Source organism: Alteromonas australica (assembly GCF_000730385.1).
In the GTDB taxonomy this organism is placed as follows: Bacteria; Pseudomonadota; Gammaproteobacteria; order Enterobacterales; family Alteromonadaceae; genus Alteromonas; species Alteromonas australica.
Window position 1 is genome coordinate 2,764,855 of the sequence record NZ_CP008849.1, and the last position, 57,671, is coordinate 2,822,525.

Below are 57,671 nucleotides of genomic sequence, written 5' to 3' on the forward strand. Positions count from 1 at the left end.
CGAAGGGGGGTTCTTAGAGCGCACCATAAGTACAGTGCAATTAGTGATTGCTAAACCTCACCATCGCGACATGTTACATCGCTAATCCAGATAGGTGAATGCCAAAGCCTCTATCGGTGAGAGACAAACGGTTATTCGTCCACCACCGATATAGGTTTAGATAACATGGGTTTGCCCTGATTAATATTAATTTCCACACGGCGATTTCGTGCTCTATCAAGGGGCGAAGTTGCATCAGGAACAATAGGCTGGGTGTCCGCCTTACCCACAACAGACATTCGGCTTTCGTCAAAACCTGAGACAACCCTCATGGTTTCTGCCACCGCAACCGCTCGCTGAGATGACAAATCCCAATTCGAGCGATATAGCTCGTTGGCAATATGCTGGCCATCACTGTGGCCCGAAATTTCTATTTCCCCAGGCACATCAGCAAGCAACTCACCAATTTTTCGCACAATAGGCTTAAATTGTGGCTGCAAGAATGCTGAACCTGCCGAAAATGATCCGTTTTCGCGGATACGAATAGTGATTTGTTGCCCCAAAGACTCCATTTCGATTGAGCCATCGAGTATTTGTTTTTCCAACTGCTGAGCAATCTTCTTCATCAGCTCAGCGGTTTCATTTTGTTCCGCCGCTTGCTCTGCGGAGGAAGACTGATCGGTTGCCGTTTGCTGCGACTGCCCCCCTCGCTGTTCACCCCGTTGCTTTTGGCGCCCGCCAGCAGAGTCTTCATCACCAGCTTGGAATTCTAGCATTTGCTGGGTCATATCAATGGTTTGCTGCTGAATGGTATCTATGGGTGATGGATCAGGCTTGCCCGGTCTAAATTCCATAGCAATAACACTGGTGCCCTTGGGAATATCTTTAACTTCTATTTTATTTTGCACACCAAAGGCAAACTTCATCGAACCGGCGATTTGTTTAAACTTAAGCACATCCATCTCTGAGAACGACAACAAAAGTACAAAAAAGCACATTAGAAGAGACATAAGGTCAGCAAAGGTGCCCATCCAGGCGGGCAGCCCTTCCGGCGGGCATTTGGGGCACTCTTGCTCAGCCATTACTCGTCCTCAGTTCCTGTATTGCGTTTACTCGCCGCTAGGTAGTTCTTGAGCATACCTTCAATAACTCGAGGGTTCTGTCCATCAGCAATGCCTACGATGCCATCGAGTACCAGCATTTGGTTAAGTTTTTCTTCTTGAGCACGGTTGTTAAGCTTTACTGACATGGGCAAACAAATGATGTTCGCCATAAAGGCACCGTAAAGTGTGGTTAACAAAGCAACTGCCATTGCTGGGCCAATAGATTTTGGGTCATCCATGTTCGATAGCATGGCGACCAAACCAATGAGTGTACCTATCATTCCCATTGCCGGGGCAACATCGCCCATCCCCTTAAAGATGGTCGCACCAAATTCGTGTCGGTCTGTGGTCATGCTAATGTCTTTCGCCAGTGTATCTCGCACGACTTCGATGTCGTGTCCGTCCACCAGCATATCAACGCCTTTTTGCATAAAAGGGTTGTCAATCTCGGCTTCCTCAAGCGCCAGAAAGCCCCCTTTTCTTGCGGCGTCGGCCATCTCAACAATTTTTTCAATCAACTCTTCTGGGGAGTCAATCTTAAACATGAATGCTTTACCGGCAATTTTACCTGCGCCGAAAAATTGCCCCATGGTGTATTGAGATAAAATTACGAACAATGTGCCGCCAAAAACAATCAAAATTGAAGGGACATTGACGAACATACTTATGCTGCCGCCCATTACCATGGCCATTACCACGAAACCTATGGCGCCCAACATACCTATGACGGTTGCTAAATCCACTCACTCTTCCTCATTTGTTGCTTTTATAGCTGACGCATAACGACTATGGCTATTCTATCGGCATGTTCAAAAAATTCTATAATAAGAATATCTTAAAATCCGAAATTTTGTTTTTTTAGATAGTAGAACCTTTTCACCCATCTCGCACCTAATTGCTGAGCTTCTTTATATCGTCATTAGGATAGAGTTTTCATTTGACCCTTTGGCAACCCTCAGTTAATGTGCGCGTAATCCGAATAATCACCGCATATCGAGTACTATCGTGACAGAAAAGAAAGATTCTCCCTCATTTGAAGAAACATTAAGTGAACTGGACGCCATTGTATCAGAAATGGAAAACGGTGATTTACCGCTAGAGGTTGCACTAGGAAAGTTTGAGCGAGGCGTTGCCCTGTCACGTTTGGGCCAGCAATCATTAGAACAAGCTGAGCAAAAAGTGAAGATCCTTGTTAATGAGCAAGGCGAAAATCAGCTTCACACTCTGCCAGAAAACGAGCAGCCCTAACGTTACTCGCTTATCTTAATACAGGAACCCTATGAACTTTACTGCATTGCATCAGCAAATTAAGCTGCAAACTGATGCCGCATTAGTCACGCTCATTGATGCGCTACCCAATCATGCTCCTCGCCTGAAGGCCGCTATGCACCATTCCCTTCTTGCGGGGGGTAAGCGCATGCGCCCCTTGTTGGTTCAACTAGTGGGAAATGCGCTGGATGTGCCCAAGAAAGACCAAATGGCGATTAGCATGGCCATCGAGTGCGTACACGCGTATTCACTGGTTCACGATGATTTGCCAGCCATGGACGACGATGATTTACGTCGGGGGCAGCCGACTTGCCATATCGCCTTTGATGAGGCCACCGCTATTTTGGCCGGTGACGCACTGCAAGCACTAGCATTCAGCCATTTAGCCGATACACCATTGAGCGATTTCGCGCATAGCCGCCGTGCTAATCTATTGTCAGTGTTAGCCCAAGCCGCTGGGTATATGGGCATGTGCGGTGGCCAAGCCATCGACTTAGCCAGTACAGGCAAAAGCATAGATTTAACCCAGCTACGTGAACTCCACAAATTGAAAACGGGCGCATTGCTTCAGGCATGCGTTGAAATGACCTGCCTAGTCGCAAGCGATCTTGACGACCACACCAAAGATAGCTTGCTAAGCTATGCCAGACTTATTGGCCTCGCTTTTCAGGTGCAGGATGATATTCTTGATGTCGAAGGCAGCAGTGAACAACTTGGCAAACCTGCGGGTTCTGATATCGCCTTAGGTAAAAATACCTTTCCGGCAAAGCTCGGGTTGGACGGTGCCAAAGCGGAACTAGGCAAGCTGCACGAGAATGCACTTCAAGCCTTAGCCAGTTTGCCCTACAATACAGACAGTTTAATTGCATTTAGCGAGCTGTTGGTTAATAGAAACCACTAGTTCTGCCTCCATGTTGAAAAAAGATAATAAATAATGAGTTTAGATCTCCAACATTACCCCACGCTTGCACTTGCGCAGACGCCGGAAAAACTACGCCAACTACCGCAAGAAAAATTGCGTCTGTTGGCCGACGAATTACGTGAGTACTTACTTAATAGCGTAAGTCAGACCAGTGGACATTTCGCCTCTGGTTTAGGCACGGTAGAACTGACGGTTGCACTGCATTACATCTACCATACTCCCTTCGACCGATTAATTTGGGATGTGGGTCACCAAGCCTACCCCCATAAAATACTCACCGGCCGTGCCGAGCAAATGTCGACTATCCGCCAAAAAGATGGGCTTCATCCCTTTCCTTGGCCGCCAGAAAGCGATTACGACACCTTTGCAGTGGGGCATTCTTCTACCTCAATAAGTGCAGCTCTAGGCATGGCAGTAGCGGCGGAAAAAGAAGGGCAAAACAGAAAGGTGGTCGCCGTTATTGGCGATGGAGCCATGACCGCTGGTATGGCATTTGAAGCACTTAATCACGCTGGCGATATCAAAAAAGACATGGTTGTGGTTTTAAATGACAACGAAATGTCTATTTCCGAAAACGTAGGGGCGCTAAACAGCCACTTAGCACGGTTACTAACGGGGAATTTATTTAACTCTATTCGCGACGGCGGTAAAAAACTGCTCAGCAATGTGCCCCCCATTAAAGAGTTTGCTAGCCGAGCGGAAGAACACATTAAGGGCATGGTGGTACCAGGCACTATTTTTGAAGAGTTAGGGTTTAATTATATTGGTCCTATTGACGGACATGATGTTAACGGCGTAGTCGATACCCTTCGCAATATGCGAAAATTCGAAGGGCCGCAGCTTCTTCATGTAGTGACCAAAAAAGGGAAAGGTTACCCGTCTGCCGAAAAAGACCCAATCAAATTCCATGCTGTCCCTAAATTTAACCCTGCTGATAATGCGCTACCTAAGTCGAAGCCATCGTCACCGACGTTTTCAACAATATTTGGGCAATGGCTTTGCGATATGGCCGCACAAGACCCTAAACTCATGGCCGTGACACCGGCCATGCGGGAAGGCTCAGGTATGGTGGCGTTTTCTCAACAATACCCCGAGCAATACTTTGATGTAGCGATTGCTGAGCAACACGCAGTGACCTTCGCTGCAGGTTTAGCCAGAGACGGCCTAAATCCTGTTGTAGCGATTTACTCTACCTTTTTACAACGGGCTTACGACCAGCTTATTCATGATGTTGCGCTGCAAGACCTTCCCGTGCTTTTCGCCATTGACAGAGCCGGTATTGTGGGCGCCGACGGCCCTACTCACCAAGGCGCGTTTGATATTGCGTTTCTTCGCTGTATACCGAACATGATCATCATGACGCCGGCTGACGAAAACGAATGTCGACAAATGTTATACACCGGCCACAAGCTGCAAAAACCAGCTGCAGTGCGCTACCCTCGCGGTGCTGGTATGGGTATTGAGCCAGAAACATCGATGACCGCCATGGCGCTAGGGAAGTCACGTGTTTGTTACCAAGCTACAAATGACGCTGGCAAAAAAATCGCCATATTAAACTTTGGTACTTTGCTTCCTTACGCGTTGGAAGCTGCCAAAGCTGCTAATGCAACAGTGATCGATATGCGCTTTGTAAAGCCACTCGACGACGAAGCAGTTGTACAAGCAGCACACGCGCACGATGTACTTATTACCCTAGAAGACGGCTGTATAGCTGGTGGCGCAGGCAGCGCTGTAAATGAGTGCTTGCAGCAACAAGGCATACTCAAGCCACTTCGTATGCTTGGTCTACCGGATAGTTTTATACTGCAAGGCACACAAGAGGAAATGTACAAAGAGCATGGATTAGATGCCGCTGGCATATCCGCGGTGATTGATTCGCTAAAAGGGTAAGCTCAACGCTCACCCTATTAAATACATCGGCAAACAAAAAGGCCGCAACAGAACCTGTTGCGGCCTTTTCTATGTCTGGCAGGTGCTTAACGCCATACGCTAAGTTAGCCTATGACATTAAAAGATGAGCAATACCGCAGGCCATAAATGAATAACTAAATGCATACAGACACACGTCATTATCCCGGCGATAATATCGTCTAACATGATACCTGTTCCCCCATGCATACGTTTATCTACCACGCCAATTGGCCAAGGTTTTAAGATATCGAACAAACGGAACAACAAGAAACCGATGAGTAAAGTCGGCGCGGTGATGGGCACAAAAAGAAAGCTAATAAACATACCTGCTACTTCGTCCCATACAATAGAGCCATGGTCATGCACTTGCATGTCGTCAGCGGTTTTACCACAGAGATAAATACCCACTACGCTGGCAACCAAGGTAAAGGTGATAAATAACGCAACAGGTAAATTGGCACTGAAATAAATAAGTGGGACGGCAGCAAGAGACCCAAAGGTACCTGGCATAAACGGCACAAGGCCACTACCAAAACCCAGTGCTAAAAAGTGCACTGGATTTCTCATGCTGACTCTAGCGCGATATTCTTTTTGCATTAGAAATTGTGCTCATAGCCTTTGTCACGTTTTGGCGTGTAAGGTTTCTCGCCCTTAAACAAAGACAAGTTACTCGAATGGCCTGATAGCTGCCCAATGCAGGTAGCTTTAACGTTGGTGCTGGCCAAAGAGGTTTCTAAATTGCCTTTCTGTTCTTCACTGACGGTAAAGATAAGTTCGTAATCATCACCTGCACTTAAGGCATACTCTATCGCCGTATCGTTATCTACAGCACTGGTGATAGCACGTGACAAAGGAAGTCTGTCCACATGAATATTGGCCCCGCAGCCAGACGCGGTCAGAATATGATTGAGATCGGAAAGTAACCCATCTGAAATATCAATACACGATGTGGCAATACGGCGCAAAGCAGTGCCTACGGCGACACGCGGTGTTGGGAAGTAATGACGATTAATCAGCACATCTCGCGCTTCGCCCTTCACTTCTAACGTGTTTTGCAAAATATCCAACCCTGCGCCTGCGTCGCCTAACGTGCCTGTCACGTAAACCCAGTCTCCGGGGTTCGCGCCACTGCGGGTTAACTCAGACCCTGGAGGAATGAACCCTTGGGCCGTAATGGTCATCGACATGGGGCCTTTCACAGTGTCGCCACCAATAAGCTGTACAGAATAATACTGCGTTAGCTCGTACAGCCCATCGACGAACTCCGCTAACCAGTCTTCTTTCACTTCGGGTAATGAAAGCGACAAACTGATCCATGCGGGCTCTGCCCCCATAGCCGCTAAATCACTTAAGTTAACGGCGACGGTTTTATACGCCACCGATTTAGCAGGTGCATCAGATAAGAAATGTACGCCACCGACGAGGGTGTCAGTGGTCACGGCGAGTTGTTGATTTTCTGGCACCTTGGTTACGGCACAGTCATCACCAATGCCAATGATCACATCTTTGCGTTTGTAGCCGCCATTAGAAAAATAGCGGCCGATTAGGTCAAATTCTTTCACGGTAATGGGTAAAGCCCTTTGGTGACAGTGGCTGTCACTGGCACACGATTAATTGCGTTCGTCTTTACGTAAAGTGCGAACCGCTTTATCTAATGCGCCATTAATAAACTTATGACTCTCTTCGGCACCAAATGCCTTAGCAAGTTCAATGGCTTCATTAATAATAACGCGATACGGTACATCCATACGCTCTGTCAGTTCCAGCGTAGCAATGCGTAAAATAGCCTTTTCAATGGCATCAAGCTCTTCAGGTAAACGACCTAAATACGGCTTAATGGTTGTGTCTAAATGGCTTGCATTGTGAGCGACACCACGAAGCAATGCCTGAAAATAGGCCATATCCACTTTTTGCATATCATTGCTTGTGGCTAAAGCTAACTCTACTTGCTGAATGTCGTTATGACTCATTTGCCATGAATATACACCCTGAAGGGCAAGTTCACGGGCTTTACGACGAGCTGAAACTTTCACGTATTTTTTACCTTAAAGCTTTTCAACAGCATCAATAACGTTAACCATTTCAAGTGCACCAAGGGCAGCTTCTGCGCCTTTGTTACCTGCTTTGGTTCCAGAACGTTCGATAGCCTGTTCAATAGAATCTGTAGTGATAACGCCGAATGAAACCGGTACACCATACTCTAGCGATACTTGTGCTAGGCCCTTGTTGCACTCACCGGCAACAAAGTCAAAATGAGGCGTGCCGCCACGAATTACTGCACCTAATGCAATAATGGCATCAAAAGATTTTTTCTCAGCAAGTTTCTTGGCAACAATAGGCAGCTCATAGGCACCGGGAACACGAACCACTGTGATATCGTCTTCATTCACTTCACCATGACGGTCTAGTGTGTCTAACGCGCCTTCTAATAAACTTTCAACTACGAAGCTATTAAAGCGAGCAACAACAATGGCAATTTTCTTACCCGTTGCTCTGATGTTACCTTCAACTACTTGCATGATTTTATTCCTCGAGAAAAACGGCGCGAAGTATACCACAACCGCGCCCAAACTAAATCGATTGTTTCCTTAACTTCAACTATTCGTAAACGGGTACTTTCGCACTCGCGCTAGTCGTGTACGTACTCAACCACTTCAAGGCCGTAGCCTGACAATGCATGGTACTTAATGGGTTTACTGAGTAAGCGCATCTTTTGAACGCCCATAGAGACGAGAATTTGGCTTCCCACCCCAATGGTGCGAGAAGACCCCTGCCAATCGGCACCGGCTGGACGTTCCCCTCGGTCTTCAGCGGCAAAGCGGCGTACCTGATGTTCAATATGCTCTTCTTTACCTAATAGCACCAATACCCCGCCCTCTTCTGCAATCTTACGCATGCCATCAGCCAAAGTCATCGAGCGATGAATACCACGGGTAGAGCCAAGTAGATCACTAAACGTATTGTGAAGATGTACGCGCACTAATGTAGGGTTGTCTTCCGTCACTTCACCATTTTTGAGGGCAAAGTGTAATTGGTTGTCAATGCTGTCTTTAAATGTATGCAGTTCGAAATCACCATATTCTGTGGGTAAGTGACACTGCGCCACTTTTTCGATAGTGGTTTCATTTAAATTTCTGTACTCAATTAAATCCGCGATGGTACCGATCTTAAGATCGTGTTTTTCCGCAAACTTTTCAAGCTCAGGGCGACGTGCCATTGAACCATCTTCATTGAGAATTTCTACGATGACACCAGCAGGCTCTAACCCTGCTAAACGGGGTAAGTCTACGCCAGCTTCGGTATGACCGGCGCGGTTTAAAACCCCGCCTTCTTTCGCAATCAGTGGAAAGATATGCCCAGGTTGAACAATATCAGACGCTTTGGCTTCCTTAGCCACCGCCGCTTTAATGGTAACTGCGCGATCTGCCGCCGAAATTCCCGTGGTCACACCCGTAGCAGCTTCAATAGAGACGGTAAAGTTAGTTGAAAACTGCGCTTCATTTTTATCTACCATTAGCGGTAGATTTAACCGTCTACAACGATCTTCGGTCATAGGGAGGCATACTAAGCCGCGAGCATGGGTAACCATAAAATTAATGGCCTCTGGCGTAACGTGCTCAGCGGCCATGATGAGATCGCCTTCGTTCTCACGATCTTCATCATCCATCAGGATCACCATTTTGCCCTGACGAATATCTTCGATTATTTCTTGTGTGGTGTTAAATGCCATAGTGTGTGCTTCTTGTAGGGTTATCTCTTTAAAAATCCATTTTCTGCTAAAAACGCCATATCAATACCTTTGGTATCGGTAGACGCTGCGCTGTCGCCCATCATTAAGCGTTCTAGGTATCGCGCAATTACATCAACTTCTAAATTGACCCGCGTGCCCACTTTATAGGTACTCATGATGGTTTCTTGTAATGTGTGTGGGATTATCCACAGCATGAATTCTGCGCCACTCACTTCATTCACGGTCAGGCTTATACCATCAACCGTGATACTGCCTTTGTGCGCAATGTATTTTGCTAATGATGTTGGTGCTTTTACCCAAAATTCAATGTAATCGGTGTGTTTAATTATCTTGCTAATTTCGCCAACACCGTCCACGTGACCAGACACAATGTGCCCACCTAGTCTATCGGTAGGACGCATGGCCTTTTCTAAATTCACTTTGGACCCAGTGCCATAGTGAGCAAACCCGGTCAGCTTTATCGTTTCGGCTGAAACATCAGCGCAATAGTAGTCGGCTCCCATCTCGGTTACCGTTAAACACACGCCATTGGTGGCTATGCTGTCACCTAGCGAGACATCAGACATATCTAAGGTCGGGGAAGACACGGTAAGTCGAATGTCGTTACCACGGTTATCTAACTTGGTAATGGTGCCTAGGGATTCGATAATTCCAGTAAACATAGTGTTCCTCGCGGCGCTATAACGCGCTGTTGTTCACGCGATAACGCAATTTTAAATCTTCACCAACGTGACGGGACTCCAGTAAAGTCAGCGAAACAGCTTGGTCAATTGCGGTAAATGGGGGCAAAGATACCATACTTCTTGCTTGGTCACCCAGCAGCATAGGTGCTTGATAACAAATAAACTCATCTACCTCGCCAGCCTCAAATAATGCACCACTCAGCCCTGGTCCTGCCTCTACCCATACCTCATTGAACTGCATAGCGCCTAGTTGCAACATTAGGTGATTGAGATCAACCTTATTGTTTTTTGCGTTAACTTTAAGGTAATGCCCTTGCTTGGTATCTGCATGGTGTAAGGTAGAGGCTACGTATGTAGGGAACCCATCGTTGAAGCATTGGTAATGGCTGGCTAACCGAGACTGGCCATCCACAACAACACGCACAGGCTGGCGAAGTGTATCAAGGGGATAGGCTGAGAGTTTAGCTTCACTTGGACGCACCAATAAACTGGGGTTGTCGGCCTCTACCGTGCCTGAGCCAGTTAATACTGCACAGCTTTGTGCGCGGTATTTATGTACATCCTGGCGTGCTTCTGGCCCTGTAATCCATTGACTCACCCCGTTTTTTAACGCGATTTTACCGTCTAAGCTAATACCTTGCTTCACACGTACATAAGGTTTGCCGGTTAGCATCCGCTTTACAAACCCTGGGTTTAACGCACCGGCCTCGGCAGACATTACATCAGAAGTGACTTCAATTCCGGCGTTTTGAAGTTTGCGGATCCCGTTGCCACTCACATTTGGGTTTGGATCAGTCATAGCAATTACCACACGCTTTACCTGAGCATGGATTAGCGCTTCGGCACAGGGGGGCGTTCTACCGAAATGACTACATGGTTCCAATGTCACGTATGCCGTCGCCCCTTTAGCAAGGTCACCTGCTTGTTTTAGGGCATGAACTTCAGCATGAGGTGTTCCCGCTTTGAGATGGGCACCTTCACCCACACAGTGATTGTCTGGTGAGACAATGACGCATCCCACTCTCGGGTTGGGTGACGTAGTGTATAAACCACGTTGGGCAAGACGAATGGCTTTTGCCATCCAATAGTAATCTTGATTGATTGTAGAAGTGTCCACGGCTTATCCTGTGGTTAATCTCCTAGTCTGGCAATTTCCTCACCAAATTCTCGGATATCTTCAAACGAGCGATAAACAGAGGCGAATCTCACGTAAGCCACTTTATCCAGCTCTTTTAACGCTTTCATTATTAAGTTTCCGAGTAGCTCACTGGCCACTTCTCGCTCTCCGGTCGCTCTAAGTTGAGATTTTAATGAAAGCACACATTGCTCAACTTTTTCCGTGCTAACCGGGCGTTTTTCTAGTGCGCGCTGTAACCCCGCACGTAACTTATCTTCGTTGAAAGGTTCGCGTGAACCATCACGCTTAATCACGCGAGGCATCACTAATTCAGCACTTTCAAACGTGGTAAAACGTTCGTGACAAACAACACATTCACGGCGTCTGCGCACTTGCTGCCCCTCAGCAACTAAGCGAGAATCAATCACTTTTGTTTCTTGCTCTGAGCAAAAAGGACAAAACATAACACTTCCTAAAACAACCGCGCACCCACCTATTGAGGTCGATGCGCTTTACCCCTTATTATGCGTAAACAGGGAATTTTTCGCAAAGTGCAACCACTTCGCTTTGCACCCGTTCAATCACCGCGTCATCACCCATATTATCAAGAATATCGCAAATCCAAGTCGCGACTTGCTTCGCTTGCTCTTCTTTGAAACCACGACGAGTAATGGCCGGGCTTCCGATACGCAAACCACTGGTGACGAATGGAGAGCGTGGGTCATTAGGTACAGAGTTTTTGTTTACTGTAATGTTGGCTGAACCTAGTGCCGCATCGGCATCTTTACCCGTAATGTCTTTATCGATAAGATCGAGTAAAAACAAGTGGTTGTCTGTGCCGCCAGACACAATTTTGTAGCCGCGTGCCTGCATAACCGCAACCATCGCTTTTGCGTTTGCCACCACTTGCTTTTGGTATTCTTTAAACTCTGGCTGAAGCGCTTCTTTGAATGCGACCGCTTTCGCAGCAATAACATGGCAAAGTGGACCACCTTGGTTACCTGGGAATACAGAGCTATTTAATTTTTTATAAATTGCTTCGTCGCCACATGAAGAAAGGATTAAACCGCTTCGTGGGCCAGCCAATGTTTTATGGGTAGTTGTCGTTACTACATGCGCGTGAGGCAGTGGGTTTGGATAAACGCCAGCGGCCACAAGACCCGCCACGTGTGCCATATCAACAAGAAGGTATGCGCCTACGCTATCTGCAATTTCACGGAATTTAGCCCAGTCGACAATACCTGAATAGGCAGAGAAACCACCAATAATCATTTTAGGCTTGTGCTCTTTTGCTAGCGCTTCTACTTGTGCGTAGTCAATTTCGCCAGTGTCTTTGTTTAAACCGTATTGTACCGCGTTGTAGGTTTTACCAGAAAAATTGACGTGTGAACCATGAGTAAGGTGTCCACCTTCAGAAAGGCTCATGCCCAGCACTGTGTCACCCGCATCGAGTAGCGCCATGAAAACGGCTGAGTTAGCTTGTGAACCAGCATGGGGCTGAACATTCGCGTAATCTGCGCCAAACAAGGCTTTAGCACGATCGATTGCCAGTTGCTCTACAACATCAACATGTTCACAACCACCATAATAACGCTTACCCGGGTAACCTTCCGCGTATTTGTTTGTAAGCTGAGAACCCTGTGCTTCCATAACACGTGGGCTACAGTAATTTTCTGAAGCAATAAGCTCAATGTGATGTTCTTGACGTTCAACCTCGTTGGCCATTGCATTGGCTAACTCTGGGTCGAAATCGGCGATATTCATTTCGCGAGAAAACATGGGGGCTCCTTAACTGCGGTAGTAAATTGGCACGCTAAATTAGGCATGAGTGTTTGCTAATTTGGTGCCATATTCTAGTCATTTTCAATCGCTTGTATACCGCTTTGTGTGCAAAATGTAGCAAATGACGTAGGTTTAACGTAATACGGGCGTTACAGTGTCATCAGACCTGTTTTTCTAAAGCCTTTACACGGTCAAATAGGCTGCCGATTTTTTGTAGACGCACTGCGTTTTTACGCCATTCTCGATTCGTCTGCGCTGGCTGCCCTGATGAGTAGACGCCGGGCTCGGTAATATCTTGTACAATCATAGTGTAACCGGTTATTTGCACGTTATCGCAAATGGTAATGTGCCCGTTCACTCCCACGCCACCACCAATGATCACATGCTTCCCAATATGACAACTGCCTGCGATACCCGTTGCACCGCAGATACATGAATGGTCGCCAATAATACAATTGTGAGCAATCTGTACTTGATTATCTACAATCACGTTGTTACCCAACACCGTGTCTTCCATTGCGCCGCGATCAATAGTGCTACTTGCCCCTATTTGGCAATCGTCGCCAATAATGACCGACCCTGTTTGCGGAATTGGCAGCCACACACCTTTATCATTGGCGTACCCAAAACCAGAGGCGCCAATAACCGTTTGACTATGAATAGTCACACGTTTACCAATATGCACGTCATGATAAACCGTCACATTAGGGTATATGATACTGCCCTCGCCAATTCGAGCCCCTTTGCGTACTACGGTATTGGCCCCTATGGTGACACGATCGCCAATGACCACGTTCTCTTCAATAATGACATTGTGACCAAGCGACACATCACTACCAAGGTTAGCGGAAGGCGCCACTAGGGCGGAATCAGCGATGCCTACTGCCACCTGCGGAGAGGTATCGAACAGTTGCGCTATACGTGCGAAGGCAGCATGAGGATTGGCTACCACTAAGGCCGCCACCGGTGAATCTGCCTTCATTTTTTCATGCAGGATAACCGCGCCAGCTTGGGTTTCTTTAAGCTGCGCTTTATATTTGGGATTAGTGAGAAATGAGATTTGATGTGATTGCGCCCCTGCTAAGGTGCCCACGGAGGAAATGACAATATCCCCGTTCCCCTGCACTTCTCCACCTACGTGATTCGCCAGCTCTGAAAGGCTATAGGTTATTTTCTTCATTGCGGTCATCCTAACAATACCTACAAGTTTAATACTGCGTATGCTAACTAAGTTTACCTTAATTCTAAAAGGCGACCGACTGAATATTATGACTTTTGGCCTCAACTGCACAAAATACCATCATCTGCGCCCCTGGTTGGCGTTAGACGCTGGTACAGGCTATCCTGTTGCACGTATAATAACGCATCATTTTTAGGCAAGGACACAGCATGTCTCAATACGTTTACAGTATGCATCGGGTAGGAAAAATTGTTCCCCCGAATCGTCAGATTTTAAAAGATATCTCTCTTAGCTTTTTCCCGGGCGCAAAAATAGGCGTACTCGGTCTGAATGGCGCAGGTAAGTCTACATTACTTCGCATTATGGCCGGCTTAGATACCGACATTGAAGGTGAAGCTCGACCGCAGCCTGGATTGAAAATTGGTTACCTTCCGCAGGAACCTCAATTAGATGAAAGTAAAGATGTACGTGGCAATATTGAAGAAGCCGTGGCAGACGTTAAGCACGCTCTCGTGCGCCTAGATGAAGTGTATGCCGCTTACGCTGATGCCGACGCCGATTTTGACGCCCTTGCAAAAGAGCAAGGTGAGCTTGAAGCCATCATACAGGCAAAAGACGGTCACAACCTTGAAAACGCGCTAGAGCGCGCTGCCGACGCCCTCCGCCTTCCGCCTTGGGATGCCGATGTGAACAAGCTTTCTGGGGGTGAACGTCGTCGTGTGGCACTTTGTCGTTTATTATTAGAAAAGCCTGAAATGCTTTTATTGGATGAACCCACTAACCACTTGGATGCAGAATCAGTCGCGTGGCTAGAGCGTTTCTTACACGATTACGAGGGGACTGTGGTCGCCATTACCCACGATAGATACTTCCTCGATAATGTGGCTGGTTGGATCCTAGAACTGGATCGCGGTGAAGGTATTCCTTGGGAAGGTAACTACTCTTCGTGGTTAGAGCAGAAAGAGAAACGCTTAGAACAAGAAGAACGTACAGAAAGTGCTCGTCAAAAGAGTATGAAGCAAGAACTTGAATGGGTTCGCTCTAATCCAAAAGGTCGCCATGCTAAAAGCAAAGCGCGTATGGCTCGCTTCGAAGAAATGGCCACCAGTGATTATCAAAAACGAAATGAAACCAATGAGCTATTCATTCCACCGGGTGAACGCTTGGGCGACAAAGTAATAGAGGTTGAGGGGCTTAAAAAGTCTTATGGCGAACGTTTATTAATTGATGATTTAACCTTTAAAGTGCCCAAGGGAGCTATTGTCGGAATTGTTGGACCTAACGGTGCAGGTAAATCTACGCTCTTTAGAATGCTAACGGGCTCAGAACAACCTGATTCTGGTGCAATTAACATTGGTGAGTCGGTGCAAATCGCTAGCGTTGAGCAGTTCCGCGATCACATGAATGAAAATAATACCGTTTGGAAAGAGATTTCTGACGACCAAGATATTATTCGCATTGGCAACTTTGAAATTAACAGTCGTGCATACTGCAGTCGCTTTAACTTTAAAGGTAACAGTCAGCAGAAGTTTATTAAAGATTTGTCGGGGGGTGAACGTAATCGTGTGCACTTGGCAAAGCTACTTAAAGCAGGCGGCAACGTGTTACTGCTGGATGAGCCCACTAACGACCTTGATGTAGAAACATTACGAGCGCTTGAAAACGCGCTGTTAGAATTTCCAGGCTGCGCCATGGTAATTTCCCATGACCGTTGGTTCTTAGACCGTGTGGCCACGCACATCATGGATTACAGAGACGAAGGTAAAATTAACTTCTTCGAAGGTAACTATGCCGACTATGAGAGCTGGCTGAAAGCCGAGTACGGCCAGGATGTGGTAGAGCCCCATCGTTTGAAATATAAAAAAATGGCGAAGTAACCTGCCAAGCGCCTACATAGTAAATCGCCAAGAGCCAACATTCAGCCCCTTTCAGTCAGGGGCTTTTTTATTTGTCAATTCATCAGTTAACATTAAAAACTCATAAAGACAGTTGCCATAAAAAGGCATTTCACTAATACTGAACGGACGATGTACTAATGAGTTAAGTCATGGTCGACAAACGCCGGTTTACGCGAATAGAATTAAATGTACCTGGTACGCTGTCTCATGAAGACAGCCAGATCGCAGTGTCAATAAGTGATGTATCTCTCACGGGTATTCGAATTCTCGCCCCTGAAAGCGCGTTAAGCCATCTCCCCTTTGATAGCCATATTCCCTATACTGCAAAATTCCAAGCCAATGAAGATAGCCCTATTATCACCTTACACATAGAGCAACTTTATCGCCAAAATGATGAAAGAAAAGACTCAGTGTCGTTAGGGTGTAAAGTGGCCAAAATGGATGTGGATAGTGTTAGCGCACTTCGCCGTTTAATTACACTCAACAGCGAAGATGCTCACATAGATGAAAAAGACTTAAACGCGCTTATCGATGCCGTTTATTCTAAAGCTTCAAGTGCATCAGACAACTGAGACACTGGCACCACTTTCATCCCACCAATGGCCTGCTTAGGCGCGTTGGCTTTAGGTACAATAGCGCGCTTAAAACCGTGCTTTGCCGCTTCAATTATCCGTTCATTGCCGTTGGGCACTGGCCTAATTTCTCCTGCTAGGCCCACCTCGCCGAACACAATCAAGTCTTTCGGTAATGGGCGATTTCGAAAGCTTGACACCATCGCCAATAGCAAGGCTAAATCTGCGCTGGTTTCAGTGACTTTCACGCCGCCAACGACGTTAACAAAAACATCCTGATCGTTCATTTGCACATTACCATGCCTATGTAGCACGGCGAGTAACATAGAAAGACGATTTTGATCTAGCCCCACCGCGATACGACGAGGGTTAGACATTTGCGAATAATCAACCAATGCCTGAATCTCAACAAGAAGTGGGCGCGTCCCCTCCCATATTACCATGACGCTGGACCCTGGCGTTTCTTTGTCGCCACGGCTTAGGAAAATAGCTGACGGATTATTGACTTCCTTCAGCCCACTTTCTGTCATCGCAAACACGCCTAATTCGTTAACCGCACCAAACCGGTTTTTATGGCTTCGTAAGGTGCGATACCGCCCATCACTTTCCCCTTCAAGCATCATAGAACTGTCGATGCAGTGCTCGAGTACCTTGGGCCCCGCGAGGTTACCGTCCTTAGTGACGTGGCCTACAATAAACATGGAAATATGCTGCTGTTTAGCAAAACGGGTAAGGTATGCCGCGCTCTCACGCACCTGTGACACACTGCCAGGGGCAGATTGCACATCGGACACATGCATCACCTGAATAGAATCGATAACCATAATCTTAGGCTTTTTCGTTAGCGCTAAATCACAAATGGTCTCGACGTTGGTTTCTGCCAACATCATGAGCTTGTCATCGGGAAGATGTAAGCGTCTAGCCCGCATGGCGACCTGCTGTAATGATTCTTCACCCGTGACATACAGTGCGGGCGCCATTTTTGCCATTTGACACATAACTTGAAGCAACAGCGTACTTTTACCTGCCCCTGGTGAGCCCCCTATCAACATGGCCGCGCCAGGTACAATCCCGCCCCCTAACACCCGGTCTAACTCTTTGAATCCAGCACTAAATCGTGGAAGCGATTCAAGGTCGATAGCGTTTAAGGTTTCAATTTTGGCCGCTGTTTGTCCGGCATATCCCGACAAGGTGGGCTTCGACGACGCTTTCGCGCTGCTCACCACAAATTCACTGATGGTATTCCATTCTTTGCACTCAGAGCATTGACCTTGCCAACGTGGAAACTCTGCACCACAATCAGAGCACACATATGCAGTTTTTCGTTTTGCCATATTCCAGTTTAATCCACGACATAAAAAGGGTATTCTATCATTATAATAATCGTCTAAGTAACTCGTCTAAAGCACCGCTTTTAATCTTCCTAAGCCAGTTATCTATAACGCGCTTTCATGCTTAAACTGGCAGAAGTTAATGTGTTGCAAGACGCTGCCGATACAAAAGGCGTCTTTGTCAAAAAAGAATAACAAAAGTTGCGCATACATGAATCAGGATTTACAACAGTACGCTGACATTATTGAACAGCTGAAACCCATGGTAAATGAACCCGAATTTAATCGGGTACTCATGCAAGTGGGTGCGAACATTCCAAAGGAAAAACGCTTCTTAATTAAAATGGAAGTTAAGCGTTTGGCGAAGCCGTGCATGCGCTCAATTGACTTACGCGGGTTAGTCGATGGCAAATGCAAACTGTACGAGCATGATGGTCGAAAGCATTACATGGACGACGTGGCCATTGAGAAATTTGAGGAACAAATTCGCGTATTCGGCAGCTATACCTTTGGCGTATACGAAGCCGTACAAAATACTGAAAACAATTTCCGTGTGCTGCGCGAAAAAGCGGAAAAGCGGGAATTGTCTGGTGGTTCCGCGGCCGAAAAGAAAAAAGCGAGTATATTAGAGCAGTTCAAAGTGCCTATCGTGAACTTGCTCGACTATCGTCAGCGTAATACAGAGCGCATGAATTTTGCCGTGGCAGTTGAGCTTTTTAACGAAAGTAACCAGTCTATTCGCGGGCTGAGTGTCGATATTTCGTTAGAAGGTTTGCAGGTAAAGCTAGATAAAGAAAGTTTGTTTAAAAAGAATGAACGAGTATCGGTTTACTTCCGTGGTTTAGAAACAGAATTTGCCATGGACAAGAAAAATGGCATTGCTTACAAGCTTGTAAAAATAACCCGAAAAAACGATCTCATCTATCTTGCCTTACAGCGTGATACTGCAAATCCAAATACCGCTTTCGATAAATTCCTAGAAAGCTTTATTCATGGTAATAAGCGACGCTACAAAGTGAATATGGCGAATACCATTGAGGCCATCACGAGCAAGACCTGTGAGCAGTATTTCTCCCCGAGAAGCCCCACCTTGCCGGTGTATATTGACGAAATAAAAGGTCAGTTAATTCCGCGCTTTGCCATGGTTAACGAAGTTAACCGAGAAACCGTCAGTTATTGGCAGGACGAAGAAGACGAATGCCGTATTGGCTTTTTACTCAGTAAGCCCAGGTTACAGTTATTACTGAAAAAGCCTGAAGCTACCCGCGAGATTTTTATATATAGTTTTACGCACTTACAAAACGAAAAGGTTTATTTCTACTCTGCAGCCTACGAAGAACTCGAGAAAAAAGATGTTCTTAAAGATGTATTTTTAGGGTTTGGATCGAAAAAAGCGAGTTGGCGTGTATTTAAAGTCACGCTGACCGACATGTCGCCAGAGCAAGCACATGTCCCCACATCTATCCCCGATTCTGTAGGCACAAAGATTAAACGGCAGAACACCCCACCCGCGCCACGACTAATGGCGAAGCTACAGCACCTAAAGTACTTGGCTCATGTCACAGATGTGACCTCTGTGATAGGCCAACAGGCGTACAACAGCTTTACCTTTAACAAAGACAATTTGTCACATTTGCGTACGTTTGGGCACGCGAGAAACAAACCGCCTGCACCCATTTCGCTCTCTAGATTCAAGTATGAAGAACAGCGGCTAGAATCACGTTATCGATTACGCTCACAAATTGAGTTAACGATACCTGAGGACAACAGTGTGCATGTGGGTGTCAGCGAAGATATTTCTGTACACGGCTTGGGGCTAAGAATAGAGCTCAATAAGGGCTATTCAGGTGAACTAGAAGGGCAAGTGGAAGTGGCCTTCCCACGATTGCAAGAAATCACCAAATCGTTTGATGTGATGCACCTTCGATATTTAGTGGTTTACCACAATGTTGAAAAGAACATCTTGCACTTAAAAGCCATGCCCGGAGAACAAGGTAAAAGTGCCCGCGCCTTTTTCGAAGAATTGATTAAGAAGAACAAGCACAGCCTGCAAGAGGATGACGGCGAAGAGGAGATCCCAGGAATGGGGCAAGCGCTTCGCGTTATCAACGCTCGCAACCCTACCTCATTGTCCTTCTTAATGAGCAAAGAAGGGCCTAGGTATACCCCTGAAGCTGGCATCATTGGCCGGCAAGATGAACGAGTATCGCTTCTTTCTACTCATTACGCAGAAAGCCGACAGGTCAATTTGGAATATTTGTTTAGAGACCGTAAGCTAGACAGCCCCTTTATGCAAAGTGGGATTAAGCAGGTTAAGCTAGAAAATATGCCTTTGAGGCAAGAGCTGTTTGTCTCTTTCGATCCTACGCAAAAAGATCAGCGTTTAGCGATAATCCCTCGTTACTCTCACCGCTTCGAAAATAACGGTCAACGCAAGGCTTTCATAGACGATGCCATGGCACGCGGCCAATTTATTGCCATTCACGTGATGCTAACCACCACGGGTAAACCCGACTTATCCATGCTTCAAACTGAAATAAGCTATGTGAGTGTGTACGCGATCCACCGAGCGAAAGAGTTAGAGCAAAAGCTGTGGAGTATAGCCGCCTGTTCACACCTTATTGATGTCACCGATGAAGTACTTATTCGTTATGGGTTTGACCAAGAAGCGATAAAACGAAATCGTGATAGTAGTACAGAAAAAGCGGTGGTAAAAACAAGTATTCAGGCGCTACTCAACGCCTAAACACTTGTGCACAACATTCAATTGGCGGCGGGTTAGCTCAAAAAGTACAGTAGCCCATGAAGGCCGCTAAACCTTAGTGCGACATCGGCCTGCTGATTGACCACAGGCTTCCCATGGCAGGCCACCCCTAGTGCTGATGTGGCCATCATAACCAGGTCGTTTGCACCGTCGCCCATGGCGACGGTTTGGTGTGGCGAAATGTCCCACTGATGAGATAACGCCTTTACGGTGGCCGCTTTTACATCGGCATTTACCACTTCACCTACCACCTCTCCAGTCAGCAATTCACCGTCTACCGCCAAGGTATTAGACACTGCGGCATCTAAGCCTAGTCTTTCCTTTAAATAGTCTGCAAAGTAAGTAAAACCGCCTGATGCAATCGCCACTTTCCAGCCATTTTCTTTCAGGGTGCTAATTAGCCTCTGTACGCCCGGCATTAGCGGAATGCTGTCTCGAATTTGCTGAAGCTGATTGAGTGGCACGCCCTTTAGGCAAGCCACGCGGTGATGCAGGCTTTCATTAAATGCAATTTCGCCTCGCATGGCCATTTCAGTCACTTTAGAGACCTGCTCACCAACGCCAGCAAGCTTAGCTATTTCATCAATGCATTCAATGGCGATGACGGTACTGTCCATATCCATCACTAACAGGCCGCGTTGGTTTAAGTGCGGTGTGCCCTCGGTCAGCCCGATATCTATGTGATATTGGTTTGAAACCTGTTCAATACATTGGGCAATAGAGGCATCTTCCCCTGCCTGCTTTTCACCAAAAGCCACCACTACGCTGTCGCCAAATCCATTGTGTAAAGGGTGTAAAAATAACGCTGAAGGGCGAAAGCAAGAAGACATCGCCGTTAACGCCTCATCGATGAGGTAAGGCGTTAACGCCTGACCAATCAAGGTTACCCTCGCTTCATTACTTTTAAGCCTAGAGGACGGTACTGTGGCTAAACAACGCTCTAGCGCAGCGGCATGGTTATACTGATTACTTGCTTGTGTATCTCTTAATAAGTCAGGAAAATTCGTAGTCACTATTTGTACAAACCTTAGAAATCTTGGCTATATGCTACCCAAACTCGACCGCTGTGGAAATACACCCTTTCAAATTAGCTGAAATTCGCCTAATGTTACGCTAAATATAATGGGAATTTATTGCTGTATGCAAAATCAGGCTAGTCGACAGAGAACAGGGTCAAAACAATCAGTATCGCATTCTGCCTATACGGCGCTTAAGCGCCTCATTCATACCGCCATCATGGGTGCAGCTGTCGCGCTTATCATTTGTTTGTTCGTCGTATACGAAAAGTATCAATCACAATGGGTAAGCGTGCAAACTGAGCAGCCCGGTAGAAGTGTGAGTCAGCAATACGCGAAAATCCTTGCTCCGGCGTTATCCAGTAGTGACATAACGGAATTAGAAAACCTCGCAACAATCGCGGTGTCAGATCCTGCCGTAATGTCGGTGAGCATTTTTGATAGCAAAGGTAAGTATATCGCCCCCTTGCCTAGGGGGGAAAGTGTGGTGACGCTCACAAGAAAAAACCCAATCCCCCCGGTAACTTACCTTGAAGTGATAGAGGGCGACGAAGGCCAAACATTAGGCTACTTGAGTGTGAATATCGACACAGGCTACATCTTAGATAACCCTTTAACGCTACGTCAGCAACAGGTGTTTATTGCCATATTAATTATCGCATTGGCGCTCATTGTGGGCATTTATATAACCCGCGGCTTTTACAAGTTTCGCCCCTGGCTGACCCGAGTTTTACACACCAATGACAAGCTTACTCAACACCCTTAAAACAGCGGTTATAGTTCGCGGTTGTAAAACTTATAATCTCTTGTTCACTATGCTCACTTAACGCCGCCATCGTTTGCACAACATCCAAAAGGTAGGCGGGACTATTTTGTTTACCTTGCCGACCAAACATAGGCATATCTGGCGCATCGGTTTCCAACAAAAGATGACCTGGAAAATGATGAAGTAAGTACGCTAAGGTATCGCGAGTTTTGGATGCTCTTGGGTAGGTTACTGTTCCCCCAATCCCTAAATATAACCCCTTATGGATATACGCCTTCGCCACCTCAATACTGCCGGAAAAGGCGTGCACCACGCCGCCGCAATGGCGGTTTACTTTCGTCAATGCCTCTAGCAACCTGTGATGACTTTTACGATGGTGTAGTATTACCGGCAACTGGCGCTGCTGAGCAAAATTGAGTTGTACCTGTAAACACCGTTTTTGTGTTTCGATGGGCACATCAATGTGACTGTCCAATCCTATTTCGCCCACCGCAACAGGTGCAATTACCGCTTCTTCGAACGCCACGTCTAACTGGCGGACAAGGGCTTTCTCATCTTCATCGTGGTGTAAAAAATACGGGTGAGCACCAAGGGCAATATCAATAGGTATGATGGATGAAGCGTCTTTCGCCAACTGTTGCTGTTGCTGCCATTGGCCGGCCTGGGTACCTGGCACCAATAACCGCGTTACCCCTGCTTTTTTGGCCCGCTGTAACTCGTCAGTCCAATCATTGGAAAATGCAGCTAAGTCGAGATGGCAATGGCTATCAATCATAATTCAAGCCTCTTAACCGGCGATACTCACAAAACGTTACGGCATTAAACGTTGCGTTGCCCAACTGCCGTCTTGTTGTCGATTGTATTCAAAGCGGTCATGAAGGCGGTCTTCGCCCCCTTGCCAGAATTCAACTTGATGCGGAACAATTCGAAACCCGCCCCAGAAATCAGGCGTCGGCAAGGACTTGTTGGCAAACTTGGCTTTCATCTGACTAAACTGGGTCGTGAGCAGTTCTCGGCTGCTAATAGGCTGGCTTTGCTTAGAAGCGAAAGCCGCTAATTGACTTTCTTTAGGGCGAGAGAAAAAATACCGGGCATTTTCGGCAAGTGTTAAACGTTCTGCAACACCGCAAACCCGTACTTGTCGCTCCATAAAAAACCAGGGGAAGTGACAAGAGACTTTCGGATTATCAGCGAGTTCTTTGGCTTTGCGGCTGCCCAAGTTCGTAAAAAAAACAAACCCAGACTCACTCACTTCTTTTAACAAGACGATGCGCTGAGAAGGCTGCCCATCGGCATCTACAGTGGCCACCGTCATTGCTGTAGGGTCTGGAATCTCGGCCTTTATTGCCTCTGCTAGCCATTGCTCAAACAAAGCAAAAGGGCTGTCAGTCAGGTCTGACGAAGACAGTTTGCCTTTCGAATATTGACGGCGTAAATCTGAAATAGACATAAAATTCCCTAACGCTTAGAAGCCACAACGAATGGTTATACAGCCAGTGGCGAGAAAATTAACTTTCGTCGCCATATCCCAGTGAACGTAACGCGCGCTCGTCGTCAGCCCAGCCTTGTTTAACTTTTACCCAAAGCTCTAAAAACACCTTATTATCAAACAGGTTTTCCATGTCTTTGCGGGCATGTTCACCGATGGTCTTAAGGTGCTTTCCGCCTTTACCAATGATCATACGTTTCTGCGTTTCACGTTCAACCAGGATTAAACCGCTAATACGATAAATACCGTTATCAGCTAACTTAAACTGCTCAATTTCTACGGTGGTAGAGTAAGGAAGTTCATCGCCCGTAAATCGCATGAGCTTTTCACGGATAATTTCAGCGGCCATAAAGCGGCTTGAACGGTCGGTAATATAATCTTCTGGAAAATAGAATTCACTCTGCGGTAAGCTTCCTGCCACCAAAGTGCGAATGTCGTCTACCATTTTGCCTTGCTTAGCACTCACCGGAATGATGTGCTCAAACTGGTGCTTCTCTGCTAACTGCTGAAGATGAACCATAAAGGCTTCTTTATCTTCAACTTTGTCCATTTTGTTAACCACTAAATAGCAAGGCAATCCCGAGGCTTTCACTTTGGATAGCACCATTTCATCATCGGTGGTCCAGCGTGTGCCTTCAATAACAAAGAGTACTAGGCCCACTTCAGCCAATGTACTTGATGCTGCACGGTTCATGTAGCGATTTATGGCACGCTTTTCTTCTTGGTGTAAGCCCGGAGTATCGACGTAAATGGCTTGATAATCTCCCTCAGAATCTATGCCTAAAATGCGATGGCGAGTGGTCTGTGGCTTTCGCGAGGTAATACTGACTTTCTGTCCTAACAAGCGATTAAGCAATGTGGATTTACCAACATTGGGGCGCCCGACGATAGCGACTAAGCCACAACGGGTATTGGGTGTTGGCTCAGTCATCTAATTTCTCCAGCGTCATTCTTGCGGCTTCTTGCTCGGCTTTACGGCGGCTATTTCCCATCGCAACCACAGGGGTGTCTAAGTTTTCAACCTTGCAGCACACCTCAAATGTTTGCGCGTGGTCTTTGCCCGATATGGACATCACTTCGTAAGTGGGTAAAGGCAGCTTTCTACCTTGCAGATATTCTTGTAAACGGGTTTTGCTGTCTTTCGGGTGCGCGTTGGGGTCAAGCTTTTCAATTCGGCTCTCCCATAGGCGGCTTATAACGTCTCTCACCTGTTCCATACCAGAATCAAGGTAGATAGCACCAAGCAACGCCTCTACGGCGTCAGCCAGAATGGAGCTTCGTCTATGCCCACCACTTTTTAATTCTCCTGGACCTAACAGCAATAATTCACCCATACAGGCTTCGCGAGCCAGTTCAGCTAAAGTATCGCCTTTCACCAAGGTTGAACGCATACGGGTGAGTTTACCCTCTGGTACATCGGTAAAGCGCTTATAAAGGGTTTCACCAATGACCATGCCTAAGATAGCATCGCCAAGAAATTCTAGTCGTTCGTTGTGCTTTTTAGCCGCGCTTCTATGTGTGAGCGCTTGTTGTAATAAGGCTACATCATTAAAGGTGTAACCTATCGCCTTATTGAGGCGATGATATTTATCAATTCCTTGCATTAATCAATGCCACCTACACGCTCAAACCTCACGCCTGACGGGATCCAGCCTGGCAACAAATCTTCGGGTCTGCGCTCAAATTCAAATGAAATCCAAATAGCCACCGCCTTACCCACTAGGTTGGCGTCAGGAACAAAGCCCCAAAAACGGCTATCTCGACTATTGTCTCGGTTATCACCTAATACAAAGTAATGCCCTTCTGGCACAATCCACTCGTTACTGCGGGTACCAGGTTGAGTATAGAAGTTAACCGGCGAAATTTCTCTTATTGGATGGCGCAAAATATCATGCTTCACGTCGCCAAGCGTTTCCGTGTAGCGCATTAACTTTGCCATGTCTTGAACAAACTCACCGCGTTCAACAAAGTCGAGTGGCACTGGGGTTAACTTGCCACATTGGCTCTGCGCACCGTCACATTTTGACTTGATATACACTTGCTTATTTTGATAAACCACAGTGTCACCAGGCAAGCCAACCACACGCTTGATGTAGTCAACAGATGGGTCTTCTGGGTATTTAAATACCGCGACATCACCGCGCTCTGGTTCACCCGTCTCCACCAATTTACTTCTAAACACCGGGTCTTTAATACCGTAGGAAAACTTCTCAACCAAAATGAAGTCACCCACTAAAAGTGTTGGCATCATAGAACCTGACGGTATTTGAAAAGGCTCATAAATGAACGAGCGAAGCACCAAGACAAACGCAATGACTGGAAAAATTTGCTGTGATGTATCGACCAAATATGGCAGTTGCGGATCTTCGCCATAACTCGCGCCGCCTGCATCCGCAGCGGCTTGCAAGCGAGCTTTGCGTTTAGGCGCAAAAACGAGGCTATCGACTAACCAAATAAGGCCAGTAATTAGCGTTAGTCCCACAAGAATGTGAGAAAAATAATTCGCCATTATTTACCTACCTTCAATACTGCAAGGAATGCATCCTGCGGTAATTCAACATTACCTACTTGCTTCATTCGCTTTTTCCCTTCTTTTTGTTTTTGAAGCAGCTTTTTCTTACGGCTTACATCACCGCCGTAACATTTCGCGATAACGTTCTTACGCAACTGCTTCACTGTACTTCTTGCTACTACGTGGTTACCAATAGCAGCCTGAATGGCAATATCGAACATCTGACGAGGAATAAGCTCACGTAGCTTCTCTACCAACTCACGACCTCTACCCTGAGAGTTTTCGCGGTGAGTAATAACAGCAAGTGCATCTACACGCTCACCATTAATGAGAATATCTACTCTCACCATGTCAGATGGCTGGAAACGTTTAAAGTTGTAATCCAGTGATGCAAACCCTCGGCTGGTAGATTTCAATCTATCGAAGAAATCAAGTACAACTTCTGCCATGGGCAGTTCATAGGTCACTGCCACTTGCTTACCATGGTAAGTCATATTCGTTTGCATACCACGCTTTTCAACGCACAGAGTAATCACATTACCGAGATATTCCTGTGGAACCAGAATATTGGCTTCAACCAAGGGCTCCCTAATTTCGGCAATGTCGTTCACTGCGGGAAGTTTAGCCGGGCTGTCCACCGTCATCACTTCACCTTTTGTGGTTTCTACTTCGTAAATTACCGTGGGTGCCGTGGTGATTAGGCCCAAGTCGTATTCACGCTCTAAGCGTTCTTGAATAATTTCCATGTGAAGCATGCCAAGGAATCCAATGCGGAAACCAAAGCCTAATGCGGCTGAACTTTCTGGCTCATAAAACAAAGACGCGTCGTTAAGGCTTAATTTTGCTAGGGCGTCTCGAAAATCTTCGTAATCATCAGAGCTAATTGGGAAGATACCTGCGTAAACCTGTGGCTTCACTTTCTTAAACCCAGGTAGCATATCTGTAGCAGGGTCGCGAGATAAGGTAATGGTATCGCCTACTGGCGCACCTTGAATGTCTTTAATACCTGCGATGATAAAGCCAACTTCTCCAGCACGTAACACGCCAGTATCCAGCGCCTTTGGCGTAAACACGCCGATTTTGTCCACTTGGTGCACTTGCCCATTCGACATAATTTGGATTTTGTCTTTTTTGGTCAACTGCCCTTCAACAATGCGCACCAAAGATACAACGCCCTGGTAATTATCGAACCATGAATCAATAATTAGCGCTTTTAACGGCGCTTCACGTTCACCTTCAGGGGGCGGGATCTTATTCACAATAACTTCAAGTACGTCTTCAATACCGATACCGGTTTTCGCTGAGCAACGCACTGCATCTAACGCATCAATACCCACAATGTCTTCAATTTCTTCGGCCACACGGTCTGGATCGGCTTGGGGCAAGTCAATTTTGTTGAGTACCGGTACCACTTCCATATCCATTTCAATGGCGGTATAACAGTTTGCTAGGGTTTGCGCTTCAACACCCTGCCCTGCATCAACCACCAAAAGCGCCCCTTCACAGGCCGCTAAAGAACGGGATACTTCATAAGTAAAGTCCACGTGTCCTGGGGTGTCGATGAAGTTCAACTGATAGGTTTCACCATCTTTTGCAGTGTAATTTAGTGTTACACTTTGTGCTTTGATGGTAATTCCACGCTCTTTTTCCAAGTCCATTGAATCAAGCACTTGCTCAGCCATTTCGCGATCGGAAAGCCCTCCACAATGCTGAATTAAACGGTCTGACAAGGTAGACTTACCGTGGTCAATGTGGGCAATAATACTGAAGTTACGAATGTGCGATTGTTGCATAATGCTGGAAATTACCTGCAGAAAAAATTCATTAAACAAAAATGCCAGTAGCTCCCTTCTAGAGATACTATCTAGCGCGAGCGGATTTTACCCATTTCTTGGCTGAAAAGCGAATTCCCGTGCATATTTGCAGGAACCATTGAGGAAGAAGCGCAAAGCGATAATAATTTTCGCTTTTGTCGTATTTGTCGTTAGGAGAGCGTTTGCAGTAAAACAGCTTGGTACTTTCCGTTATCAAGCCGGCTGAGATGTCGAGCAATTCCACGATAAGCAAAATAAGTAGTGGCAATCGCAGGAACCATTGGCCACAGCTCGTGGAACAGGCCAAATGACTCAAATAACAGGCTGGCAAAGAGTGTGGTGCCGATAAACGTTAGCAACGGCAGAATATACAACCACGCCGATGCACTTAGCACGCCCGCTTCGGGCACACCTACGGTGACCCGTTGCCCGACATTTACAGGCATAGGAGAATGCAACACCAGCTGTTGCGTTTTCGGCGCTAGCGCTCGGGAGACCACGCCAGTACCACAATCGCTCTGCACCTGACAACTGCTACATGTTGACTTGATAGCGGCCTCTACCGTTATTTTATCTCCCTCCACTGCAACCACAGTGGCAGTTTCTTTGATCATGGGGTTTCCGTCGTTTTCGATGTCAGAGACGTTGCAATAGCGTTAGCGGTTTGAAGGGGAATTTCTCCCACTACGGTGACTTGTGCTTTGCCGTCTGTCAATGTGAGAAATGTACTTAAGTCATTACGCAGTACTAAGTCACTGCCCAGTGCATCTGCGGCTGGCTGCACATAAACAGAAACATCCACTAGACCATCACTGAACATTTTATATTCAACAATTTGACCGGTTTGCGCTAACCGGCGAGTTTCCTGCTTAACTTCCTTCATTCCCGTGGGAAGAAAGGTAACATCCCAATTATGCTCACGGCGATGGCGCTTGGAGAGTACCAACGGCTTGGGCAGGCTGGCCTGATTAATTCGTTCAAAATAAGGGTTAGGTTGTTCTGTCATTTGTAATGACGTCACCTGAATCTGTTCTAACAAGCCACCTTGTAAATCAAGCATATTCAGCTTTAACAACATGCCAGTGTCTTCATCTAACCATAGCTGATAACTAAACCGGTTGTTGTCGCGGCTAACAATACGTATTTGCTGAGCAGGTCTGCCCGCCACTCTAGCTCTTCCCACGGAAACAAACTCATACCCCTGCTTTAAACGCTCGGGATGATGTAATAGCGTGCTTGGAATTGGGCCATTGATATGTTCAGACTTCAAGCTGTAGGGCGAAACATCTGGCTCGAATACACTTACCACGTCACCCACGCGAATAAGTTCCCGCCCAGGCCCGTTTTGCAGGTTTAACTGTTCCATTTTAATGCCATTGGGCATAACAGCATGACGCCAAAGGTAAGGCATAGTGTCGCCATCAGCGCGACTTTGCACAAAAGAAACCTGAAAATTACGGGTTTCAATGACCTCACTTAAACGGGCTAGCCAATCAGCGGTGCTTTTGGGGGATGCTAAACGCTGAGTATCAGCCAACACAGCAGGTTGATTTTGAATCCGATCTACGCTTGGTTGCTTGAATTCGGCCTCTGAATCTTGCGTGGGCGAATGGGTAACCACTTCTTTTGGTTTCTCGTCGTCAGCAGAGTTTATTTGAGTTTCTTGCCCGAGGGCAATAGGTGCCGTCAGCATACCTGCCACTGACAATAAGGCCACGAGCTTGTGTGCACTGCGTTTTACTGTGTCCGAAAACACGCGTACCAGCGAACGAGGCGCTGGTACGTTATTAATACATTTAATTTTCATGAAACTACGTCGTTATGGGCGCTCGTTAGGGCTAACCTCATTTTCATTTTCTTCTGACTCTTGCGCCTGCTTTAATAACAGCTGTTGCTCATGGTCAGCGATAAGTGCGTTAATCTTTCTCTTCTTCTCTAACATTTCGTTCATGTCATTACGAGGAAGCGCACGCGTTTGCTCTAAGCTAACTGGCGATAAGCCACCTTGCGGCCCGGCTGTCGGTGCCGTCATAAATGGTTCTGTAGGCGCAGGTTGATTAAAGTTCTGAACACCGAGAATAACCGCGACAGCAACAGAAGCTGCCATTGCGAACTGCCCAGACTGTTTAGCAAAAGGCACCACGTTACCAAGCACCGGCATTGAGCGCCAACGGGACGTCTTAGGTGCGACAATAGCGGGCTCAGCATCTAGCGCAGCAGCCACAGAAGAAGCAATATCTAAGTTTGGCGCAACATGCATCTCTTTGCGCATAACGCCTCTCATTACATGATAGCGCTGCCACTTAGCTTGTAGTTCTGCGTCCTGCTTAATGGTGTCGATAATTGAACTATCATCGAGTTCACCATCCATGAATGCGGACATTTTTTCTTGCTGTTGCGTCATATATTCATTTCCTGACCATTTGCGATCATTTTCTACCCTAACACAGCTATTAGTCAGCTTCATCTTGGGAAAGTTCACTTTCCTCAAATTTAATTTTCTAATAGCGGTTGAATAACTTTATCAATTGCCTCTCTCGCCCTGAAAATACGTGATCTTACTGTACCTACAGGACAGGCCATAACGTTCGCGATTTCTTCGTAACTTAACCCTTCGATTTCACGTAAAGTAATTGCCATACGCAAATCATCGGGAAGTTTCTCCACCACGCGAAATAGGGTTTCTTCTATTTCGTCTGACAGTAAGCTTCGCTCGGGTGTGGACTGCTCTTTTAAAGCGTCACTGCCTTCATAAAAGTCAGCTTCATCAGCATCCACATCACTCGCCGGCGGCTTACGACCTTGTGCAACTAAATAATTTTTAGCACTGTTAACCGCAATACGATATAGCCAGGTGTAAAACGCACTGTCGCCTCTAAAATTAGGAAGCGCACGATATGCCTTAATAAAAGCATCTTGCGTTACATCTGCAACATCGCCTGTGTTTTTTACGTACCGTGAAACGAGGTGCATCACTTTGTGCTGGTATCTTGTCACCAGTAAGTTAAATGCATTCTTATCGCCACGTTGTACTTTCTCAACCAATTGTTGATCGGTTATCTGCTCGCTCATTCGAGCCATTACTCCTTACTTCAACTACCCAATAGCTCTCGCAAGCATTGTTGTAGACGCTAGCTTTTGAAAAAAGTTCTCAATTTATATTAAAAATACTAAAAAATGCGAGTGTAAAGTGAAAGGGAGCATTGTGTTTTGCCCCTCATCCATTAGACTTGCCGAACCTTTGTTCATTTGAATATATACAAAAATACATGAAATCAGTGTCGTCTTCACTAACTTCCACATCAAATGCTATTGAACACCGATGTGATGTACTGATTATTGGTAGCGGAGCCGCAGGGTTAAGCCTTGCTTTAAAGCTTGCTGACCATTGTCAGGTTATCGTGCTCAGTAAAAGTGATAGAAACGAAGGGTCTACGCGGTATGCCCAGGGCGGTATTGCCGCGGTTTTCGATGAGCAAGATTCGATTGACGCTCACGTTAAAGATACGCTTAATGCTGGTGGCGGGTTGTGTGAAGAGCCTGCGGTACGTTTCACTACAGAGCGCGCCAAAGCGGCGTTGAGTTGGCTGATAGGCTATGGCGTGCCCTTTGACACCGAAAAAACAGAATCTGGCGAAGAGCGTTTCCACTTAACCCGTGAGGGCGGTCATAGCCACCGTCGAATATTACATGCCGCTGACGCCACGGGAGAGGCGCTTCAAATCACCTTGAATGACGCTGTGTCTACCCACCCCAACATTCATGTTTTCGAGCGCTATAACGCGATAGATTTAATCCCCTCAAAACAGGATAAAGGTCGGTGCGTGGGAGCATATGTATGGAATAGACAGCAAGAGCATGTCGAAGTTATTCGCGCACCATTTATTGCCCTTGCCACAGGTGGCGGCAGTAAAGTGTATCAATACACCTCAAACCCAGACGTATCAAGTGGTGATGGTATTGCCATGGCATGGCGCGCGGGCTGCCGGGTAGCAAACATGGAATTTAACCAGTTTCATCCCACCTGTTTGTTCCATCCGCAAGCCAGAAACTTCTTGATTACCGAAGCCCTTCGCGGCGAAGGGGCGAACCTTTGTCATGCTGATGGCACTCGGTTTATGCACAAGTTTGATGAACGGGCCGACTTAGCCCCTCGTGACGTGGTAGCCCGAGCAATCGACTATGAAATGAAACGCCTCGGAGCTGACTGCATGTATTTAGATATCAGTCATAAACCAGCGGATTTCATTGTTAAGCATTTTCCTAATATCTACCGCAAATGCCGCTCATTGGGCATAGACATCACCCGAGAACCCATCCCTGTGGTGCCTGCTGCCCATTACAGTTGCGGCGGCGTCATGACAGACTTCAATGCAAAAACAGATTTAGACAATGTTTACGCCATTGGTGAAGTGGCGTATACCGGGCTTCACGGTGCAAACCGTATGGCATCCAACTCATTACTAGAATGCGTCGTCTTTGCGTCTTCTGCAGCTGAGCACATTCTCGCACAATTGCCCTTCGCGTCTTGTGAAGAAGCAATTTCGCCGTGGGATGAAAGCCAAGTATCTGACTCAGACGAAGAAGTTATCATCCAACATAATTGGCACGAACTCAGACTGTTTATGTGGGATTATGTTGGCATAGTGAGAACGGACAAACGGCTAGAACGTGCAATGCGACGAATTCAGCTGCTTGAACAGGAAATTAATGAGTACTACTCGCATTTTCGCGTCAGTAACAATTTATTAGAACTTAGAAATCTCGTCACAGTGGCAGAATTGATTGTACGCTGTGCTATGGCGCGTAAAGAAAGCCGAGGGTTACATTTTAACTTGGATCATCCAAACCAATTAGACGAACCTCTACCCACCATTTTGGTGCCAGAGAAGAGCAATGCGCGGCCCGTGCCCGGCTCGTTAACAGCCACGTCTGTGCCTGTCACCGAAAATTGAAAAAGGAGCCATTGGCTCCTTTTTTAAAATGTGACACTCATTGCCATGTGTTTGTGCTTATTCTGATGATCAGACACAGTAACCTGTACACCTACCTCATCCTCACACCACTTGGTGACTTGAACCTTACTGGGGAGATACACCGGCCGCTTAAACGAGCAGGTGAGTTTAGAAATATCCCGCTCTTCGTTTTCCATTAAGCTTGAAAGGCTTCTTGCCAAGGTCCACATACCATGGGCAATGGGCTGGTGGAAGCCAAACAGCTTCGCAGTAAGCCCATAAAGATGTATAGGGTTATAGTCACCGGAGAGTTTCGCATAACGCCTGCCTGTATCCGCCGTCACCGTTAATTCATCAATGGGTGTTTCCGTCTCATCGTCACACGTACTCAGACTATCCAGTGACACAGGTTTGGGCGCAACATGCACCGCTTTTACTTTTACAAGATAACTGCTTATGGCTTGGTAAACACGCTGACCTTGCTGAAATGCCTCAAGCAAAATATCAAATTCCCAGCCTCGGTTATGGGGGCGAACGTCGCCAAACCTTACGCGGCATTCAAAAGGCGCGCTAAGGTCACAATCACCTAGAACAGAGATATCATTCTTGCCATGAATCAGCCCAAGTAATGGGAAGGGGCTTTTTTTATCTAGTAGACACTGCATTTGTAACGGTAGTGACAGCATTTGCAGATAAACAGGATGCATATGGTGACTTTTAGGCCAGTGCATTTCCTGGCAGTACGCCGCGTAGTGTTTATTGTCCACGTTGATCTGTTTGGAATAGATGCGAGGTGGAAGTACCGGTGGACGAAATTGCATAAGCTGACGGGTGTCAACCCGTTTAAACAACGCTTTTGAATATTCACGAAACATCAGTCGTTTTCCTTGTTTCTGGGTGAAGGTTTGTTTGGGCTAAAACCCGACAAAGCCTTCTGTAATCGCGCGCTGGGCATTCACCTTTCAGTACCCATCGCAGATGTTTAGATGACCGCTGATACCAATAATCAGAAGGTTGATAGACAGACAGTGCAACACCCCAGGGCATAATCTTCGATTCGGGATGAAGGGTGTAAACGTGATCTGCCCCTTGCTCTTGCGCCGAAGCATGCAAAATAAGCTGCCCTTTTGCTGTTAGTGTATATACCTCAATTTCGCCTAACTTGTCACAAACGAATACGTCTTTTATACAAAGCGTAACAACAATTGCGGCAAGAAAAAACAAGGGTGTGTAAGCATATGATGCCACTTGCGAAGGCATACACGCGGCACATATGATTAGTGACGCTAAGGGTAGCACCACCTTGTATTGGCGCAGTGATGAATAGTGTAATGTAAGCCTATACTTTGACACGGTTTACAATGGTAGCCACCATGTCTGCTAGTTCAGGGTCATCACATTTTTGATGCCCCATTATCCACGCAAACAAATCGGGGTCATCACTGGTAAGCAAGCGCTCGAAAACGACTTGTTTTTCGTAAGTTAAATCGCCGAAGGCTTCTTCAACAAAAGGCAATAACAACACATCAAGTTCTAACATGCCGCGACGGCACGCCCATTTGAGTCGGGCTAGTCTTTTCTGTTCAAACATATTCGCTTTCTAGTGATTAGGACATGGGGGATATTATCATGTACTTCGTCTGTTGATCACTGCCCTTTTAGTCTGATTCACCGTGTTTTTGTTGTACATGTGTGTGAGCATAGCGAATGGCTTTGCTATGGGAAGACAATGAAACTTAGTTTACTCTGGCATTTCGCACTTTTTTAGCTCGTTATCCTTGATATCTTGTATTCTCCCCTCACCTTAGACCTATTAGGGTCTCAAATTCGTGTTTTGAATTAGTGGAATATTAAATGACAGCTTTATCAACGCTTTCTGCTTTACCGTCTAGCTACGCCGTTCGCTTGACTAATCAAATGCTCATTAGCGCAACGGGGGAGCAAACAGACAGTTACCTGCATGGTCAACTCACCGTGAATATTAACGACCTAGATAAGCATCAGGTAAGGATTTGCGCGCATTGTGATAATAAAGGTAAAACCTGGTCGGTGCCTTATGTTGCGCGGTTTAATGATGGCGTGGTGTTGATTTCAAATAAAGACGCAGGCACACATTCACTGGCACAGCTGAACAAGTATGGCGTATTTTCAAAAGTGGATATTGTTGATGCTAGCGAGGCATACCATCATTATTTTATTAGCGACGCGCTTGCCAACTCGCTTTGTAAGTCGTTCTTTGACAGCTTGCCAGACTCGCCGATGTCTTCCGCCAGTAGTGCAAACGGCTTGTTATTTAAAACCCCTTATACTCAAGCAGGGTTTTACGCGCTGATTACAGCCGAGCATGCTGAAGCATGGGAAGAAAAGATGGCAGAGGCAGTAGAGGCCATATACGGTCAAGCTGTTTTCGATGCCATACTCATTGACAACCTTATTCCTACCTTAAGTGAGAGCGGCGTAAACGAATACATTCCACAAATGCTTAATGTGCAAGCCGTTGAGGGAATAGATTTCGACAAAGGCTGTTATATGGGGCAAGAAGTCGTGGCTCGCACGCGGTTTTTGGGAAAGAACAAACGTGCCGCTTATAGCTTTACCTTGAACCACGCAACCTCGGTTGCACCAGGCGAAACCCTTGAAAAACAACTAGGTGAAAACTGGCGACGGGCAGGTAACATAATTGCCACCGCAAAGTTGCAAGCAGAAACCTGGTTGATGGCTGTTCTGTCTAACGACACAAAAGAAACAGATTGCCATCGTTTGGCAGAAAATCCAGACATAACCTGCTACCCTAACACACAACCTTATAATATTGAGCAAAACCCGAGCAATATTATAAAAAAGCGTAAATAGAGATTGCGCACACTTAATCACATTCATCGCCTCATTAAGAGGCCCAAAAACAGGATTATCTATGACCATTACTTCTGATAGCGTTGTCAGCCTTCACTACACAGTTTCCACTGAAGACGGCACTGAACTAGATTCGTCGGCAGGAAAAGCGCCATTGGTGGTACTACAAGGTCGACGTTTTCTTATTGAAGGCTTAGAAGAAGCCCTCATTGGTAAAGAGAAAGGTGACAAATTCAATTTATCTGTTGAGCCTGAAAAGGCCTACGGGGAACGTGTAGACGCCCTAGTTCAGCGCGTACCTCGCACTATGTTTGACGGCATGGACGTGGAAGTAGGTATGTCTTTTAGAGCAACTACGCCTGAAGGCGAACAGTCGGTAATTATCATCGAAACCACTGAAGATGAAGTGGTTGTAGATGGTAACCACCCGCTAGCCGGCATTCCGCTGACCTTCGACGTTGAAGTGGTTGACGTACGTGACGCAACAGAAGAAGAGTTAGCCCACGGCCATGCTCACGCAGGTGGGAGTTGTGGCGGCGGTGAAGAACACTAAAGCGCAGATAAAAAAGGGAGCCGATGGCTCCCTTTTTCGTTATTACGCAAATACTTAAAGCCAACCTTGGCTAATCGCCTTTAAATTGCTTCCTCGTTTTGCTCCCCGGTGCGGATACGTACCGCACTCTCTACGTTGTAAACAAAGATTTTACCGTCACCAATTTTTCCAGTTTTCGCTGAGCTCTCAATGGCCTCAATGGCTTGCTCTACACGCTCATCATCAAGTACCAGTTCTATCTTGATTTTTGGAAGAAAATCCACTTGATACTCGGCACCACGATAAAGTTCTGTATGGCCTTTTTGGCGACCAAAGCCTTTCACTTCTGACACTGTCATGCCAGAAATACCTACTTCAGCGAGGGCTTCACGTACATCATCCATTTTGAATGGTTTAATAATGGCTTCAATTTTTTTCATAGCAACTACTCATCATAAATTGTGGGAATAGGAACACGCTTGTGCTGGGTACGTTGATAAATATAAAGAAGTTTCTCATCGACATCCGCTGACACTGATTTTCCCTCTAGAAAATCGTCAATTTGGTCGTAGGTCATTCCCAGCGCTTGTTCATCTGCTTTTTGCGGCGATAGCGACTCTAAGTCCGCTGTGGGTGCTTTGGTGATAATATTGTGAGGCGCCCCCAAATGCGCTGCAACTTGCCTCACTTGACGCTTACTTAATCCAAACAATGGCGCAAGATCACAGGCACCATCGCCATACTTAGTATAAAACCCTGTTATATTTTCTGCTGAATGATCTGTGCCCAACACTAAGCCATCCACTAAACCGGCAATTTCGTATTGAATAACCATGCGTGTACGGGCTTTAACGTTACCTTTGACGAAATCAACTTTTGCGTCACTGTCAGGAAGCAGCCCAGTGTTTGCTAGCGCTTCAGTGGTAGAGGTATGAATCGCGTCAGCACCTGGCTGCACATTTACCGTTACCGACTGGCTAGGCTGAATAAAGTCGATAGATGCTTGGGCATCCTGTTCATCGGCTTGCGTGTCATACGGAAGGCGAACAGCAATAAACTGGTAGTTTTCGTGTTTTTCTTCGTTTAGCTCGTTTACGGCCAATTGCGCTAACCGCCCCAATGTACAAGAGTCAATGCCACCGCTAATACCTAGCACAAGGGCATTTAACCCTGAGGCCAGAAGTTGTTTTTTAATAAACGAGACTCGACGAGCAACCTCAAAGGCTACATCAATGTCAGGCAGCACTTTCATTTCTTCAATAACTGCTTGTTTTTGCATCATAATATCCACGTTGTTTGTAGGCGTCCTGAGATATGAGTTTACGATAAACTAAGGCTAGATGTTAGTGTTATTCGTGGGTTTACTATTGCCAATAACCTAATATTATCATCACGTTCCATGCTTAGTATTACGGATGATGCTTACCTTCCGATTACTATACCCTATTCTAACAGGATTAGTTTACTCTACACGGTATGCTATGCAACGCTTCTATTTAAGCGATAGCGGCGTCAATAATCAATGTTAATTAAGGTTATGTAATTTACTGTGTCTTATCCAGCTTTGTTTGCCAGCCCCCGCAAGCATAAGGGCCTCACACTACTTGAGATGCTCATTGCCATTGCTATTTTAGCCATTTTAGTGGCCACGGTTACCCCTAGCGTGTCGAATATACTTACGCAAAACCGTATTACCTCAGACGTCAACCGCCTTAGCGCCTTGGCACAACACGCCAGATTTACCGCCATCAACGAGCAGCTTACCGTTACGCTTTGCGCCACCACCGATTATATGGATTGTTCGTCTGAATGGCGCAACGCAAAGATGATATTTATTGACACCAATAGCAACAGCAAAAGAGATGATGATGAAAGGTTAATTGCCACGTCAGACCCTATACACCAACGCAATGTTATCAGTGGTGTGACTGACCCTATATTGTTTGCGCAAGAGGGTAGCAGCAGTATCCGTACTACCATTACCTTATGTCCAGACAACCAAGATACCACGTTTGCAACAGCGCTACTGATTGCCCTACACGGTAGAATTTCCATCGCCATAGATAGCAACGACGACGGAATAAAAGAAGATCTTAGTGGCGACGAGTTAACCTGCGAATAAACATTCCCGCTAGAGAGTACACGATTATCGCCAGCATGCTAAAGGTTCGGTCGCTAGCGAAGTAACCGTAAGTTTTCTACACGCTTCCTCTTCACTTAAAAATAACAGGGTGGCAGTAATAGAATAGTCCCCTGCACTGGCTTCGTCCTCAGTAACACTGACGCTCCCATTGTCAAACACCGGCAATTGCGATAATGACCGATACGTGCCCTCGTTCATAACAAAGTAGGCCTGTTGAATTTGTATATTTAACAGATACGTCATAACTTGATACCGCAGAGCACTTTCGCGCTGAGCTTGATAGCTGGGTACGGCGACAGACAGCAATATGCCCACTAACGCCATTACCACCAGCAGCTCTAACAGGCTATACCCATAGCGTATTGTCACGCATTCATACTTATTCACACCCATAGTACAGCTTCCTTCTTTCCGTATTTTATTTATGCTCAATTTATCAATGACTGAACACGCTAATAACCGGACAAAAGCATGGTTTTCTTTTTTCAACGCGGGGCAAGCTTAATGGAAAGTATGATATGCGTGGCCTTAATGGGCCTAATGACAACCCTGGCTGCCCCTTCCTTTCTTCATTGGAAAAAGCAAACTGAGTTTGTTGGCGCAATTCAGCATAGCCACTTGTTTATTCAGCATGCGAGAAGCTACGCACTGAGTCATAGACGCAAGGTTTATCTCTCTTTCGATCCCAGCCAATCAGGCTGTATTGGGCTGTCTACGCAGGGTGCCTGCGATTGCCATGCCAGCGATGCATGCCAATTAGATAATCAAACCTACCAACTCTCTTTATCCCAGCTAAGCGCCACCCTGACCCTTAGCAGCAAAAAGGTTACTACCATCAGTTTTGATGGCATTCATGGATTGGGCTTTTCTCTGGCATTGACGCTATTTGTTTCAAACTCGTCCCACAACGGCAAAATCGTGCTCAGTAATTTTGGACGAGCTCGTTTTTGCGCAGATTCTAATGAATTAACGCATCGTGGAGTGCCCCAGTGTTAAGACGCAATGGATTTACGCTTGTGGAGCTTATGCTCTCTGTAGCCATAGGGGCAGCATTCCTGACTTCTGCCATCACGTTTATGCTTACGCTGGGACATTCTATGTATCAAATACAGCAACAACTCACCCTAGAAAGCGAGCTTAGGCTATTAACCCAAACGTTGACGCTGCAACTTTCCCGCGCAGGCTATGTGGCGAGCTCCCACGATACATCTACGTTAGTTAATCAGCTAGCCCTCAACGGTACTTTGGCCAACATTCACGTGGGGCATCACCCTAATGCGCCTCAACACTCCTGTGTGCTTTTCGCTTACGATAAAAATAAAGATGGCGCTATTTCCTTAGCCTCGCCATCAGAACATTTTGGGTTTCGCCTGAATAACAAAGCGTTAGAGTTTAGAGTAGCGGGGAAATCCTGCGAAGCCAGCGGGTGGCACGACATTACCGATACCCGTAAAACGTATGTGTCAGCGTTTGAAATAAAACCCAAACAAGCGGGGCAGCCAGCATGGGTAGTGACTCTCACCTTACAATCTGCCCAACAAGCAGGGCTAACATCGAGCCGCACTTTTTTAATAAGCGCAACCAATGCACACCCGTTTTAATCCACTCCCCCAAGAAAAAGGAGCTGTAGCCCTCGCAACCATGGGCATATTGCTCAGTATTGTGAGCCTGTCGCTATGGGTAGTGAGCCAACGGTTGACCAACGAACTGCAGATGGTGAGACGTGGGCTTGTCTATAACCAGGCGTATGCTCAACTGCATGCCCGGCATGCCTCAATAGCAATGCAATTAAGAACTGCCGATATTAATACCCTGCAAAGTCTGGAGAGCGAGCAGCTAGATATCGCTTACCAAACGTTTATTAATAGCAATAATACCCGCAGTGTTCTATTCACTGTAACCCTCTCATTAGTGTCGCCGAGCCTACATATTAAACAAGATTTTTTTCGTTTCTCCAGCCTCTTCTGGTTTCCACTACAAGCCGTCACCAGCGACCAATCAAACCTCACCCAAAAGCTGTTTAATCGGGACTTCGAACCGCTTTCTGCTTCCCATTTTCAGCACATCCTAGAGGCACAAAAGCTGGGTTCACAAGAAGCGTCAAACCGCCAAGCGATGTCGAAAGAGTCAGTGATTTGGGTAGAAGGTAATTGGGAACTGCCTGACGACACTCAACTTGGTTCCCTTGACGCGCCTGTCTTAGTGATTGTAAAAAATGGCAATATTGCCCTAGGGAACAGGGCATCTTTTTATGGCTTATTGGTACAACTCGACGCTGAATCAAACCGCCGCAATGCGACGCTTGAACATGGCGCTAAACTCTTCGGCGCTTTGGTCACCAACGGTCAGCTAACGTTAAACAACTACGGTAACATTATGTATGAAAAAAATGTGCTCTCTGCCTTGCAGCAACGGGCTGAATTGCAAAATATCTATCCCGTTCCACATAGCTGGAACGACTTCGACTAAACGTCGGGTCGCCCCCCACGCTAGTGCTGGATTTGCGTTACTAGATGTGCTGTTAGCGGCAAGTCTGTTTGTGGTTGGTATGCTGGGTTTCTTGCTCTTTCACCATCAACTGTATTCGCAATGGCAACATGCCGTGGCAATACAAAATGAGTATGATGAATATGCGTTATCGCAGATTAACCCAGCATTGATGTTTTCACCTTTGCAAAAAACAGATGTTGAGCGACTTGCCCCGTTTATTCCAGCTGAGCAAAATAGCAACTAATGCGTTAGCACGCCCAGCAAAATTCGCCGGCGTCTAACGACCCATTGTTGTTCTCATCCCACCCTTTGCGGCCATCGCTGTAATAAAACAATGCACCGTTGCTGGCTTGTGAGGTACCTTCTACAGGAGTAGCTTTTAGCTGATAGCTTAAGGCGTCTGCAGATAAAATAGTGAGGTTGTAGCGTTTATTCGCTTCAGGTTCGGTGGCGGGAGAATAGCTTGAGAATATACTCGGGGTGCCGGTATTTCCGCCGTTTTCACCCGCGCCAGTATAAGAAAAACCACCACTGTGATGACGCTCCATGGCCGCCGCAAAAGCCATAAGATCGGCCTGCGCAGTACGCTGGTAGCTACTGACAATGGTTGACTGGTACGAAGGATAGGCAATGGACGCAATTATGCCAATAATGGCAACGACAATCATGAGTTCAATTAAGGAAAAGCCACGTTCTAAGCTAGAGTGTCTCATTATATTTACTCATTCCTCTCGGTTTCTGAATGCCACGCGCCGCGCTGAATTCGTTCAAACTTTCCGTAGATATTCTCAGCCAAACAAGCGAATGCCGATGTACATGCTTCCTCATTTCCCTCTTCATCCACCTGGATAACCGCAGAAACACATTCAGTGCCTAAACACACCACAGGGCTTACTATGTCCTCTATCAATATTTTAGTTTCCGGCGCAATCCCAGTTTGCTTTAAGTCGGCGTATCTATCTCCACTGTCTAAATCACCATTATTATTGAGGTCGCTTACGGCGTTTCCATTAAACATATTAACCAAGTATGCGCGGCTATTGCCCGTGGGTGGAGCACACGCACTCGTACTCGATACCGCGGGCACATAAGTGGTAAAGAATACCTTGTAGTCTATGATTAAGGGCGACGCCAATACCTTTTCGCCTTCGGTGGTCAATTCAATGTACCACCCTGCTTTGTTGGCAAATTCAGCCGCCGCAATCGCTTGCTCACTTTCATCAGTGCTGGTTAAGCCATGTTCCGTGGCATTATAAAGCTGCGATTCACTGATGGTAGACATGAAAGTGTAATGACCGTCGCTATCACGATTAAATACACCCTCATCTTTTATTAAATAGAAATTATCCTCAATGGTGACATCAAGGGGAGACGCTCGCCATCCGCTGCCTATTGCCACGCCATAGTAAAGCTCATCCCCTAGTGCTATTTCTGTGACGTCCGGACCGTAAAAAAATCGCCGATGGGTTTCAGCGGTATCTCCGCCAAAATCGGCAAGCCTTGCGCCTTTCACAAAATTGTCTCCCGTTTCACCATTGTAAATATCGAAACGAAACAATTGCCCGCCCATATCCGCGGCGTACATGTGATCAGCGAAGCCGTCATTGTCTCTATCAATAACAGAAATTCGCGCCGGTATGCTGTAGTTCATATGCTCTAGGTTTACGGTGGCATCACTGTTACTAGCAGACCAAAGTAAATCTCCGGTGTCTGCATCAAACATAAACACCGCGTTGCCCACGCCATCTACGCTGCGCACCGTTTTATCATCCTGCGCCACGTCGTAGCCGCCGCCCACGATCATCACATTTTTCTCTTCTGTACCGTAACGCACCTTGGTGATAGTCGGCCGGGACCAGGTTTGACCCAGTTTTTCTAACCCTACCGTTCCCCCTTCAATCATAAACTTCAGCGTTGGTGAAGTCTTTTGGGTAACGTCAAACACGTAGTAATTGTTACCGCCTCTACGCATACCTAGATAGAGATAGGTACTATTGCCTACCGTGCGAAGTACCATGTCACCGTCCAAGCCATATTTGTGCTCAAACGTGGAAATATCCTGATAAAAATGATGTAAGTTCGGCAATAGGCTGCGGGGCATAATGGCAAAATTTTCTTCCCCTGTTGCCGCATCAATGGAGTGCAACATGCCATGATTAGTAGCAACGAAAATAGCTGAATCTGTCTCACTATAATTGACGATAACCGGTTGAGAATGAATAGGGTCTCCCATTTGAAGACGAATATCTGTGGTGTCACCATCGCCATCACTGTCTTTAACATCAACCCCTCGCGCCCATTGAAGCAATGTGGTGCGCAGGTCTTGTGCATCAGTTTCATCTTCAATACCTAAATCTTCCACTGTGATACTGCTATTATCTTCATGAAGCACATTGCTCGAACTCGTTATTACCCCGTTTGCATTAAACACATAAAGGTGACGGTTGGCAGTCATTTTACTGGCTGCGCCTCCCTCCCTAACATCATTGCCATCAGCAAGTACCGACCAATAACTGTGGGAGTTTTCAGCGAAAAAGCCCGTCACGCTGTCTACCGCATCCAGCCCGTTTTTATCCAGCACTTCATCACCATCTAAACGATAGCGTTTTAGGTTGCCGGGCCAAATAGCCCCTTCACTGGGTTTAAACAAAGCAAAATACAATTCGTCTCGGTGCGTTAATCGGTTGAGTTGGTTTACCGCAACACCGGGTGAAACAAAGGTGGCGTTAATGTCTTTCACTGAACGTAAAATAGTATTAAAGGCGTCCAGTAACTCTGTGCTGTTGTCCGCTTGGTAAAAGCCCCCTCCGCTTTGCAGTGCTAACTGATTGAGAAAATTATTGGCGGAGGTATTTGCCGCAAAGCCTATAGTGTGAGTAATAACGCGTCTATCGATAGATGACGTCTCTGACTCGCTAATATCTCTGACCAAATCTAAGCCACATTTTTCCCCTCCACTTCCTGTACAGCTTTGATTAAGCAATGCCTCAATTCTCGACACACTATGATTGTTGTTCGCCTCGCCATCAGACAGCAGCACAATATGATTGTTTGTTTGACACTGTAGATCATTGACAGGAGAGAGGTATGTTGCACCACTGGGGATATATTCATTGATGCAATCACTATCAGATAAGTTATCGTCCGTGCACCCGCTAGGGCGTACCGGATCACTTCCTAAATAGCTACTTCTGTGACTCACTCGCGTATTCTTTCGTACCGTATTAGATACATTGTAATTACCCCGCGCTAATCCCCAATCAACCTCTCTACCACCATAGTAATTTACAGCTTCATACAGTGTATCTACGATGGGTGTGTAACCACTTGCGCTAAGTTCGTCCACTTTACTAATAAGCAGCTCCCTCACTGTTGAACTCGCCCCTGGCGTAGCATTCCCATTAAATTTCACCACCAGTCGAGGGGCTGCAGAGGGCACATCGTTGTAACTATACACGCCTCGATAACTAGTAAAATCACTGAATACAAACGCCATCGCGTTACCGGGCTCCCAGCCCGGACGATTCACGATGTCAGACACAATGGATGATAAGTCTGGCGACGTGTAATCGGAGTAACGCCTGAAACTTGGCATAGACCAGGTTACGCCAGAGGTTTTATCTAGGTCTCTTAGTTGATGACGATAGTTAGGGTAAAAGTCGTCGGCATCATCATTGGCTACGGCTTGAATCTGCATACTGGCACCGCTATACCTGTAGGTATCATAAGCCGTGAATTCTAGATACGCCTCGGTTATTGTTGCCCCTTGAGGAATATTAATGTTCTGAAAACGAATACCAATATAGTTGTTGTAATAGTCACTGAAAGTGAGCTCTGAACCTGTACTTTCATAGCCGCGATAATCCTCTTCAAGATTATCGCGAGAACTAGACACCTGATAAACTGCTTCGCCGCCAATACAACCTGTGGCGGTACTATCGTCGTAAACCACCACCAACTGAGGCGCACCACCTTGCCCTGAATCGAATGCTCTCGCTAAACGGTGACTTGCGGCATCTGAACTTGTGCCTTCAACGAATAGAGAAAGGTCTTGTCCACCACACCAGCTAGATAAGCCAACGATTTCTTCGATAACGGACGAGATATCTGGACTGGTAACGATTTCTCCAGCCGCGGGAAAGTCATTATCTGTATCCCACTGCACTTGCGCACTCGTTTGCGTGCGTGTAGATAGATTTGACGCAGCGGTAGAAAATTCAGCACTGTCGGCATTCGCCTCCCCTTTGATGGTAAATTGAGTGCCGGCAACATTGAATTTCTCGGACGTAAAACGAAGGTAAGCACTAACAATGGTAGCCCCCTGAGGGATGTTCATATCACTAAATCTCAACCCAGTGAGCACCGTATCTGTACCTGAACTTAGCACCAGTTCATCATCGGTAATATCTACATTGCCATTAATTTCATAACCGTCATGATTTGACGCGCTGGTGGATGTCACCAATTCTGGGCGCACCGCGTCATCAATTCCTTGAATGGGATATAAAATGGGCCCGCCGTAGTCAGAAAAACGCATTAACCCCGCATTGATATTTGTGGCTGAACCGAGCGCATCTTTGAGTGCATTTTGTACCCGTAACATGCGAGATTGACCGGTATTGTCTGTGCTGGTCATACTGCCTGACGTATCCATTATAAAAAGCACGTTAGGGTTATAGGTTACCGAGTTAGCTGACGAACCTAAGTAAATATCTAAATCGTCGGCCAGTGCACTTACACCTATGCAGGCAAACAATAAACATGAGGTGATAAAGCTGATAAGCCGAGACATGCACACTACCTTACTATTGAGATGCAGGGCCAAACACTGACGCTGCAAGTGTATTGGCAACAGTAGAAGGCTTTCCATCTACCTTCCCACAACCACGAATGATAAATACATGACAATTGACATTACTGCCGCCAATGACATTGCTTGAGCCCCTACAGGCTTGTTCACGTATAAATGCCGTACGTGACCAGCTTTGGGTCGCTGGGGTGCTTTGATAATTTTCCGAACCTATGTTCTGCTTGCCTATTTCTAGCGCTCCGCTGGGCATTTGTCGGTTGGTCCAGGTGTTTTCATCAAAGCAGCTTAAGGTATTGACCTGAGGGTCATAAACATTCCCTTGCCGGGCTTCGGACAGCGGGTCAGTAAGGTTAGCATCAGACAAAAGCACTTCATCTTCAGATTCAAAGAACACGCCGGCAATGGCTGCTTCCGCCGCATCAAATGCCAACCCTGCTTGCTGGGTAGACATCGCCATTTTCGATTGGGTTAAACTACTAGAGACTGCACTTATCCCCAAGATGGTTAACGAAAGCAGCACTAGGAGTGCGAATACCATAACTAACCCTTGTTGCTTCATCCCGACGTCCTCACGAGGTTTTTCATGTTTCTCAAAGCAATGGTTTTGCTAAAGACTTGGTAGTAATGATCGGTGGAAACAGAAATGGCACTTTCGTTGAGCAAGGCAAATTTCTTGGCTGTGGTTTGTTGTACTTGATTTTGATAGCTCGCTAATAACAGCGCCCAGCGAAGTGACACAACCTGTTGATTTTGGTCTCGATAGGCGCCAACTTCATCGGCAGTGATATAGGTAATGGTTTGCCCATTAGAAACATCCATGGTATCACTCACGCCAAATTGCACGTGAAAACGATGAACATTATCGAGTAATACAACACTGGTAGGCGATACCGTTTGTACTTTAAGCCCTCGTAGCACCCGCCCATCATACCCCGTGCATTTAAACTCGTTGCCACTAAGGTAATAGAGGTTCACCACATGAAATTCATCGTTATTAAGATACCCATGACGATTTCCAGTGCAGTCTTGGGAAGCCAATTTGCTCACCATCAGTGTATCACTGCTACCACTGCCACTTTGTGTACTGCCTAACAAGGTATCGGAAACAAAATCACCGGGTACAGCCACAGGATGATTTTGTACATAGGCCGCCTCTACCACAGGATCTACGGTGTCATCTATTGATGTTGTAATACCGTCATATCTACCTACCTCGAGCAACTCCTGCGTGAGCCTATGGGTAATAAATCGGCCAGATTCTTGTACCTGAGAAACGGCTTGGTTGAGCGTATTCGTAATATTGCTACTCACAAGCACTTGAATGACGGCACCGGAAATGACTAAGCCCAGCACCAATGTAATCATTAACTCAACCAAACTAAAGCCTGATGATGACTTCATAGCACAATATCCTTATACACACAGGCAAGGCGCTGACTGTCATCATTATTACAGCGGGCGTTGAGGGTATATTGCTGGTGGCCAGAAGAAGCCACCGGCCAATTTACGTTCACTTCAATACGAGAGCCTGGGCTGCAAATATAAGGGTCGTTGTTATTATTATCAGTACAAGACAAAGCAATTTGGGTATTAGGGTTGGTTTGTACCGCAGCACACGACAGCACCCAACCGTCGTATTGAGCCATGTCGACTTCACTGCAGCTTGCGCCCTCACAATTGGGAATGGCGGCCGGCTTCGTCAAGCAATAACAAGTACTTGGATGGGTGCTAGAGGTACAGGTTAAGCCACTAAAATTAAACGCCCCTTCATCAAAATAGGCATTATTAACAACCATGCCGTCACCTACCGTGGCGGGGCGCGCGGCAATTCGAAGGCGCTCTACCACTTGTGCGGCGACAAACTCCGCCTGGGTACGGCTAATGGCATCGCGATTAGCGAAAGAACCGGTAAATTGAAGTGCAGCTACCCCTAGCAAACCTACTGCCAAAATAAACAAGGTAACCAAAATTTCAATAAGCCCCGCACCGCCTTGTTTACCAGCGGGTGTACGAGAGGACATACACTTCATATTCACCTGAGATACATCAGCTTAAAATTATTATCAGTGTAGTAGTCTAGAGCAAAAACGCGTGGCAACGGGTATCGCTAACAATTCAAACGTATAATCGGCTTATGAACAATCACTTAGGTAATTTTTGTATCAGTCTTTCTTGGTGCAACAAAGATAAACACTTGGGCGTAAAAGTTGATGGGGAAATGAAAGCACATTTACAGTACAAATAACCTATAAAAAAACACCGTCGATGGCGGTGTTTTTTACTGTGTGTAGATGTCTATTAGAGTGGCTAACTCACTTGTTTTACGCGAAGCTCTTTAGGCACAGCAAATTCAACGTTTTCTTCCCGTCCAGCACGCTCACTGGCTGATACTGCGCCCCATAGCTTAAGTTTATTGACCACCCCTTGTACGAGTACTTCTGGTGCAGAAGCACCGGCGGTAACACCAATATGCTCTACACCTTCAAGCCATGCTTGTTGAATACAATTGGCATCGGCTATGAGGTAGGCTTTTGCGCCGATTTTCTCAGCAAGTTCGCGAAGCCGATTAGAATTTGAGCTGTTTTGCGCGCCCACTACCAAGAGCACGTCGCAGTCTGTGGACAAGTCGCGAACGGCGTCTTGCCGATTTTGCGTAGCATAGCAAATATCGTCTTTACGTGGCCCTTGAATATGGGGGAATTTTTCACGCAGTGCATCGATGACATCCGCGGTATCATCCACCGATAGGGTCGTTTGACTACAGTAATACAAGTTGGCAGGGTCTTTAACTACCAAGGTGGCAACATCGGCTTCAGACTCCACCAGATAAATGCCTCCTTCGGCATTACTGTATTGCCCCATGGTGCCTTCCACTTCAGGGTGACCAGCATGACCAATTAAAATACATTCTGTGCCGGTTTTACTGGCACGGGTCACTTCCATATGGACTTTAGTCACTAACGGGCAGGTGGCATCAAACACTTTTAAACCACGTTCATCTGCTTCTTTTCGGACGGCTTGCGAGACACCGTGCGCAGAAAATATCACAATGCTGTCGTCTGGAACTTCATGCAATTCATCAACAAAAATAGCGCCACGTTCCCGTAACCCATCTACCACAAACTTATTGTGCACAACCTCATGACGCACGTAGATAGGCGGCTGAAACATTTCTAGCGCCCGCTCAACAATGGTAATGGCGCGATCAACACCGGCACAGAAGCCTCTTGGATTTGCGAGATGAATTTGCATAGTTACTTTTCACCTTGTTGAGAATTACCCGGGTTAACGTCAATAATTTCTACATCAAAAATCACCGTTTGCCCAGCGAGCGGATGATTGAAGTCTACAGTAACAGAGTCCCCTGCGACACTACGAATGATACCTGGAATTTCACTACCATCGGGTTGTGAGAATGCCAAAATCATACCTTCCTCAATCTTCAAATCACTACCAAACCTGCTTTTTTCCATATAATGCACATTATTGGGGTTAGGCTCTCCAAACGCATCATTTGCGTTTAAAGTGAAGGCTTTCTTATCGCCTTTCTTCAACCCTAATAAGCAGGCTTCAAAATTCGCCGTCAAACTGCCGTCACCCATTACCATTTTCGCAGGCTTATTGTTAACACGGGTACTATCGGCAGCCGATCCGTCTTCCAGCTTTAAATCAAAGTGCAGTATAACTTCACTGTCTGCACCAATTATCATGGTATCTGTCATGTGGCCTCCGGTTACTTCTGTGAGGTATTGGGTGCGTCAGTTTTTTTGTTCTTATCACCGTTTTTGATCATGTCGATAATAAGTAACGCAGCACCAATAAAAATAGCACTATCTGCAATATTGAACGCAGGCCAGTGATAACCGTTCACGTAGAAATCTAAAAAGTCGATAACGTAACCATGCACAAGTCTGTCATAAACATTGCCCAAGGCGCCACCGAGAATAAAAGAAAATGCCACCGGCAGAAGGGTTTGGTTTTTAGGCGACTGCTTAAGCCACCACAAAATAACCCCACTCACTGCCATCGCAATGGCCGTGAAAAACCAGCGTTGCCAACCACCTGCACTGTCTAGAAAACTAAAAGCAGCGCCGTAGTTGTGTACATAGGTTAAATTGAAAAAAGGCAGAACCTGCACTGATTGATACAGTGAAAGGCTATCCATTACCGCATATTTGCTCCATTGATCTAAGGCAAATGACAGTATGCTTATCCATAAAAAGCGCAGCCCGGTTTGTCGAAATATCGACAAACCAGACGCTGACGGGTTAGAGGCAGGCGCAGAATTATGCATACTTGCGCGCTTCCCCTTCGCCTTCAATGTTTGTAACACAACGGCCACATAACGCTTCGTGCTCCTCATGTGAACCCACATCTTCACGATGGTGCCAGCAGCGTACGCATTTTTCGCCACTCGCCTTGCCTACGGTTAACCATAAACCGTCAACGCTTGTTTCTTTGGCACCTTCTGGCGCGCTATCTACTTTGGTAAGCGTTGCGCCTGACGTAATAAGAACAAAGCGAAGCTCGTCTTCTAATTTAACCAGCACGTTATATAGCGATTCAGACGCATATAGTTCAATGCTTGCTTCTAAAGACCCACCTAGCTCGCCATCTTTACGGGCTTGTTCCATTGCTTGGTTTGCCGCGTCTTTCACGCTTAAGACTTGATGCCATAGGTCATCGTTAAATGTATCGCTTTGGGTAAAGCCATTAAAACCTTCATACCAAGTTTCGGTAAATACAAACTCGCTGCGTTCACCTGGCAAGGTTTCCCAGATTTCTTGCGCGGTAAAGCTCGTAATGGGCGCCATCCAACGTACCAGCGCTTCCACAATGTGGTACATCGCCGTTTGACATGAGCGACGCGCAAGACCATCGGCTTTCGCGGTGTATTGACGGTCTTTAATTACGTCCAAGTAGAACGAACCCAATTCGATTGAACAAAAATGCATGAGCTTTTGCGATACCACTAGCAAGTCATATTTATCATACGCTTCGATAAGTTCTGCTTGCAGCGCTTTAGCACGGGCAACAATCCATCGATCCAGTGCCACCATATCTTCTTCAGCCACAGCATCTTCTACTTTAAAGCCGTTTAAGTTTGCCAGTAGGAAGCGTGACGTGTTGCGAACACGACGATAAGAATCTGCTGCGCGCTTAAGAATTTCATCGGATACTGCAATTTCTCCGCGGTAATCTGTAGACGCGACCCAAAGGCGAAGAATATCAGCGCCTAGCTTATTAGTAACTTCCTGAGGTGCAACAACATTACCTACCGACTTCGACATTTTTCTGCCGTGTGCATCTACCGTAAAGCCATGGGTTAACACTTCTTTGTAGGGCGCATGTCCATGCATGGCGGTTGACGACATCAATGACGACATAAACCAACCACGGTGCTGGTCTGAACCCTCTAGGTACAAATCAGCAGAAGCCGGAATATCATCGCGACGGTCTACAACAAAGTAGTGGGTGACGCCTGAGTCGAACCACACGTCTAACGTGTCAGTGACTTTTTCATAATTATCTAGCTCGCCCGCCAGTAGCTCAGCGTCATCCAGATCCCACCAGGCTTGAATGCCTTTAGCTTCAACTTCAAGGGCGACTTTTTCCATTAATGCAGCAGACTCAGGGTGAATTTCACCGGTGAGTTTATGCACGTAAAGAGGAATGGGCACGCCCCAGGTACGCTGACGTGAAATACACCAGTCAGGACGGCCCTCTACCATTTTCTCAATGCGGTTTTGGCCCCAATCAGGGATCCACTTAGTTTGCTTAATTTGCGCTAGGGATTCAGCTCGTAGGCCTTTTTTATCCATGCTGATAAACCACTGAGGCGTAGCACGGAAAATAATGGGCGTTTTGTGACGCCAGCAATGTGGATAGCTGTGCTCGTATTTAACATTAAGAACAAGGTTACCCTTTTCTTTTACCGTTTCAATGATTTCATCGTTGGCTTTAAATACGAACTTACCCGCAAACAGCGGTGTATTTTCCAAATAAACACCGTTGTTGCCCACGGGGTTATAAACTTCGATATCGTACTGTTTACCTACATTGAAGTCGTCCACACCATGTGCAGGTGCTGTGTGAACACAACCCGTACCTGAATCGGTGGTAACGTGCTCACCCAAAATAAGAGGGACTTCTAGGTCAAGAAATGGGTGATTGACTTTAAGCTTGTCTAACACAGCACCTGTACATGTTGCCACTTCCCGGAAATCCTCTACACCGTAGCGGGTCATGCAGCTTTCAAGCAAATCTTGCGCAACCACTAGCCATTCACCTGACGGTTGTACTTCTACAATGGCGTAAGTCAGTTCAGGGTGTAGGCTGATTGCGCGGTTAGCAAGGAGCGTCCACGGTGTGGTGGTCCAAATAACAACGCCCGCTTTGTGGTCAGTCAAATCATGGGTTGAAACACCGAACGCTTGTGCAATGTCGGCGGTATCGGCAACCGGAAACTTCACGTCAATGGCTGGCGATACTTTATCTTTATACTCGACTTCTGCTTCAGCCAGTGCTGAACCACAATCGGTACACCAATGCACTGGCTTAAACCCTTTTTCTAAATGGCCAGAATCAACGATTTTGCTAAGCGCACGGATAATGTCGGCTTCAGATTTGAAGTCCATGGTTTTATACGGGTTGTCCCATTCGCCGAACACACCTAAGCGTTTAAAATCGGCCATTTGACCGTCAATTTGCTTTTGTGCGTATTCGCGACATTTTTGACGAAACTCCGCTGCCGTGACCTTTTTACCCGGTTTGCCTACTTTCTTTTCTACCATCAACTCAATAGGTAGACCATGGCAATCCCAACCTGGCACATAAGGAGAATCGAAATCAGACAGGTTCTTCGATTTGACAATAATGTCTTTTAGAATTTTGTTAACCGCGTGACCAATATGGATATCGCCATTTGCATAAGGAGGGCCATCATGAAGAATAAAAGGCTTTTTGCCTTTTTTCGCTTCACGGATTTTTGAATATACCCCTTTTTCCTGCCAGTCTTTAAGCATTTTAGGCTCGCGCTGGGCTAGGTTACCGCGCATTGGAAAGGCGGTTTCTGGAAGATTTAATGTGGCTTTGTAATCACTCATAAAATTGTAGTATCCGGTTACCTTTAATAATACCCGATACCGGAGTTGGTATCGTTAAGGCGTGTATTGGTCAAAACGGTTTCGCTGCGAGCAGACTTTATCACGTTTAACTATTCTAATAACAGGCGCGCTTGGTTTGCGTCCTGCTGTATTTGGTCTTTTAGTGCCTCAAAAGAAGCAAATTTTTGTTCATTTCGAATTTTAGCCACGGGATAGACCCATATTGGCTTCCCATAGAGGTCGCTTGCTAAATCGAAGATATGCACTTCTAATTGATTTCTTTCACCGTCTAGTGTGGGACGAGTGCCAATATTGGCCACGCCCTTGTGCATTTCATTGTTTATTAATACACGCACGGCGAATACCCCATGAATGGGGGTGCGACAGCGCTTTAACAATACATTTGCGGTAGGAAAACCGATGGTACGGCCTTTCTTCTCACCATGTACTACCTTGCCATAAATTGCGAAGGGCCTGCCGAGCATGTCTTCCGCCAAACTAAAATCGCTGGCATCCAAGGCACTGCGCACTGCCGTTGAGCTAATACGATGCGCATGCATCATGAAGCTTTGTGTGCTGACGACCTCAAACCCGTACATTCGGCCAGCGGCTTGTAGCATAGCAAAATCACCTTTACGCCCATTGCCGAAGCGAAAATCATCACCCACCACCAAAAACTTAACCCCCAGTTTGTCCACCAGCAGGTCATGCACAAATGTATCGGCACTTTGGCGAGCAAAGTCGGCATTGAAGCGAACTGCAAGTAACCTGTCTACCCCTTGCGTTTTTAAAAGCTCGTATTTTTCTCTTAACGGGCTAATACGCGCGGGTGCCCGATGAGGTGTAAACACCTCCTCTGGTTGAGGTTCAAACACCATCACAGTCGCGGGTAAATCAAGCGCACGTGCTTTTTCAAGCACATTACTCAGTACCGCTTGGTGCCCAAGATGCACCCCATCGAACTTGCCGATAGTGAGCACGCAACCGCGATGAGAAGGTTTTACGTTATTAAGCCCGCGGATAAATTCCACAATTAGCTACTGCCTTTGTTTACTGCTTGAATAATGAAAGCTCGCGATTATAAACGACCCAGCTAGGATTACCAATAATCAGCCGCCTCCACTTCTAAAATGTCGTGGTCTTGCACCTAAAACAAGCATACAAAGCCCAAATGTCACCACAGATACCCCAATGGTTAACGCCACATGACTCACTTGTGCAACGAAATCGAGATTAAAAAACGCCACGCCTTCATCGCGATAAAATATGACTAACCCCATGGCAACGCTTGCCAATAATACTCGGGCGATAAACCCTACGGATGTTCTGCTTAATACAAACACACCCTGTTTATGCAACGTCAAATAAAGCAAAAAGGCATTTAACGTGGCCGATAAGCTGGTAGCAATGGCTAAACCAATATAACCAAAAGGAAGAGCAAAAATTAAATTGAACACCATATTCGCTATCATGCACCAAATACCAAATTTAACCGGGGTTTTTGTATCCTGACGGGAGTAAAAACCAGGCGCGAGAACTTTAACCAGCATAAAACTAAGCAGCCCAAACGCGTAGGCAGTAAGTGAATAAGAGGCCATGGTAGCGGTGTGGGCAGTAAACGCGCCACGCTGAAATATTACCGTTAATATGGGCCGCGCCATGGTAGCCAGCCCCACCGCCGCGGGTATACCTAATAGGCATACCATTCTAAATGCCCAGTCAATATTGGCTGCAAATGCCTTGGGATCTTTACTAACATGATTTCGTGATAATGCGGGCAAAATCACAGTGGCAATAGCAATACCAAACAAGCCCAGCGGAAATTCTAATAAGCGGTCAGAATAATACAGCCAACTGATGGAGCCCGTAACGAGAAAACTCGCAATAAAGGTGTCGAACAATAAATTGATTTGCCCCACAGACACGCCGAATAATGCGGGGATCATTAATGTTCTTACTTTCACTACATTTTTATCGTGCCAGCCCCATTTTGGCTTAACCAGCAAACCTGCACGAAAAAGAAACGGCAACTGAAAACTAAATTGCACAATTCCGCCTAGAAATACCCCCCAGGCTAGTGCAAAGGCCGGCTGCTCTAATTCAGGCGCCAAATAAATAGCGCACAAGATAATACAAACATTGAGCAGTACTGGGGTAAAGGCTGCCACGGCAAATTTATTTAAGGTATTTAAAATTGCCCCAGCTAACCCAGTAAGAGAAATAAAAGCCAGGTAGGGGAAGGTTATTTTTAGCATCGTGGAAGCAAGTAAATATTTATCTCCCGCTGGTTCGCCGTTTAGCCAAGATAAAAACCACCCGGTACCGAATAGCGCAGCCAATAGAGGGGACGCCACTATGCCTATGAATGACACTACAAAAACAATAGCACCTAAAGTACCTGAGATTTTAGCAACAAAAGCACGAAGTTCGGCTTTATCATCTTGTTGGTGAACTTCTGTTAATACCGGAATAAAGGCTTGCGCAAACGCCCCTTCGGAAAAAAGACGACGTAGGAAATTGGGAATTTTATTGGCGAAGAAAAATACATCTGCCGCCGCTCCGTCTCCCATTAGACGGGCAACCACAACATCTCTTGCCAATCCAAGAATACGCGATAACAACGTCATCACGCTAACAACAAGCCCTGATTTAATTAACTTTCGAGACACCCATGTCGCCTTTTTTTGATAAATCATTTCAGTACGAAGCGTGACATAATAGCGAAAGGCAGTGTGCGGCGAAATGCCTTATTAAAAATAAGGTGCATCTTGTGCGGATAATTTGCTATAATCCGCGCCCGTTGTGGGTAGCAGTGAAGGCTTAGCCATTACGAACCTGTAAGTCGCAAACGATATATTCTTTAAGTTCGATTGATAAAAACCTGTAAATGCACCTTATATATAAGGTAAGTGAAAGGTTTTCATCACGTAGGGATAAAATCGTTTGACATTTACCTGTTTGCTAGGCACAATCCGCACCCTCGTTTTTGACATGAATTTATTTTGGGAGTTACACCTTGGCTAACATTAAGTCTGCTAAGAAGCGTGCAATCCAAGCCGAAAAGCGTCGCCAGCACAACGCTAGCCGTCGTTCAATGACTCGTACAAGCATCAAAAAAGTAGTTGCTGCTATCGCTAGTGGCGATAAAGAAGGTGCACAAGCTGCACTCGCTGCTGCTGCTCCTGTACTTGACAGAATGGCTACTAAAGGCTTGATTCACAAGAACAAAGCTGCTCGTCATAAGAGCCGTCTAGCTGCACAAATTAAAGCACTAGGCTAATCTTAAAGATTAGTAGTTAAAAAAGCGCCTATTGGCGCTTTTTTTGTATCTTTTACGTTTGCTACGTACACACTCGTCACATACTAACTCATTTTTCTTATACTGCTTGCCGGTGCAATCCGCATTACCCAATGAAGCAAAGCCCAAGGCCAGCTAGGTACATAAGCATTCGCTTTTTCTTTATTGATGGCTTTGACTAACGCACGACACCCCACATCGGTATCCACAATAAAAGGCACTTTTTCCACTTTTTCGTTAATTTCACTGCGGATAAAGCCCGGATGAATGCAGCTTACGTTGATGGGTGTATGCATCACATCCATTCTTATGCCCTCTGTCATTGAGGTTAAGCCTGCTTTTGTTGCCGCATATACCGTCATAGCCCGTCGAAAACCTCGCACTGCGCTAATAGATGAAATAGTCACAAGATGGCCAGAATTTTGTGCTCTAAAAATAGCCATGGCAGCTTCACACTGAGCAAGCGCAGAGACAAAATTTGTAATCGCGGTTTGTTTATTGGCATGAAAATACCCTGTGCCAATGGAAGCGCCTTTTCCCATTCCCGCATTCACAATAACTCTGTCCACCTGCCCCATGTCTTCCTTAAAATCGTTGAACACGTCAAACACAGCATCATGATCGTTTACATCGAGCGAGCGAATAAAAACCTGAATGTTGGCATTTATCTCAAGCAACTCATTCCTTAAGCTTTCTAAGTTCTCAAAACGGCGAGCACAAAGCGCAAGATTGCACCCTTGTTTAGCGAACTCAATCGCCATACCTTTACCTAAGCCAGAACTGGCGCCTGTTATCAGAATATTTCGTCTTATTGTCATTATCTTTTCCTGATGTCATCTTGTTTTTCACCACGCAAACGTCGGTAACTTGCGTGAGTTGGCTGTTGCAGTAAACCAAGCACTGCATCTAGGTTTTATGTACCATTGAATCAGTCTACTGCCTTTATACTCAAATAAAAATGATGCCTGATGATAAGAAGCTATAAATCCAATTCATAGTGGGTGCCTTTAAATGTAAAGACCGGGTTTGTAACACAATGGTCAAGCAAGCGTCACGGTTCTGTCAATTAGTGGCCATATAGTGGCGTTCCAAGGCAATCGCTTTGGGACCTTGCTATGAAGAAAACACACTATCGCACACTTTGGCTTTCAGACATTCACTTGGGTAACCGTGACTGTAAGGCTGAGTACCTCTTGTCATTTTTGAACAATATTACCGTGGATACCCTTTATTTGGTGGGTGACATTGTGGATATGTGGCAAATGACAAAACAATTTCGCTGGCCGAAAACACACAATCAAGTGATGCACAGACTTATGCAAATGGGTCAAGAAGGCACGCGTGTTGTGTATCTTCCTGGCAATCACGATGAACCTATTCAGTCATATTCCGGCATGGCATTTGGTGACATCGAAATTGAGCGTCAACTGGTACACACTACCGCACAGGGCAAACGTTACCTGGTGCTGCACGGCGACCAGTTTGATGGCGAAGTTACCATGGGTAAATTCCACGCATGGATTGGCGACAAAGGCTACGATTTACTCTTGTTTCTCAACCGTGAATACAACCGTTTCAGAAGCTGGAGAAAGCGAGAGTATTGGTCTTTAGCAGGCTACATCAAA

60 protein-coding genes (2 of these 60 only partly in view) are annotated in these 57,671 nt (G+C 46.2%); 18 read left to right on the forward strand and 42 right to left on the reverse strand.

Going from position 1 to position 57,671, the window contains the following annotated elements; translation table 11 throughout:
- Window positions 1-85 carry the 3' end of an SAM-dependent methyltransferase gene (locus tag EP13_RS12205; protein WP_044057529.1) on the forward strand. It extends 1,169 nt beyond the left edge of the window, so 85 of the gene's 1,254 nt are visible here — the last part of the coding sequence; its start codon lies beyond the left edge, outside the window; it ends in the stop codon at window positions 83-85.
- 46 nt (window positions 86-131) lie between these two features.
- Here the strand turns inward: EP13_RS12205 and EP13_RS12210 are convergent, their stop codons facing one another.
- Together EP13_RS12210 and pomA are read right to left on the reverse strand one after the other, a co-directional pair.
- Window positions 132-1,061 (reverse strand): flagellar motor protein MotB, encoded by a 930-nt coding sequence (locus EP13_RS12210; RefSeq protein ID WP_044057530.1) that lies wholly within the window; start codon window positions 1,059-1,061, stop codon window positions 132-134.
- Window positions 1,061-1,825, reverse strand: a complete 765-nt coding sequence (gene pomA, locus EP13_RS12215; protein ID WP_044057531.1) for a flagellar motor protein PomA — start codon at window positions 1,823-1,825, stop codon at window positions 1,061-1,063. The genes EP13_RS12210 and pomA overlap by 1 nt, the downstream gene beginning before the upstream one ends.
- Window positions 1,826-2,087: 262 nt before the next feature.
- Between pomA and EP13_RS12220 the strand changes: the two genes are divergently transcribed.
- The 3 genes from EP13_RS12220 to dxs are packed head-to-tail and all read left to right on the forward strand — an operon-like array spanning window position 2,088 to window position 5,163.
- Window positions 2,088-2,330: an exodeoxyribonuclease VII small subunit gene (locus EP13_RS12220; protein WP_044057532.1), complete on the forward strand. Its 243-nt coding sequence runs from the start codon at window positions 2,088-2,090 to the stop codon at window positions 2,328-2,330.
- 31 nt (window positions 2,331-2,361) lie between these two features.
- Entirely contained in the window at window positions 2,362-3,252 is an 891-nt protein-coding gene (locus EP13_RS12225) for a farnesyl diphosphate synthase (protein WP_044057533.1), read from the forward strand.
- A gap of 33 nt (window positions 3,253-3,285) precedes the next feature.
- Complete coding sequence (gene dxs, locus EP13_RS12230) at window positions 3,286-5,163, forward strand: 1-deoxy-D-xylulose-5-phosphate synthase (protein ID WP_044057534.1); 1,878 nt, start codon at window positions 3,286-3,288, stop codon at window positions 5,161-5,163.
- A 117-nt stretch (window positions 5,164-5,280) separates the two neighbouring features.
- Here dxs and EP13_RS12235 read toward each other — a convergent pair whose 3' ends face one another.
- The 10 genes from EP13_RS12235 to lpxD all read right to left on the reverse strand — a co-directional run bounded on the left by EP13_RS12235 (window position 5,281) and on the right by lpxD (window position 13,706).
- On the reverse strand, window positions 5,281-5,781 hold the full coding sequence (locus tag EP13_RS12235; RefSeq protein WP_044057535.1) for a phosphatidylglycerophosphatase A family protein: 501 nt from the start codon (window positions 5,779-5,781) through the stop codon (window positions 5,281-5,283).
- Window positions 5,781-6,746 carry a thiamine-phosphate kinase gene (gene thiL, locus EP13_RS12240; RefSeq protein WP_044057536.1) on the reverse strand — a complete coding sequence of 322 codons (966 nt, stop codon included), beginning with the start codon at window positions 6,744-6,746 and terminating at the stop codon, window positions 5,781-5,783. Before thiL ends, EP13_RS12235 begins: the two co-directional genes overlap by 1 nt.
- Before the next feature lie 48 nt (window positions 6,747-6,794).
- Window positions 6,795-7,217 carry a transcription antitermination factor NusB gene (gene nusB / locus EP13_RS12245; RefSeq protein ID WP_044057537.1) on the reverse strand — a complete coding sequence of 141 codons (423 nt, stop codon included), beginning with the start codon at window positions 7,215-7,217 and terminating at the stop codon, window positions 6,795-6,797.
- Window positions 7,218-7,229: 12 nt separating this feature from the next.
- Window positions 7,230-7,703 (reverse strand): 6,7-dimethyl-8-ribityllumazine synthase, encoded by a 474-nt coding sequence (ribH, locus tag EP13_RS12250; RefSeq protein ID WP_013783365.1) that lies wholly within the window; start codon window positions 7,701-7,703, stop codon window positions 7,230-7,232.
- Window positions 7,704-7,813: 110 nt separating this feature from the next.
- A complete protein-coding gene (gene ribBA, locus EP13_RS12255) occupies window positions 7,814-8,914 on the reverse strand; it encodes a bifunctional 3,4-dihydroxy-2-butanone-4-phosphate synthase/GTP cyclohydrolase II (protein WP_044057538.1) in 1,101 nt (366 codons plus the stop codon).
- A gap of 20 nt (window positions 8,915-8,934) precedes the next feature.
- A complete protein-coding gene (locus EP13_RS12260) occupies window positions 8,935-9,597 on the reverse strand; it encodes a riboflavin synthase (protein ID WP_044057539.1) in 663 nt (220 codons plus the stop codon).
- 16 nt (window positions 9,598-9,613) lie between these two features.
- Window positions 9,614-10,735 (reverse strand): bifunctional diaminohydroxyphosphoribosylaminopyrimidine deaminase/5-amino-6-(5-phosphoribosylamino)uracil reductase RibD, encoded by a 1,122-nt coding sequence (ribD, locus tag EP13_RS12265; RefSeq protein ID WP_044057540.1) that lies wholly within the window; start codon window positions 10,733-10,735, stop codon window positions 9,614-9,616.
- Between the two features lie 14 nt (window positions 10,736-10,749).
- Window positions 10,750-11,199, reverse strand: coding sequence for a transcriptional regulator NrdR (gene nrdR, locus EP13_RS12270; RefSeq protein WP_044057541.1), 450 nt, complete (start codon window positions 11,197-11,199; stop codon window positions 10,750-10,752).
- 58 nt (window positions 11,200-11,257) lie between these two features.
- On the reverse strand, window positions 11,258-12,514 hold the full coding sequence (glyA, locus tag EP13_RS12275; protein ID WP_044057542.1) for a serine hydroxymethyltransferase: 1,257 nt from the start codon (window positions 12,512-12,514) through the stop codon (window positions 11,258-11,260).
- A gap of 163 nt (window positions 12,515-12,677) precedes the next feature.
- On the reverse strand, window positions 12,678-13,706 hold the full coding sequence (lpxD, locus tag EP13_RS12280) for a UDP-3-O-(3-hydroxymyristoyl)glucosamine N-acyltransferase (protein WP_044057543.1): 1,029 nt from the start codon (window positions 13,704-13,706) through the stop codon (window positions 12,678-12,680).
- Window positions 13,707-13,906: 200 nt separating this feature from the next.
- On the opposite strand from lpxD, the gene ettA reads away from it, so the two are divergent.
- Together ettA and EP13_RS12290 are read left to right on the forward strand one after the other, a co-directional pair.
- Entirely contained in the window at window positions 13,907-15,574 is a 1,668-nt protein-coding gene (gene ettA / locus EP13_RS12285; RefSeq protein WP_044057544.1) for an energy-dependent translational throttle protein EttA, read from the forward strand.
- A gap of 170 nt (window positions 15,575-15,744) precedes the next feature.
- Window positions 15,745-16,167 carry a PilZ domain-containing protein gene (locus tag EP13_RS12290; protein ID WP_044057545.1) on the forward strand — a complete coding sequence of 141 codons (423 nt, stop codon included), beginning with the start codon at window positions 15,745-15,747 and terminating at the stop codon, window positions 16,165-16,167.
- On the opposite strand, the gene radA is transcribed toward EP13_RS12290, so the two are convergent.
- Complete coding sequence (gene radA / locus EP13_RS12295) at window positions 16,134-17,501, reverse strand: DNA repair protein RadA (RefSeq protein WP_044057546.1); 1,368 nt, start codon at window positions 17,499-17,501, stop codon at window positions 16,134-16,136. The two genes, EP13_RS12290 and radA, sit on opposite strands and share 34 nt — an antisense overlap.
- Before the next feature lie 208 nt (window positions 17,502-17,709).
- Between radA and EP13_RS12300 the strand changes: the two genes are divergently transcribed.
- The gene (locus tag EP13_RS12300; RefSeq protein ID WP_044057547.1) at window positions 17,710-20,244 is read left to right on the forward strand and encodes a PilZ domain-containing protein; all 2,535 of its coding nucleotides are present in this window, start codon (window positions 17,710-17,712) and stop codon (window positions 20,242-20,244) included.
- A 32-nt stretch (window positions 20,245-20,276) separates the two neighbouring features.
- On the opposite strand, the gene serB is transcribed toward EP13_RS12300, so the two are convergent.
- Window positions 20,277-21,278, reverse strand: a complete 1,002-nt coding sequence (gene serB, locus EP13_RS12305) for a phosphoserine phosphatase SerB (RefSeq protein WP_044057548.1) — start codon at window positions 21,276-21,278, stop codon at window positions 20,277-20,279.
- A 124-nt stretch (window positions 21,279-21,402) separates the two neighbouring features.
- On the opposite strand from serB, the gene EP13_RS12310 reads away from it, so the two are divergent.
- On the forward strand, window positions 21,403-22,044 hold the full coding sequence (locus EP13_RS12310) for a hypothetical protein (RefSeq protein ID WP_044057549.1): 642 nt from the start codon (window positions 21,403-21,405) through the stop codon (window positions 22,042-22,044).
- Here EP13_RS12310 and EP13_RS12315 read toward each other — a convergent pair.
- The 10 genes from EP13_RS12315 to rpoE all read right to left on the reverse strand — a co-directional run bounded on the left by EP13_RS12315 (window position 22,028) and on the right by rpoE (window position 30,931).
- Window positions 22,028-22,819, reverse strand: coding sequence for a TatD family hydrolase (locus EP13_RS12315; RefSeq protein WP_044057550.1), 792 nt, complete (start codon window positions 22,817-22,819; stop codon window positions 22,028-22,030). The two genes, EP13_RS12310 and EP13_RS12315, sit on opposite strands and share 17 nt — an antisense overlap.
- A gap of 36 nt (window positions 22,820-22,855) precedes the next feature.
- Window positions 22,856-23,494, reverse strand: a complete 639-nt coding sequence (gene pdxH / locus EP13_RS12320; RefSeq protein ID WP_044057551.1) for a pyridoxamine 5'-phosphate oxidase — start codon at window positions 23,492-23,494, stop codon at window positions 22,856-22,858.
- A 58-nt stretch (window positions 23,495-23,552) separates the two neighbouring features.
- Window positions 23,553-24,464: a GTPase Era gene (gene era / locus EP13_RS12325; protein ID WP_044057552.1), complete on the reverse strand. Its 912-nt coding sequence runs from the start codon at window positions 24,462-24,464 to the stop codon at window positions 23,553-23,555.
- On the reverse strand, window positions 24,457-25,137 hold the full coding sequence (gene rnc, locus EP13_RS12330) for a ribonuclease III (RefSeq protein ID WP_044057553.1): 681 nt from the start codon (window positions 25,135-25,137) through the stop codon (window positions 24,457-24,459). Before rnc ends, era begins: the two co-directional genes overlap by 8 nt.
- Entirely contained in the window at window positions 25,137-26,042 is a 906-nt protein-coding gene (gene lepB, locus EP13_RS12335) for a signal peptidase I (protein WP_044057554.1), read from the reverse strand. The genes rnc and lepB overlap by 1 nt, the downstream gene beginning before the upstream one ends.
- On the reverse strand, window positions 26,042-27,838 hold the full coding sequence (gene lepA / locus EP13_RS12340) for a translation elongation factor 4 (RefSeq protein WP_044057555.1): 1,797 nt from the start codon (window positions 27,836-27,838) through the stop codon (window positions 26,042-26,044). The genes lepB and lepA overlap by 1 nt, the downstream gene beginning before the upstream one ends.
- A 191-nt stretch (window positions 27,839-28,029) precedes the next feature.
- Complete coding sequence (locus EP13_RS12345) at window positions 28,030-28,473, reverse strand: SoxR reducing system RseC family protein (protein ID WP_044057556.1); 444 nt, start codon at window positions 28,471-28,473, stop codon at window positions 28,030-28,032.
- Window positions 28,470-29,666, reverse strand: coding sequence for a MucB/RseB C-terminal domain-containing protein (locus EP13_RS12350; RefSeq protein ID WP_044057557.1), 1,197 nt, complete (start codon window positions 29,664-29,666; stop codon window positions 28,470-28,472). The genes EP13_RS12345 and EP13_RS12350 overlap by 4 nt, the downstream gene beginning before the upstream one ends.
- 12 nt (window positions 29,667-29,678) lie before the next feature.
- On the reverse strand, window positions 29,679-30,263 hold the full coding sequence (locus tag EP13_RS12355; RefSeq protein ID WP_044057558.1) for a sigma-E factor negative regulatory protein: 585 nt from the start codon (window positions 30,261-30,263) through the stop codon (window positions 29,679-29,681).
- An 89-nt stretch (window positions 30,264-30,352) separates the two neighbouring features.
- Complete coding sequence (gene rpoE / locus EP13_RS12360) at window positions 30,353-30,931, reverse strand: RNA polymerase sigma factor RpoE (protein ID WP_044057559.1); 579 nt, start codon at window positions 30,929-30,931, stop codon at window positions 30,353-30,355.
- A 197-nt stretch (window positions 30,932-31,128) separates the two neighbouring features.
- Here rpoE and nadB point away from each other — a divergent pair, with 197 nt between their 5' ends.
- Window positions 31,129-32,814: an L-aspartate oxidase gene (gene nadB, locus EP13_RS12365; RefSeq protein ID WP_052364541.1), complete on the forward strand. Its 1,686-nt coding sequence runs from the start codon at window positions 31,129-31,131 to the stop codon at window positions 32,812-32,814.
- A 23-nt stretch (window positions 32,815-32,837) separates the two neighbouring features.
- On the opposite strand, the gene EP13_RS12370 is transcribed toward nadB, so the two are convergent.
- From EP13_RS12370 to EP13_RS12380, 3 genes are read right to left on the reverse strand one after another with little or no spacing between them, the layout of a single operon-like run.
- Window positions 32,838-33,689, reverse strand: coding sequence for a MaoC family dehydratase (locus tag EP13_RS12370; protein WP_044057560.1), 852 nt, complete (start codon window positions 33,687-33,689; stop codon window positions 32,838-32,840).
- Entirely contained in the window at window positions 33,679-34,167 is a 489-nt protein-coding gene (locus EP13_RS12375; protein WP_332309669.1) for a protein YgfX, read from the reverse strand. The genes EP13_RS12370 and EP13_RS12375 overlap by 11 nt, the downstream gene beginning before the upstream one ends.
- On the reverse strand, window positions 34,154-34,405 hold the full coding sequence (locus EP13_RS12380) for an FAD assembly factor SdhE (protein WP_044057562.1): 252 nt from the start codon (window positions 34,403-34,405) through the stop codon (window positions 34,154-34,156). The genes EP13_RS12375 and EP13_RS12380 overlap by 14 nt, the downstream gene beginning before the upstream one ends.
- A 263-nt stretch (window positions 34,406-34,668) precedes the next feature.
- Here EP13_RS12380 and ygfZ point away from each other — a divergent pair, with 263 nt between their 5' ends.
- Window positions 34,669-35,667: a CAF17-like 4Fe-4S cluster assembly/insertion protein YgfZ gene (gene ygfZ / locus EP13_RS12385; protein ID WP_044057563.1), complete on the forward strand. Its 999-nt coding sequence runs from the start codon at window positions 34,669-34,671 to the stop codon at window positions 35,665-35,667.
- A gap of 61 nt (window positions 35,668-35,728) precedes the next feature.
- Window positions 35,729-36,220, forward strand: coding sequence for an FKBP-type peptidyl-prolyl cis-trans isomerase (locus EP13_RS12390; protein ID WP_044057564.1), 492 nt, complete (start codon window positions 35,729-35,731; stop codon window positions 36,218-36,220).
- A gap of 80 nt (window positions 36,221-36,300) precedes the next feature.
- On the opposite strand, the gene EP13_RS12395 is transcribed toward EP13_RS12390, so the two are convergent.
- Both EP13_RS12395 and nadE read right to left on the reverse strand, forming a co-directional pair.
- Window positions 36,301-36,639, reverse strand: a complete 339-nt coding sequence (locus EP13_RS12395; RefSeq protein WP_044057565.1) for a P-II family nitrogen regulator — start codon at window positions 36,637-36,639, stop codon at window positions 36,301-36,303.
- Window positions 36,640-36,644: 5 nt separating this feature from the next.
- Complete coding sequence (gene nadE / locus EP13_RS12400) at window positions 36,645-37,478, reverse strand: ammonia-dependent NAD(+) synthetase (protein WP_044058961.1); 834 nt, start codon at window positions 37,476-37,478, stop codon at window positions 36,645-36,647.
- Between the two features lie 270 nt (window positions 37,479-37,748).
- Here nadE and EP13_RS12405 point away from each other — a divergent pair, with 270 nt between their 5' ends.
- A complete protein-coding gene (locus tag EP13_RS12405; RefSeq protein ID WP_081869499.1) occupies window positions 37,749-38,321 on the forward strand; it encodes a GspH/FimT family pseudopilin in 573 nt (190 codons plus the stop codon).
- 24 nt (window positions 38,322-38,345) lie between these two features.
- Here EP13_RS12405 and EP13_RS18910 read toward each other — a convergent pair whose 3' ends face one another.
- Entirely contained in the window at window positions 38,346-38,735 is a 390-nt protein-coding gene (locus tag EP13_RS18910) for a type IV pilin protein (protein ID WP_052364387.1), read from the reverse strand.
- 111 nt (window positions 38,736-38,846) lie between these two features.
- On the opposite strand from EP13_RS18910, the gene EP13_RS12415 reads away from it, so the two are divergent.
- The 4 genes from EP13_RS12415 to EP13_RS12430 are packed head-to-tail and all read left to right on the forward strand — an operon-like array spanning window position 38,847 to window position 41,076.
- Window positions 38,847-39,338 (forward strand): GspH/FimT family pseudopilin, encoded by a 492-nt coding sequence (locus tag EP13_RS12415; protein WP_197035929.1) that lies wholly within the window; start codon window positions 38,847-38,849, stop codon window positions 39,336-39,338.
- Window positions 39,332-39,943, forward strand: a complete 612-nt coding sequence (locus EP13_RS12420; RefSeq protein WP_044057567.1) for a prepilin-type N-terminal cleavage/methylation domain-containing protein — start codon at window positions 39,332-39,334, stop codon at window positions 39,941-39,943. The genes EP13_RS12415 and EP13_RS12420 overlap by 7 nt, the downstream gene beginning before the upstream one ends.
- Complete coding sequence (locus EP13_RS12425; RefSeq protein ID WP_044057568.1) at window positions 39,927-40,811, forward strand: hypothetical protein; 885 nt, start codon at window positions 39,927-39,929, stop codon at window positions 40,809-40,811. Before EP13_RS12420 ends, EP13_RS12425 begins: the two co-directional genes overlap by 17 nt.
- A gap of 46 nt (window positions 40,812-40,857) precedes the next feature.
- On the forward strand, window positions 40,858-41,076 hold the full coding sequence (locus EP13_RS12430; protein ID WP_044057569.1) for a hypothetical protein: 219 nt from the start codon (window positions 40,858-40,860) through the stop codon (window positions 41,074-41,076).
- A gap of 4 nt (window positions 41,077-41,080) precedes the next feature.
- Here the strand turns inward: EP13_RS12430 and EP13_RS12435 are convergent, their stop codons facing one another.
- The 11 genes from EP13_RS12435 to murJ form a co-directional block, all read right to left on the reverse strand.
- The gene (locus EP13_RS12435) at window positions 41,081-41,545 is read right to left on the reverse strand and encodes a type IV pilin protein (protein ID WP_044057570.1); all 465 of its coding nucleotides are present in this window, start codon (window positions 41,543-41,545) and stop codon (window positions 41,081-41,083) included.
- A 5-nt stretch (window positions 41,546-41,550) separates the two neighbouring features.
- The gene (locus tag EP13_RS12440) at window positions 41,551-45,624 is read right to left on the reverse strand and encodes a PilC/PilY family type IV pilus protein (RefSeq protein ID WP_044057571.1); all 4,074 of its coding nucleotides are present in this window, start codon (window positions 45,622-45,624) and stop codon (window positions 41,551-41,553) included.
- A 13-nt stretch (window positions 45,625-45,637) separates the two neighbouring features.
- Window positions 45,638-46,201, reverse strand: a complete 564-nt coding sequence (locus tag EP13_RS12445; protein ID WP_044057572.1) for a PilX N-terminal domain-containing pilus assembly protein — start codon at window positions 46,199-46,201, stop codon at window positions 45,638-45,640.
- Window positions 46,198-47,043 (reverse strand): PilW family protein, encoded by an 846-nt coding sequence (locus EP13_RS12450; RefSeq protein WP_044057573.1) that lies wholly within the window; start codon window positions 47,041-47,043, stop codon window positions 46,198-46,200. The genes EP13_RS12445 and EP13_RS12450 overlap by 4 nt, the downstream gene beginning before the upstream one ends.
- The gene (pilV, locus tag EP13_RS12455; protein WP_044057574.1) at window positions 47,040-47,663 is read right to left on the reverse strand and encodes a type IV pilus modification protein PilV; all 624 of its coding nucleotides are present in this window, start codon (window positions 47,661-47,663) and stop codon (window positions 47,040-47,042) included. Before pilV ends, EP13_RS12450 begins: the two co-directional genes overlap by 4 nt.
- Before the next feature lie 286 nt (window positions 47,664-47,949).
- Window positions 47,950-48,894 (reverse strand): 4-hydroxy-3-methylbut-2-enyl diphosphate reductase, encoded by a 945-nt coding sequence (gene ispH, locus EP13_RS12460; protein ID WP_044057575.1) that lies wholly within the window; start codon window positions 48,892-48,894, stop codon window positions 47,950-47,952.
- Window positions 48,895-48,896: 2 nt separating this feature from the next.
- Window positions 48,897-49,364 (reverse strand): FKBP-type peptidyl-prolyl cis-trans isomerase, encoded by a 468-nt coding sequence (fkpB, locus tag EP13_RS12465; protein WP_044057576.1) that lies wholly within the window; start codon window positions 49,362-49,364, stop codon window positions 48,897-48,899.
- An 11-nt stretch (window positions 49,365-49,375) separates the two neighbouring features.
- A complete protein-coding gene (lspA, locus tag EP13_RS12470; RefSeq protein ID WP_044448012.1) occupies window positions 49,376-49,936 on the reverse strand; it encodes a signal peptidase II in 561 nt (186 codons plus the stop codon).
- A complete protein-coding gene (gene ileS, locus EP13_RS12475) occupies window positions 49,929-52,748 on the reverse strand; it encodes an isoleucine--tRNA ligase (protein WP_044057577.1) in 2,820 nt (939 codons plus the stop codon). The genes lspA and ileS overlap by 8 nt, the downstream gene beginning before the upstream one ends.
- 110 nt (window positions 52,749-52,858) lie before the next feature.
- Window positions 52,859-53,779, reverse strand: a complete 921-nt coding sequence (ribF, locus tag EP13_RS12480; protein ID WP_044057578.1) for a bifunctional riboflavin kinase/FAD synthetase — start codon at window positions 53,777-53,779, stop codon at window positions 52,859-52,861.
- A 78-nt stretch (window positions 53,780-53,857) separates the two neighbouring features.
- Window positions 53,858-55,417 (reverse strand): murein biosynthesis integral membrane protein MurJ, encoded by a 1,560-nt coding sequence (murJ, locus tag EP13_RS12485; RefSeq protein ID WP_044057579.1) that lies wholly within the window; start codon window positions 55,415-55,417, stop codon window positions 53,858-53,860.
- A gap of 347 nt (window positions 55,418-55,764) precedes the next feature.
- Between murJ and rpsT the strand changes: the two genes are divergently transcribed.
- Window positions 55,765-56,028 carry a 30S ribosomal protein S20 gene (rpsT, locus tag EP13_RS12490; protein ID WP_044057580.1) on the forward strand — a complete coding sequence of 88 codons (264 nt, stop codon included), beginning with the start codon at window positions 55,765-55,767 and terminating at the stop codon, window positions 56,026-56,028.
- 83 nt (window positions 56,029-56,111) lie between these two features.
- Here the strand turns inward: rpsT and EP13_RS12495 are convergent, their stop codons facing one another.
- Window positions 56,112-56,864: an SDR family oxidoreductase gene (locus EP13_RS12495; protein WP_044057581.1), complete on the reverse strand. Its 753-nt coding sequence runs from the start codon at window positions 56,862-56,864 to the stop codon at window positions 56,112-56,114.
- A gap of 297 nt (window positions 56,865-57,161) precedes the next feature.
- Here EP13_RS12495 and EP13_RS12500 point away from each other — a divergent pair, with 297 nt between their 5' ends.
- Window positions 57,162-57,671, forward strand: partial view of a UDP-2,3-diacylglucosamine diphosphatase gene (locus tag EP13_RS12500; protein WP_044057582.1) — the 5' portion only. The gene runs 291 nt beyond the window's last position; 510 of the gene's 801 nt are visible here — the first part of the coding sequence; its start codon is at window positions 57,162-57,164; its stop codon lies off the right edge, out of view.

Bases quoted from the DNA above. Each gene is read 5' to 3' on its own strand.
- EP13_RS12210 (WP_044057530.1), bottom strand. From the start codon at position 1,061: ATGGCTGAGCAAGAGTGCCCCAAATGCCCGCCGGAAGGGCTGCCCGCC.
- EP13_RS12225 (WP_044057533.1), top strand. From the start codon at position 2,362: ATGAACTTTACTGCATTGCATCAGCAAATTAAGCTGCAAACTGATGCC.
- dxs (WP_044057534.1), top strand. From the start codon at position 3,286: ATGAGTTTAGATCTCCAACATTACCCCACGCTTGCACTTGCGCAGACG.
- EP13_RS12235 (WP_044057535.1), bottom strand. From the start codon at position 5,781: ATGCAAAAAGAATATCGCGCTAGAGTCAGCATGAGAAATCCAGTGCAC.
- ribH (WP_013783365.1), bottom strand. From the start codon at position 7,703: ATGCAAGTAGTTGAAGGTAACATCAGAGCAACGGGTAAGAAAATTGCC.
- ribBA (WP_044057538.1), bottom strand. From the start codon at position 8,914: ATGGCATTTAACACCACACAAGAAATAATCGAAGATATTCGTCAGGGC.
- EP13_RS12260 (WP_044057539.1), bottom strand. From the start codon at position 9,597: ATGTTTACTGGAATTATCGAATCCCTAGGCACCATTACCAAGTTAGAT.
- nrdR (WP_044057541.1), bottom strand. From the start codon at position 11,199: ATGTTTTGTCCTTTTTGCTCAGAGCAAGAAACAAAAGTGATTGATTCT.
- glyA (WP_044057542.1), bottom strand. From the start codon at position 12,514: ATGTTTTCTCGCGAAATGAATATCGCCGATTTCGACCCAGAGTTAGCC.
- lpxD (WP_044057543.1), bottom strand. From the start codon at position 13,706: ATGACCGCAATGAAGAAAATAACCTATAGCCTTTCAGAGCTGGCGAAT.
- ettA (WP_044057544.1), top strand. From the start codon at position 13,907: ATGTCTCAATACGTTTACAGTATGCATCGGGTAGGAAAAATTGTTCCC.
- EP13_RS12290 (WP_044057545.1), top strand. From the start codon at position 15,745: ATGGTCGACAAACGCCGGTTTACGCGAATAGAATTAAATGTACCTGGT.
- radA (WP_044057546.1), bottom strand. From the start codon at position 17,501: ATGGCAAAACGAAAAACTGCATATGTGTGCTCTGATTGTGGTGCAGAG.
- EP13_RS12300 (WP_044057547.1), top strand. From the start codon at position 17,710: ATGAATCAGGATTTACAACAGTACGCTGACATTATTGAACAGCTGAAA.
- EP13_RS12310 (WP_044057549.1), top strand. From the start codon at position 21,403: ATGCAAAATCAGGCTAGTCGACAGAGAACAGGGTCAAAACAATCAGTA.
- EP13_RS12315 (WP_044057550.1), bottom strand. From the start codon at position 22,819: ATGATTGATAGCCATTGCCATCTCGACTTAGCTGCATTTTCCAATGAT.
- pdxH (WP_044057551.1), bottom strand. From the start codon at position 23,494: ATGTCTATTTCAGATTTACGCCGTCAATATTCGAAAGGCAAACTGTCT.
- era (WP_044057552.1), bottom strand. From the start codon at position 24,464: ATGACTGAGCCAACACCCAATACCCGTTGTGGCTTAGTCGCTATCGTC.
- rnc (WP_044057553.1), bottom strand. From the start codon at position 25,137: ATGCAAGGAATTGATAAATATCATCGCCTCAATAAGGCGATAGGTTAC.
- lepB (WP_044057554.1), bottom strand. From the start codon at position 26,042: ATGGCGAATTATTTTTCTCACATTCTTGTGGGACTAACGCTAATTACT.
- lepA (WP_044057555.1), bottom strand. From the start codon at position 27,838: ATGCAACAATCGCACATTCGTAACTTCAGTATTATTGCCCACATTGAC.
- EP13_RS12345 (WP_044057556.1), bottom strand. From the start codon at position 28,473: ATGATCAAAGAAACTGCCACTGTGGTTGCAGTGGAGGGAGATAAAATA.
- EP13_RS12350 (WP_044057557.1), bottom strand. From the start codon at position 29,666: ATGAAAATTAAATGTATTAATAACGTACCAGCGCCTCGTTCGCTGGTA.
- EP13_RS12355 (WP_044057558.1), bottom strand. From the start codon at position 30,263: ATGACGCAACAGCAAGAAAAAATGTCCGCATTCATGGATGGTGAACTC.
- rpoE (WP_044057559.1), bottom strand. From the start codon at position 30,931: ATGAGCGAGCAGATAACCGATCAACAATTGGTTGAGAAAGTACAACGT.
- nadB (WP_052364541.1), top strand. From the start codon at position 31,129: ATGAAATCAGTGTCGTCTTCACTAACTTCCACATCAAATGCTATTGAA.
- EP13_RS12370 (WP_044057560.1), bottom strand. From the start codon at position 33,689: ATGTTTCGTGAATATTCAAAAGCGTTGTTTAAACGGGTTGACACCCGT.
- EP13_RS12380 (WP_044057562.1), bottom strand. From the start codon at position 34,405: ATGTTTGAACAGAAAAGACTAGCCCGACTCAAATGGGCGTGCCGTCGC.
- ygfZ (WP_044057563.1), top strand. From the start codon at position 34,669: ATGACAGCTTTATCAACGCTTTCTGCTTTACCGTCTAGCTACGCCGTT.
- EP13_RS12390 (WP_044057564.1), top strand. From the start codon at position 35,729: ATGACCATTACTTCTGATAGCGTTGTCAGCCTTCACTACACAGTTTCC.
- EP13_RS12395 (WP_044057565.1), bottom strand. From the start codon at position 36,639: ATGAAAAAAATTGAAGCCATTATTAAACCATTCAAAATGGATGATGTA.
- nadE (WP_044058961.1), bottom strand. From the start codon at position 37,478: ATGCAAAAACAAGCAGTTATTGAAGAAATGAAAGTGCTGCCTGACATT.
- EP13_RS18910 (WP_052364387.1), bottom strand. From the start codon at position 38,735: ATGGGTGTGAATAAGTATGAATGCGTGACAATACGCTATGGGTATAGC.
- EP13_RS12415 (WP_197035929.1), top strand. From the start codon at position 38,847: ATGGAAAGTATGATATGCGTGGCCTTAATGGGCCTAATGACAACCCTG.
- EP13_RS12425 (WP_044057568.1), top strand. From the start codon at position 39,927: ATGCACACCCGTTTTAATCCACTCCCCCAAGAAAAAGGAGCTGTAGCC.
- EP13_RS12435 (WP_044057570.1), bottom strand. From the start codon at position 41,545: ATGAGACACTCTAGCTTAGAACGTGGCTTTTCCTTAATTGAACTCATG.
- EP13_RS12440 (WP_044057571.1), bottom strand. From the start codon at position 45,624: ATGTCTCGGCTTATCAGCTTTATCACCTCATGTTTATTGTTTGCCTGC.
- EP13_RS12445 (WP_044057572.1), bottom strand. From the start codon at position 46,201: ATGAAGCAACAAGGGTTAGTTATGGTATTCGCACTCCTAGTGCTGCTT.
- EP13_RS12450 (WP_044057573.1), bottom strand. From the start codon at position 47,043: ATGAAGTCATCATCAGGCTTTAGTTTGGTTGAGTTAATGATTACATTG.
- pilV (WP_044057574.1), bottom strand. From the start codon at position 47,663: ATGTCCTCTCGTACACCCGCTGGTAAACAAGGCGGTGCGGGGCTTATT.
- ispH (WP_044057575.1), bottom strand. From the start codon at position 48,894: ATGCAAATTCATCTCGCAAATCCAAGAGGCTTCTGTGCCGGTGTTGAT.
- fkpB (WP_044057576.1), bottom strand. From the start codon at position 49,364: ATGACAGATACCATGATAATTGGTGCAGACAGTGAAGTTATACTGCAC.
- lspA (WP_044448012.1), bottom strand. From the start codon at position 49,936: ATGCATAATTCTGCGCCTGCCTCTAACCCGTCAGCGTCTGGTTTGTCG.
- ileS (WP_044057577.1), bottom strand. From the start codon at position 52,748: ATGAGTGATTACAAAGCCACATTAAATCTTCCAGAAACCGCCTTTCCA.
- EP13_RS12495 (WP_044057581.1), bottom strand. From the start codon at position 56,864: ATGACAATAAGACGAAATATTCTGATAACAGGCGCCAGTTCTGGCTTA.